At 62.1% G+C, this 57,671-nt stretch carries 43 protein-coding genes, 1 tRNA gene and 1 pseudogene (2 of these 45 cut by a window edge); 27 read left to right on the top strand and 18 right to left on the bottom strand.

Going from position 1 to position 57,671, the window contains the following annotated elements; all coding sequences use genetic code 11:
* Positions 1-170, bottom strand: the 5' portion of a protein-coding gene (locus JWU58_RS13305) for a LysR family transcriptional regulator (protein WP_123442443.1). Its footprint begins 751 nt before the window's first position; 170 of the gene's 921 nt are visible here — the first part of the coding sequence; the start codon lies at positions 168-170; the stop codon falls past the left edge of the window.
* A 153-nt stretch (positions 171-323) separates the two neighbouring features.
* A pseudogene (locus tag JWU58_RS13300) lies at positions 324-951 on the bottom strand (glutathione S-transferase family protein).
* A gap of 285 nt (positions 952-1,236) precedes the next feature.
* Between JWU58_RS13300 and JWU58_RS13295 the strand changes: the two are divergent.
* Both JWU58_RS13295 and JWU58_RS13290 read left to right on the top strand, forming a co-directional pair.
* Entirely contained in the window at positions 1,237-3,288 is a 2,052-nt protein-coding gene (locus JWU58_RS13295; protein WP_206422145.1) for a 2Fe-2S iron-sulfur cluster-binding protein, read from the top strand.
* 18 nt (positions 3,289-3,306) lie between these two features.
* Complete coding sequence (locus JWU58_RS13290; protein ID WP_123442440.1) at positions 3,307-3,519, top strand: hypothetical protein; 213 nt, start codon at positions 3,307-3,309, stop codon at positions 3,517-3,519.
* Here the strand turns inward: JWU58_RS13290 and gabP are convergent.
* Both gabP and JWU58_RS13280 read right to left on the bottom strand, forming a co-directional pair.
* A complete protein-coding gene (gabP, locus tag JWU58_RS13285) occupies positions 3,516-4,922 on the bottom strand; it encodes a GABA permease (RefSeq protein ID WP_206422144.1) in 1,407 nt (468 codons plus the stop codon). The two genes, JWU58_RS13290 and gabP, sit on opposite strands and share 4 nt — an antisense overlap.
* A gap of 235 nt (positions 4,923-5,157) precedes the next feature.
* Positions 5,158-7,284: a TonB-dependent siderophore receptor gene (locus JWU58_RS13280; RefSeq protein ID WP_206422143.1), complete on the bottom strand. Its 2,127-nt coding sequence runs from the start codon at positions 7,282-7,284 to the stop codon at positions 5,158-5,160.
* A gap of 266 nt (positions 7,285-7,550) precedes the next feature.
* Here JWU58_RS13280 and paoC point away from each other — a divergent pair, with 266 nt between their 5' ends.
* Positions 7,551-9,761 (top strand): aldehyde oxidoreductase molybdenum-binding subunit PaoC, encoded by a 2,211-nt coding sequence (gene paoC / locus JWU58_RS13275; RefSeq protein ID WP_206422142.1) that lies wholly within the window; start codon positions 7,551-7,553, stop codon positions 9,759-9,761.
* Positions 9,762-9,786: 25 nt separating this feature from the next.
* A complete protein-coding gene (locus JWU58_RS13270; RefSeq protein ID WP_123442436.1) occupies positions 9,787-10,119 on the top strand; it encodes a hypothetical protein in 333 nt (110 codons plus the stop codon).
* Positions 10,120-10,544: 425 nt separating this feature from the next.
* On the opposite strand, the gene JWU58_RS13265 is transcribed toward JWU58_RS13270, so the two are convergent.
* Positions 10,545-11,129 (bottom strand): TetR/AcrR family transcriptional regulator, encoded by a 585-nt coding sequence (locus JWU58_RS13265; RefSeq protein ID WP_206422141.1) that lies wholly within the window; start codon positions 11,127-11,129, stop codon positions 10,545-10,547.
* 212 nt (positions 11,130-11,341) lie between these two features.
* On the opposite strand from JWU58_RS13265, the gene JWU58_RS13260 reads away from it, so the two are divergent.
* The 3 genes from JWU58_RS13260 to JWU58_RS13250 all read left to right on the top strand — a co-directional run bounded on the left by JWU58_RS13260 (position 11,342) and on the right by JWU58_RS13250 (position 14,977).
* On the top strand, positions 11,342-12,019 hold the full coding sequence (locus tag JWU58_RS13260) for a type 1 glutamine amidotransferase domain-containing protein (protein ID WP_206422140.1): 678 nt from the start codon (positions 11,342-11,344) through the stop codon (positions 12,017-12,019).
* Positions 12,020-12,121: 102 nt separating this feature from the next.
* Positions 12,122-13,243, top strand: coding sequence for an alkene reductase (locus JWU58_RS13255; protein ID WP_125927083.1), 1,122 nt, complete (start codon positions 12,122-12,124; stop codon positions 13,241-13,243).
* Between the two features lie 195 nt (positions 13,244-13,438).
* Positions 13,439-14,977, top strand: coding sequence for a cryptochrome/photolyase family protein (locus tag JWU58_RS13250; RefSeq protein WP_206422139.1), 1,539 nt, complete (start codon positions 13,439-13,441; stop codon positions 14,975-14,977).
* A gap of 6 nt (positions 14,978-14,983) precedes the next feature.
* Here JWU58_RS13250 and JWU58_RS13245 read toward each other — a convergent pair whose 3' ends face one another.
* From JWU58_RS13245 to JWU58_RS13235, 3 genes are all read right to left on the bottom strand, one after another.
* Entirely contained in the window at positions 14,984-16,486 is a 1,503-nt protein-coding gene (locus JWU58_RS13245; protein WP_206422138.1) for a sensor domain-containing diguanylate cyclase, read from the bottom strand.
* Positions 16,487-16,616: 130 nt separating this feature from the next.
* Complete coding sequence (locus JWU58_RS13240; RefSeq protein WP_122692536.1) at positions 16,617-17,522, bottom strand: LysR family transcriptional regulator; 906 nt, start codon at positions 17,520-17,522, stop codon at positions 16,617-16,619.
* A 94-nt stretch (positions 17,523-17,616) separates the two neighbouring features.
* Positions 17,617-18,816 (bottom strand): MFS transporter, encoded by a 1,200-nt coding sequence (locus JWU58_RS13235; RefSeq protein ID WP_206422137.1) that lies wholly within the window; start codon positions 18,814-18,816, stop codon positions 17,617-17,619.
* 12 nt (positions 18,817-18,828) lie between these two features.
* On the opposite strand from JWU58_RS13235, the gene JWU58_RS13230 reads away from it, so the two are divergent.
* The 5 genes from JWU58_RS13230 (at position 18,829) to JWU58_RS13210 (ending at position 24,932) form a co-directional block, all read left to right on the top strand.
* A complete protein-coding gene (locus JWU58_RS13230) occupies positions 18,829-20,382 on the top strand; it encodes a c-type cytochrome (protein ID WP_420893286.1) in 1,554 nt (517 codons plus the stop codon).
* Positions 20,379-20,852, top strand: a complete 474-nt coding sequence (locus tag JWU58_RS13225) for a (2Fe-2S)-binding protein (RefSeq protein ID WP_206422136.1) — start codon at positions 20,379-20,381, stop codon at positions 20,850-20,852. The genes JWU58_RS13230 and JWU58_RS13225 overlap by 4 nt, the downstream gene beginning before the upstream one ends.
* Positions 20,849-23,083: a xanthine dehydrogenase family protein molybdopterin-binding subunit gene (locus JWU58_RS13220; protein WP_206422135.1), complete on the top strand. Its 2,235-nt coding sequence runs from the start codon at positions 20,849-20,851 to the stop codon at positions 23,081-23,083. Before JWU58_RS13225 ends, JWU58_RS13220 begins: the two co-directional genes overlap by 4 nt.
* A gap of 171 nt (positions 23,084-23,254) precedes the next feature.
* Positions 23,255-24,367 carry an alkene reductase gene (locus JWU58_RS13215; protein WP_206422134.1) on the top strand — a complete coding sequence of 371 codons (1,113 nt, stop codon included), beginning with the start codon at positions 23,255-23,257 and terminating at the stop codon, positions 24,365-24,367.
* Positions 24,368-24,455: 88 nt separating this feature from the next.
* Positions 24,456-24,932, top strand: a complete 477-nt coding sequence (locus JWU58_RS13210) for a helix-turn-helix domain-containing protein (protein WP_241196166.1) — start codon at positions 24,456-24,458, stop codon at positions 24,930-24,932.
* A gap of 352 nt (positions 24,933-25,284) precedes the next feature.
* Here the strand turns inward: JWU58_RS13210 and JWU58_RS13205 are convergent, their stop codons facing one another.
* Entirely contained in the window at positions 25,285-30,534 is a 5,250-nt protein-coding gene (locus JWU58_RS13205) for a trifunctional serine/threonine-protein kinase/ATP-binding protein/sensor histidine kinase (protein WP_241196165.1), read from the bottom strand.
* 262 nt (positions 30,535-30,796) lie between these two features.
* Between JWU58_RS13205 and JWU58_RS13200 the strand changes: the two genes are divergently transcribed.
* The gene (locus JWU58_RS13200) at positions 30,797-31,786 is read left to right on the top strand and encodes a response regulator (RefSeq protein WP_206422133.1); all 990 of its coding nucleotides are present in this window, start codon (positions 30,797-30,799) and stop codon (positions 31,784-31,786) included.
* A gap of 20 nt (positions 31,787-31,806) precedes the next feature.
* On the top strand, positions 31,807-32,184 hold the full coding sequence (locus tag JWU58_RS13195; protein WP_206422183.1) for a response regulator transcription factor: 378 nt from the start codon (positions 31,807-31,809) through the stop codon (positions 32,182-32,184).
* A gap of 5 nt (positions 32,185-32,189) precedes the next feature.
* Here JWU58_RS13195 and JWU58_RS13190 read toward each other — a convergent pair whose 3' ends face one another.
* Positions 32,190-32,792, bottom strand: a complete 603-nt coding sequence (locus JWU58_RS13190; protein WP_206422182.1) for a TetR/AcrR family transcriptional regulator — start codon at positions 32,790-32,792, stop codon at positions 32,190-32,192.
* A 138-nt stretch (positions 32,793-32,930) separates the two neighbouring features.
* Between JWU58_RS13190 and JWU58_RS13185 the strand changes: the two genes are divergently transcribed.
* The 6 genes from JWU58_RS13185 (at position 32,931) to JWU58_RS13160 (ending at position 42,273) form a co-directional block, all read left to right on the top strand.
* The gene (locus tag JWU58_RS13185) at positions 32,931-33,719 is read left to right on the top strand and encodes an SDR family NAD(P)-dependent oxidoreductase (RefSeq protein ID WP_071172509.1); all 789 of its coding nucleotides are present in this window, start codon (positions 32,931-32,933) and stop codon (positions 33,717-33,719) included.
* Positions 33,720-33,774: 55 nt separating this feature from the next.
* Complete coding sequence (locus tag JWU58_RS13180; protein ID WP_206422132.1) at positions 33,775-34,791, top strand: NADP-dependent oxidoreductase; 1,017 nt, start codon at positions 33,775-33,777, stop codon at positions 34,789-34,791.
* 364 nt (positions 34,792-35,155) lie between these two features.
* A complete protein-coding gene (locus tag JWU58_RS13175; protein WP_206422131.1) occupies positions 35,156-37,561 on the top strand; it encodes a glucose/quinate/shikimate family membrane-bound PQQ-dependent dehydrogenase in 2,406 nt (801 codons plus the stop codon).
* Between the two features lie 97 nt (positions 37,562-37,658).
* Positions 37,659-38,957 carry a carbohydrate porin gene (locus JWU58_RS13170; protein ID WP_206422130.1) on the top strand — a complete coding sequence of 433 codons (1,299 nt, stop codon included), beginning with the start codon at positions 37,659-37,661 and terminating at the stop codon, positions 38,955-38,957.
* 449 nt (positions 38,958-39,406) lie between these two features.
* Entirely contained in the window at positions 39,407-40,909 is a 1,503-nt protein-coding gene (gene proP / locus JWU58_RS13165; protein ID WP_024013032.1) for a glycine betaine/L-proline transporter ProP, read from the top strand.
* Between the two features lie 86 nt (positions 40,910-40,995).
* Positions 40,996-42,273 (top strand): OmpP1/FadL family transporter, encoded by a 1,278-nt coding sequence (locus JWU58_RS13160; RefSeq protein ID WP_206422129.1) that lies wholly within the window; start codon positions 40,996-40,998, stop codon positions 42,271-42,273.
* Between the two features lie 3 nt (positions 42,274-42,276).
* On the opposite strand, the gene JWU58_RS13155 is transcribed toward JWU58_RS13160, so the two are convergent.
* Both JWU58_RS13155 and JWU58_RS13150 read right to left on the bottom strand, forming a co-directional pair.
* Positions 42,277-43,890: a mechanosensitive ion channel family protein gene (locus tag JWU58_RS13155; RefSeq protein ID WP_024013034.1), complete on the bottom strand. Its 1,614-nt coding sequence runs from the start codon at positions 43,888-43,890 to the stop codon at positions 42,277-42,279.
* A gap of 10 nt (positions 43,891-43,900) precedes the next feature.
* Positions 43,901-45,016 (bottom strand): AI-2E family transporter, encoded by a 1,116-nt coding sequence (locus JWU58_RS13150; RefSeq protein WP_206422128.1) that lies wholly within the window; start codon positions 45,014-45,016, stop codon positions 43,901-43,903.
* A 444-nt stretch (positions 45,017-45,460) separates the two neighbouring features.
* Here JWU58_RS13150 and JWU58_RS13145 point away from each other — a divergent pair, with 444 nt between their 5' ends.
* The 5 genes from JWU58_RS13145 (at position 45,461) to JWU58_RS13125 (ending at position 50,304) form a co-directional block, all read left to right on the top strand.
* Entirely contained in the window at positions 45,461-47,164 is a 1,704-nt protein-coding gene (locus JWU58_RS13145; protein ID WP_206422127.1) for an amidase, read from the top strand.
* A gap of 192 nt (positions 47,165-47,356) precedes the next feature.
* Entirely contained in the window at positions 47,357-48,652 is a 1,296-nt protein-coding gene (locus tag JWU58_RS13140; RefSeq protein ID WP_206422126.1) for an OprD family porin, read from the top strand.
* A gap of 421 nt (positions 48,653-49,073) precedes the next feature.
* Positions 49,074-49,433, top strand: coding sequence for a DUF6124 family protein (locus tag JWU58_RS13135; RefSeq protein WP_073476221.1), 360 nt, complete (start codon positions 49,074-49,076; stop codon positions 49,431-49,433).
* A 342-nt stretch (positions 49,434-49,775) separates the two neighbouring features.
* Positions 49,776-50,021, top strand: coding sequence for a type II toxin-antitoxin system ParD family antitoxin (locus JWU58_RS13130; protein WP_016770738.1), 246 nt, complete (start codon positions 49,776-49,778; stop codon positions 50,019-50,021).
* Positions 50,014-50,304 carry a type II toxin-antitoxin system RelE/ParE family toxin gene (locus JWU58_RS13125; protein WP_206422125.1) on the top strand — a complete coding sequence of 97 codons (291 nt, stop codon included), beginning with the start codon at positions 50,014-50,016 and terminating at the stop codon, positions 50,302-50,304. The genes JWU58_RS13130 and JWU58_RS13125 overlap by 8 nt, the downstream gene beginning before the upstream one ends.
* A 102-nt stretch (positions 50,305-50,406) precedes the next feature.
* On the opposite strand, the gene JWU58_RS13120 is transcribed toward JWU58_RS13125, so the two are convergent.
* The 3 genes from JWU58_RS13120 to selA form a co-directional block, all read right to left on the bottom strand.
* Positions 50,407-50,502 (bottom strand) — tRNA-Sec (locus JWU58_RS13120).
* 5 nt (positions 50,503-50,507) lie between these two features.
* Positions 50,508-52,424: a selenocysteine-specific translation elongation factor gene (gene selB, locus JWU58_RS13115; RefSeq protein ID WP_206422181.1), complete on the bottom strand. Its 1,917-nt coding sequence runs from the start codon at positions 52,422-52,424 to the stop codon at positions 50,508-50,510.
* Entirely contained in the window at positions 52,421-53,833 is a 1,413-nt protein-coding gene (gene selA / locus JWU58_RS13110) for an L-seryl-tRNA(Sec) selenium transferase (protein WP_206422124.1), read from the bottom strand. The genes selB and selA overlap by 4 nt, the downstream gene beginning before the upstream one ends.
* A 427-nt stretch (positions 53,834-54,260) precedes the next feature.
* On the opposite strand from selA, the gene JWU58_RS27290 reads away from it, so the two are divergent.
* Positions 54,261-54,566 carry a transposase gene (locus JWU58_RS27290; protein WP_225927690.1) on the top strand — a complete coding sequence of 102 codons (306 nt, stop codon included), beginning with the start codon at positions 54,261-54,263 and terminating at the stop codon, positions 54,564-54,566.
* Positions 54,563-55,399 (top strand): IS3 family transposase, encoded by an 837-nt coding sequence (locus JWU58_RS13105; RefSeq protein WP_241196157.1) that lies wholly within the window; start codon positions 54,563-54,565, stop codon positions 55,397-55,399. Before JWU58_RS27290 ends, JWU58_RS13105 begins: the two co-directional genes overlap by 4 nt.
* Positions 55,400-56,047: 648 nt before the next feature.
* Here JWU58_RS13105 and fdhE read toward each other — a convergent pair.
* The 3 genes in view from fdhE to fdxH are tightly spaced (at most 3 nt apart) and all read right to left on the bottom strand, a layout consistent with a single transcriptional unit that may run on beyond the window.
* A complete protein-coding gene (gene fdhE / locus JWU58_RS13100) occupies positions 56,048-56,974 on the bottom strand; it encodes a formate dehydrogenase accessory protein FdhE (protein ID WP_206422123.1) in 927 nt (308 codons plus the stop codon).
* 3 nt (positions 56,975-56,977) lie between these two features.
* Positions 56,978-57,643 (bottom strand): formate dehydrogenase subunit gamma, encoded by a 666-nt coding sequence (locus JWU58_RS13095; protein ID WP_130909630.1) that lies wholly within the window; start codon positions 57,641-57,643, stop codon positions 56,978-56,980.
* A protein-coding gene (fdxH, locus tag JWU58_RS13090) for a formate dehydrogenase subunit beta (RefSeq protein WP_206422122.1) crosses the window boundary here: on the bottom strand, positions 57,640-57,671 show its 3' end. The gene runs 904 nt beyond the window's last position; the window shows 32 of its 936 coding nt (coding positions 905-936); its start codon lies off the right edge, out of view — the gene reads right to left on this strand; its stop codon occupies positions 57,640-57,642. Before fdxH ends, JWU58_RS13095 begins: the two co-directional genes overlap by 4 nt.

The following is a 57,671-nucleotide window of genomic DNA, read 5'->3' as shown; positions in this document are numbered from 1 at the left end:
TGCAGGCTGCGCGTGGTGCGCGACAACAGGCGCGTGCCAATGCGTTGCTCCAGCGCGGCAATGGCGCGGGTGACGCTGGGGGGCGAGGTGTTCAAACGCCGGGCCGCCGCCGCAAAGCCACCCTCCTCGGCCACGGCCAGGAACATCCGCATTTCCTGAAAACGATCCATAGGCGGGAACCTGTAAAAAACTTCGAAAACACAGTGAAATCATGTGGGAGCGAGCCTGCTCGCGAAGGCATTCTGTCAGTCAACATCACCGTTGAATGACACACCGCTTTCGCGAGCAGGCTCGCTCCCACAGGGGATGTGCATCGTTGTGAGTCAAGCTGTTTGCAGGCCCACCGCTGTGCGCTGCATGCCGACGAATTTCGGCAGCGCCTCGACCCGCGCCAGCCACGCCCGCACATTCGGGTAATCCTCAAGCGAGACATTGCCTTCCGGTGCGTGGGCGACGTAAGTGTAGGCGGCCACATCGGCAACGGTTGCCTTGTCGCCGGCAAGGAATGCGCTGTTGGCCAACTCGTCTTCCATCACCTGCAACAACGCATGGGAACGCTTGATCGCATCAGCCGCGTCGTAACCGGCGCCGAACACAGTGATCAGGCGCGCCGTGGCAGGTCCCGAGCTGATCTGCCCGGCAGCCACCGATAACCAGCGTTGCACCTTGGCTTGCTCAACCGGATCGCTCGGCAGCCACTGGCCGTTGCCGTATTTGCTCGCCAAATAAACCAGAATGCCGTTGGAATCCGCGAGCACCGTGCCGTTGTCATCAATCACCGGCACTTGGCCGAAACGGTTGAGGGCGAGGAATTCAGGGGTTTTGTGCGCCCTTCATCAGGTCGACGAACACCAGTTCGGTCGACACATCCAGCAGGGACAGCATCAACTCGACGCGATGCGAGTGGCCGGACAACGGATGGCGGTACAGTTTGACGGCTGACTGGGACATGACGTGCTCCTGGATTATTTGAGGTCGACCCGCTGATCGTGTCGATGGGGCTCATCCTGCTCCCCTGCCGCAAATCGCGGAATCCTCAGCAAATACAATCGAGCATTTCAGCCAGTGAAATAATCACCCGCCTCCTTAGGCGCGCGCAGGGATCATTTCACCGAGTGAAACAGTGGATTGCAGTTTCTGGCCATTCCCTCGCAACCGGCCGAGGGCGAACATGAGCCCACTTGAGCTTCAGCCCCTGGCGGCTCACCGGCCCGTTTGCACCCGAGGAGAATCGAAATGGACACAGCGTCGAAACCGCAGCCCTCGCCCTGGCATGAAGGTGAGCTGACCCTGCAACGTGCCGTCGGCGCGGTGGAGATGATGGTCAGTGTCGGCCAGCGGCAACTGGCCCGCGACTGGATGCCGGACCAGCACCGCGAGTTCTATGCGCAACTGCCCTTCGTCGTGCTCGGCGCCGTCGACAGCCAGGGCGATCCGTGGGCAACGCTGCGCACCGGTCAACCGGGGTTCATGGATTCGCCGTCGCCGCAGGTGCTGAAGATCAAACTCGATGCGCAGCCCAACGACCCGGCCAATCAAGGCCTGCAACCCGGCGATGCGATCGGCATGCTTGGCATCGAGCTGCACACCCGTCGGCGCAATCGCATGAACGGCAACATCAGTCGCCGCGATGACAACAGCCTCGAGATCGGCGTGACCCAGGCTTACGGCAACTGCCCGCGCTATATCAACCTGCGCCATTACGCCTTCGTCGATGAGACCACCGACAACGCGCTCGACTTGCCGGTCAGCGAACCCTTGGTGCGCGACATGATCACCGTCGCCGATTCGTTCTACGTGGCCACTTATGTGGTGCGCGACGGTGAGCGGCAAGTCGATGTGTCCCATCGCGGCGGCAAATCCGGCTTCGTGCACATGGACGAGGACGGCACCCTGACCATCCCGGATTTCTCCGGCAATCTGTTCTTCAACACCTTGGGCAACATCCTGCTCAACCCGCGCGCCGGGCTGACTTTCATCGATTTCGAAAGCGGCGATCTGTTGCAGATGACCGGCAGCGCAGAAGTGCTGCTCGACGATCCGCAAATCGCCGCGTTCCAGGGCGCCGAGCGCCTGTGGCGCTTCAAGCCGCAGCGCATCGTTTACCGTCAGGCCGCGCTGCCACTGCGCTGGGCCGAGCAGCCGGAAGGCGATTCGCCCAATTCGCAAATGACCGGCAGCTGGGAACAGACCCGCGAGCGTTTGCAGGCCGAGGCGCTGCGCAATCAATGGCGCGCGCTGCACGTCACGCGGGTGGTCGATGAGAGTCCGCAGATCCGCTCCTTTTACCTGCAAGCAAACGATGGCTTCGGCCTGCCGCGCTTCGAACCGGGCCAGCACTTGCCGATCAAGGTATTGCTCGACGGTCAGGATGCCGCGTCGATCCGCACCTACAGCGTGTCCAGCGCGCCGTCGGACGAGTTCCTGCGCATCAGCGTCAAACGCGATGGCTCGGTGTCTTCGCATCTGCATGATCGGGTCCAGGCACTGGATTTGATCGAAGCCCGCGCGCCGCAAGGCGACTTCACCGTCGACGCCACCGAACGCCGGCCACTGGTGCTGTTGGCCGCTGGCGTTGGGGTGACGCCGTTGCTGTCGATGCTGCGCGAGGTGGTCTATCAGGGCAAACGCATCAGCCGCATGCGCCCGACCTGGGTGGTGCAAAGCAGTCGCACCGTCGAGGATCTGGCCTTTCGCGAAGAAATCGATGCCTTGGCTGCACGCGCGGGTGACAAGGTCAAGGTGCTGCGCGTGGTCAGCCAGCCGCCGCTGGACGCAACAGCGCAGGGTTACGATCACGCCGGGCGCATCGACATCGCCTTGCTGAAAGGCCTGCTGCCGCTGGATGACTACGATTTCTACCTGTGCGGCCCGGGCAGTTTTACCCAGGCGCTGTACGACGGCTTGCGCAAAATGCGCATTCCCGATGATCGCATCCACGCCGAAACCTTCGGCCCGTCGACGCTGATCCGCGATGTCGAAATCAGCACCCCGGCGCCGCCGCAAGTGCCGGTCGCCGAAGAACCGGTCAAGGTGTTGTTCGCCACGTCCGGCAAGGAAGCACGCTGGGAACCGGGCAGCGGCACCTTGCTGGAACTGGCCGAGGCGCGTGGCTTGAACCCGGAGTTCAGCTGTCGCGGCGGCTCGTGCGGCACCTGCAAAACCCGCCTTACCAGCGGCCAGGTGCACTACCTCACCCCGCCGGCCATGCGCCTGGCGGACGACGAAGTGCTGATCTGCTGCGCCGCCCCGGCGCAGGGCAGCGAAACCCTGGTGCTGGACGTTTGAATCATGAGGAGGTGCGCCATGAAGCCGTTTGCCGAAACCAACGTCGTTTGGCCGCAAGAGAACACCGGACTGTCCGCCAGTGAATGCGAACGCAGCTTTTTGCTGCCGCAACTGATGGGCTCGCTCGCCGGTGAAACCTGCGCGTTGACGGGCTCACTCAGTCAACGTGAGCATCTGCCTTCGAGCCCGAACGGCTGGTTTTCCCGTGGGCTCAAGGCGTTGTTTGCTTAGGCTTTGCTCACCGCCGCCACTCTGGCCGCCGGCCCATGCTGGCGGCTGGTGATCAATCCGACGAAGGAAATCAGCAGCGCCAGGCCAATGGTCGAAGTCACTTCCAGGCGATGTTCTGGGGTGATCATCATCACCGCCAGAGCGGCGCAGATAAAGGCGATAACCAGCCAGGTGAGCCAGGGAAACAGCCACATGCGCAAGGTCATTTCGACCTTTTCCCGTTCCAGTCGGCGGCGCATGCGCAACTGCGAAATGGCGATCACCAGATACACCAGCAAGGCAATTGCGCCGGAGCTGGCGAGCAGGAACTGGAACAGCCCGGCCGGCATGAAATAGCTGAGCAAGGTCACGCCTGCGCCGATCACCGTGCTGGCAATGACCGCCGCGCGTGGCACGCCGGCCGCCGAAGTCACCTTCAATGCCGGCGGCGCATCGCCGCGTCGGCCCAGCGAATAGAGCATGCGCGAGGAAATGTAGATCGACGAGTTCATGCAACTGGCCACCGCGATCAACACGACCACGTCGACGAGGAATTTGGCGTTAGGGATATTCATCAATTCCAGTGCGCGCTGGTAGGAACCGACCGAGGCAAGTTGCGGGTCGTTCCACGGCACCACGGAAATCACCACGAAGATCGACAGCAGATAGAAGATGCCGATACGCCAGATCACCGAGCGCGTGGCCTTGGCGATGTTCTGCGCCGGATTGTTCGATTCCGCAGCGGCGATAGTCACCGCTTCGGTGCCGATGAAACTGAACATGATGGTGATGAACGCGCCGACCACCGCCGACATGCCGTTGGGCGCAAAGCCGCCGTGCTCGGCCATCAGCGTGCTCAAGCCACTGGCTTCGCGCTCGGGAATCCAGCCCATCAGCACCGCAAAACCCAGGCCGATGAAACCGATGATCGCGATGACCTTGGCCATGGCGAACCAGAATTCGAACTCGCCGTATTTCGACACGCTGAACAGGTTGGTGATCACCAGCAGCACGATCGACAGCAAGGCGAATAACCATGCATCGACCTGGGGAAACCACTGATTGAGCACGTGCCCGGCGGCCAGTGCTTCGATGGGAATTACCAGCACCCAGAACCACCAGTAGAGCCAGCCGATGGTGAACCCGGCCCAGCGGCCAATGGCTTGATCGGCGTAGGTGGAAAACGAGCCGGTGTCGGGATGCGCCACGGCCATTTCGCCGAGCATGCGCATGACCAGCACGACCAGCAGACCGGAGAACAGATAAGCGAGCAGCACCGCAGGTCCTGCGGCGGCGATGGCGTGGCCTGAGCCAACGAAAAGTCCTGCGCCGATGATGCCGGCAATGGAAAGCATGGTGACGTGACGCGGTTTGAAACCTTGCGCCAACTGACCGTTGGAGTCCTTGGGGTTCAGGCTAGTCATGGGTTCTTATTGTTCTCATGATCGACGTTTGGGCCACTGACTGAGCGTCAGGCGATCATCATTTCCGGTGTCGGCATCAGGCGAAAGCTGCGACGCAGACGCTTTGCCGACGAAATGATGCTTCACCTTACGTGGCCCGACCGCCGCGCAACTAGCCTGAGTGCGGCATGCCGATGTCTGATTTCGACATGCCACTCTCAGGCCAGCATGGGGCGGCGGCAACCGCTGCGGCGATTTACAGCGTGTAGGAAATCCCCACCTGCACGGTTCGCGGCGCGCCCGGGTAGGCGTAAACGTTGCCGAAGGCGCCTTCTTCGTAGTCGCGATCGAAGATGTTTTTCACATCCAGGTTGAGCCGCACCTTGTCGTTGACCTTGTAGAAGCTCAGCAGGTCGACCACGGTGTAACTGCCCATGGAAAACGCGGTGTTGGCGGTCTGCCCGGCGCGCTCGTCGACGTATTTCAGGCCAGTGCCAAGGCCAAGACCTTTGAGCGTGCCGTCCTGGAATTCGTACATATTGAGCAGGCTGAAGCTGTTCTTCGGGATGTTCAGCAGGCGCGTGCCGGAGCGCAGCGTGTTGTCCTTGGTCACCTCGGCGTCGACGTAAGCGTAACCGCCGACCACTCGCCACTCCGGGGTGAGATTGCCGGTGACGTTGACGTCGAAACCACGGCTGCGTACTTCACCGGCGGCGACGCTGAAGGTCGAATCCACCGGGTCGGTGGTCAGCACGTTGCGTTTTTCGATCTGGTAGATCGCCGCGTCGACGCTCAACTGCTGATCCAGCGCTTCCCACTTCACGCCCATCTCGTAGGACTTGCCTTTCTCTGGAGCGAAGCCGCCGCCTTCGCGACTGGCGCCGGTGTTGGGCTTGAACGAGCGCGCGGTGTTGGCGTACACCGCCAGGGTATCGGTCAAATCGTAGGTGACGCCGATACGCGGGGTGACGGCGTTGTCGCTGGCCTGCCAGCTCCTGCCGCCGGGCACGTAGGTTTCGTAATCGTGCTCGAAGCGCTCGAAACGCGCGCCGGCCAGCACTTTCAGTTTGTCGGTCAGGGCGACCTGATCCTGCAGGAACGCGGCGTAGGTCTTGAGGTTCTCTTTATCGTGGGTCGGTGTGCGGGTCAGCGCCGGGCGTGGCTGGCCGTAGACCGGGTTGAAGATGTCGATCGGGTAGGCACTGACCGCGCCGCTGGAGCGGTGGATGATCGACTTGTAATCGTAATCTTCATACTCGATGCCGGTGAGCAAGGTGTGCTGCAGACCGCCAGTGTCGAAATGCCCGGTGAGATTGAGCTGGGTGTCCTTGTCGGTCCATTCCAGCTTGCGGTAGTTGAAGTTACGCCCCAGCGTGCGGCCGTCAGCGGCAATGCCGTTGGCCTCGATCGCATTGCCCTTGAGCGAGCCGTCGAGCCACTGGAATCCACCGCCCAGGGTCCAGTCGTCGTTGAGCATGTGTTCGAAACGCAGTTGCGCCATGTTGTTGTCGTTGTGCAGCTTGCCGACGTCCTTCTCGCCAAAGAAGGTATCGCGCGAGGCAGTGCCGATCTGCGCCGGGTAGCGCGTCACGCCACGATCGAGCGGCGCGTTGTTGCGCATGAAATCGCCTTCGAAAATCAGCTTGGTCGCGTCGCTGGCCTGCCAGGTCAGCACCGGCGTGATGCCGTAGCGCTCGGTCTCGACATGATCGCGGAAGGTGTCACCGCCCTCGCCCACCACATTCAAGCGATAGGCCAGACGCCCTTCTTCATCCAGCGGCCCGGAAGCGTCGAGGGTGCCGCGCTTCATGCCTTGGTCGTTCAATTGGCTGCCTAACGTAACGGTGCGCTCGGGCAACGGCTGTTTCGACACCACGTTGAAGGTACCGCCGGGATCGCCACGGCCATAGAGCATGGTCGCCGGACCGCGCAGCACTTCCAGGCGCTCGATGGTATTGGCGTCAGGCATGTTCGGGTAGCCACGGTTGATCGGGAAACCGTTGCGGTAGAACTCACCCGTGGTGAAGCCGCGCACGGTGAACGTGGTCAGGCCCTGACCACCGAAATTGTTCGCCCGACCCACGCCGCCAGCGTAATCCAGCGCATCCTGCAAACGCGTTGCGCCGAGGTCTTCGACGGCATCCTTGGTGACCACACTGATCGACTGCGGGGTTTCATGAATCGAAGTGTCGGTGCGCGTGGCGCTGGCCGAACGCGTCGCGCGATAGCCTTGCACCGGGCCGTCTGCCCTTTCGTAATCCGCTGTGCCGACCACGTCGGTGGCTTCCAGCTCAAGCGTTGAAGAAGTCGGTTCGGCTGACTCAGCCCACGAGGAAGAAGACAACGCCTGCAGCACACAAATGGAAAGCAGAGTTCGACGCATGAGGTGAAAACCTTTACGAATAGGCCAGAACGAAGGGCAAAACCGCCAATGAAAACGCGGCGCATGGTATACGGTCGCATTAGTAATTGAAACGTATTCTTATTTGTCATGTTGATCAGGATTGGTGAGCGGTATTCATCACTCCATCCTGAAACCGCGCATTATCAGCAGCGCGTCGATGGCCTAGGCTCGTAGGGATCCGACGTCAATCGATGGCTGCGCCGCGCTACGTGGGCGCCGCCAGCCTGTCTGAAAGGAGTTCGCAGATGAAATTCGACACCCCGGCCGGCGCCAATCCGATCGACCAGCTGAACGTCATCGGCCAACCTGCCGACCGCATCGACGGCAAGCTGAAAACCACCGGCACCGCTCCCTACGCCTACGAGCAAAACGCAGCGGTGCCGGACGCCGCCTATGGCTATATCGTCGGCGCCGGGATCGGCAAGGGGCGCATTGCCTCGATCGATTCGACGCAAGCGCGGGAGGCGTCCGGGGTGATTGCCATCGTCACTTACGAAAACGCCGGGCCATTGGCCAAAGGCGAGTTTTACGTAGCCAGGGCCTTGGCCGGGCCGCAGGTCGATCACTATCACCAGGCCGTGGCGATTGTCGTCGCAGGCACTTTTGAACAGGCCCGCGCGGCCGCCGGCTTGCTCGACATCCGCTACGTGGCCGAACCAGGTTCCTTCGATCTGGCGGCTGCGAAAGACTCCGCAACCCCACCGCCACCGGCCGGTTTCGGCCCGCCGCCGCAAACCAGCGTCGGTGACTTCGAAGGCGCCTTCACCGCTGCGCCAGTGCAAATCGATCAGCACTACAGCACGCCTGACCAGGCCCACGCGATGATGGAACCGCACGCAACCATTGCCCGCTGGAGTGGCACGCAGTTGACCTTGTGGACATCGATCCAACAGATCAACTGGGGCGTGCGCGATCTGGCGAAAACCCTCGGCATCGCCAAGGAAGATGTGCGCCTGATCTCGCCGTATATCGGCGGTGGCTTCGGCGGTAAGGGCACGATTCTTTGCGACGCAGTGTTGGCATCCCTGGCCGCTCGACATGCCGGGCGAGCGGTGAAAGTCGCGCTGCCGCGGCCGCTGATGTTCAACAACCTGACCCATCGTCCGGCGACGCTTCAGCGCCTGCGCATCGGTGCCAACCGTGACGGCGTGATCACGGCGATCGGCCACGAGAGCTGGTCGGGCAATCTGCGCGGCGGACGCGCCGAAGCGGCTACCGCGTCAACCCGCTTGCTTTACGCCGGGGCCAATCGCATGACCCGTTTGAATCTCGCCGTGCTCGATCTCGCCGAGGGTTCGGCGATGCGCGCGCCAGGCGAGGCACCGGGGATGATGGCGCTGGAAATCGCCATGGATGAACTGGCCGAAAAGCTGCAGATGGATCCGCTGCAGCTGCGCATCCTCAACGATTCGCAGGTCGATCCGGAGCAACCTTCGCGGCCGTTCTCCAAACGGCAGTTGGTGGAATGCCTGAACACTGGGGCCGAACGCTTTGGCTGGCGTCAGCGCAACCCTCAACCCGGTCAGCGCCGTGAGGGCGGTTGGCTGATCGGCATCGGGCTGGCCTCGGCGATTCGCGGCGCACCGACCACCGCTTCGGCGGCGCGGGTGCGACTCGATCGTCAAGGCGTCATCACCGTGGAAACCGACATGACCGACATCGGCACCGGCAGTTACACCATCATCGCCCAGACCGCCGCCGAAATGATGGGCGTGCCGCTGGACCGTGTCGTGGTGCACTTGGGCGATTCGCGGTTTCCGGAATCGTCAGGCTCCGGCGGCCAGTGGGGCGCCGCCTCCTCCACTGCCGGCGTGTATGCCGCGTGCGTGAAACTGCGTGAGGCCGCCGCTCGCGCCGTCGGGATTGACCCGCAGCAAGCCGAGTTTGTCGATGCACAGATTCGCGCAGGCTCGCAGCAGGTTGCCTTGGCTCAGGCCGCAGCCAATGGCGAGCTGACGGGCGAGGACCGCATGGAATACGGCGATCTGGCCGAGCGTTTTGCCCAGCAGACCTTCGGCGCGCATTTCGCCGAGGTCGCGGTCAATGCGGCGACCGGCGAAATTCGCCTGCGCCGGCAACTGGCCGTGTGCGCCGCCGGGCGCATCCTCAACCCGAAAACCGCGCGCAGCCAGATCATCGGCGGCATGACCATGGGCGCTGGTGCGGCATTGATGGAAGAGCTGGCGGTGGATCATCGAATCGGCTTTTTCGTCAATCACGATCTGGCCGGATACGAGGTGCCGGTGCACGCCGACATTCCCCATCAGGAAGTCATCTTTCTCGATGAAGTCGACCCGTATGCCACCCCGTTGAAGGCCAAAGGCGTTGGCGAGCTGGGTATCAGCGGCGCGGCCGCGGCGATCGCCAATGCGATCTATAACGCTTGCGGCGTGCGGGTGCGCGATTATCCGATTACGCTGGATAAACTCATCGGCGAGTTGTCCTACCCGGTCTGAGACTGGATCACGCAGGATATCGCCCATGTACCCCACCACCCCCGATGGCCGCTATTTTGTGGTCAAGCAACAGCTGTGGCGTTGCAGCAATCCATCACTGCCAGCCGCCGAGCGTGAGGCATTTGTAGCCGAACTCATGTCAGCGCGGCGTGCGGTCAAAGAGGCAAAGCGTGCGGAGGATGCACAGGCGTTGAAGTCAGCGAGAGCTCGCGTCAACGAGGCCAAAGTCGCGCTGGGTGAACGCGGGCCGGTGTGGTGGGATGACGGCAGCCCGGATTACGACCGATTCAAAGTGAGCAATACACCGTATGCGCAGTGGTTTGCCCAACTGCCGGACAAGAACGGCGGACCTGCCTGAGTACTGATGGCCTGCAGAACCCCAATCAAACAAGCAACGCAGGTCCCCTGTGGGAGCGAGCCTGCTCGCGAATGCGTTGGGTCAGGCGATGAAGATGTTGAATGTGCCGACGTCTTCGCGAGCAGGCTCGCTCCCACACTGGATTTTGCGTGTCGCCGGGATTTGGCACATGCCGCGAAAACCTGTGGGAGCGAGCTTGCTCGCGAAGGCGTTGGGTCAGTTAAAGAAGATGTTGGATGTGCCGCCGTCTTCGCGAGCAGGCTCGCTCCCACAGTGGATTTTGCGTGTCGCCGGGATTTGGCACACGCCGCGAAAACCTGTGGGAGCGAGCCTGCTCGCGAATGCATTGGGTCAGTTAAAGAAGATGTTGGATGTGCCGCCGTCTTCGCGAGCAGGCTCACTCCTACAGGAACCAGCGGCGAGGCTCAGACTTGCAACAACTGCCGGGTCATCGCCATCGAGGTTTCCAGCGACTGTCCGGTGCGCTGCAATTTGTTCAGCAAACTGGCGCCGAGCCAGAGCTGATACAGCGTCTCCGCCAACTTCCGCGCATCGCCCTCCGGCAGGCTTTTGTCGGTCTGGCCTTGTTCGATGCATTCGGTGATGCGCGCGACGATGCGTTCGGCGCCGTCGCGCAGTGTCAGGCGCATTGATTCGGAGAGGTCGGCGACTTCGGCGCTGAGTTTCACCACCAGGCATTCATCGCCATGGCCTTCGAGGGTGCAGCGGTTCTGCCAGCCCTGCCAGTAATCCATCAAACGCTCGAAGGCAGACAGCCTAGGCAATGTCAGGCGGCGCTCCATGTCGGCGAGGTAGTCGACGAAGTAATCCTCGAGCAGCGCCTGGCCGTACAACTCCTTGGATTTGAAGTAGTGATAGAACGAGCCCTTGGGCACGCCGGCGGTCTGCAGGATCTCGTTGAGGCCGACGCTGGTGAAGCCCTTCTCGGCCATCATCCGGTGGCCGGTGTCGAGCAAGTGTTGGCGGGTGTCGTCAAAGGTCGGCTTCATGGTGCGCAAAATTCCAGACAATAGACCAGTCGTATAGTTTTCAGGACCGGGAGTTTGCCATAACCGACGGGCAAAAACATTTTCTGAAAAAATTACTAGACGACTGGTCTAATTGGAAACTATGCTGCGCCCCGACACACAAATTCATGCGGCACCGACAACAAGCGAATCCCTCGCCTTCTGCCGATGCCAGACCAACCCAAGGGTGCTCTATGAAAATCTTGATGGTTCTGACTTCCCACGATCAACTCGGCAACACTGGCAAGAAAACCGGTTTCTGGCTGGAAGAGTTCGCCGCGCCCTACTTTGCCTTCAAGGACGCCGGCGCCGACGTCACGCTGGTATCGCCCGCCGGCGGCCAGCCGCCGCTCGATCCGAAAAGCGATGAGCCAAGCGCGCAGACTGCCGAAACCGATCGCTTCCGCGCTGATCCGGCGGCGCAACAAGCGTTGGCCAGCACCGGTCGTCTGGCTGATGTGAAGGCCGAAGATTTCGACGCAGTGTTCTACCCAGGTGGCCACGGCCCGCTGTGGGATCTGGCCGAAGACAAGGCCTCGATCGCGCTGATCGAAGCCTTCGACCGCGCCAACAAGCCCCACGGTTTTGTCTGCCACGCACCCGGCGTGTTGCGTCATGTGGTGCGCGCTGACGGCCAGCCAATCGTCAAGGGCCGTGATGTCACCGGCTTCACCAATGCCGAAGAAGCGGCGGTCGGCCTGACTGACGTGGTGCCGTTCCTCATCGAAGACGAGTTCCAGCGTCTGGGCGGGCGTTACTCGAAAGTCGCCGACTGGCAAGTTCACGTGGTGGGTGACGGTCAACTGGTCACCGGCCAGAACCCGGCCAGCTCCGCCGCCGTTGCCGAAAAGCTGTTGAAGATGCTCGGCTGAATCCATCGCTCCAACCCGATCAACGCCGTGTGCGTACAGCCCGGCGTTGTTTTTTTGCCCAGTCACTAGTCGACTGGTCTAATCAGATTCAAGGCTTACTCCATGAATAACGCTTTCTTCACGCCTGCCAAATTGGGCGCCCACACCCTGAAAAACCGCATCGTTCTGCCGCCCCTCACCCGCCAGCGCAGCACACAACCGGGCAATGTCGCCAACGAGTTGATGGCCGAGTATTACCAGCAGCGCGCCGGTGCCGGTTTGCTGGTCACCGAAGGCACGCAGATCGAACCGCGCGGTCAGGGTTATGCTTGGACGCCGGGCATTCATACGCCGGAGCAGATCGCCGGTTGGCGCAAAGTCACCGAGGCGGTGCACGCCGTGGATGGTGTGATCTTCGCCCAGCTCTGGCATGTCGGTCGGGTCTCGCACACGGCGTTGCAGCCCAACGGCGACGCGCCGGTGTCGGCCTCTGCGGTGGCGACGGACCGCGTCAGCGTGTTCATCGAAACCGCGCCCGGTGTCGGTGAACTGGTGCCGCCATCGGCTCCGCGGGCGTTGAGCACCGATGAAGTGCAGGAACTGATTCAGCTGTACATCCAGGCCGCGCGCAACGCGATGGATGCGGGTTTCGACGGCATCGAACTGCATTGCGCCAACGGTTATCTGGTCAACCAGTTCATCTCCGCCCACAGCAACCTGCGCACCGACCAGTACGGCGGCTCGCTGGACAATCGCTTGCGCTTCTTGCGCGAAGTGGTGGCCGGCGTCGCCGAATGCATCGGCAAGGACAAGGTCGGTGTGCGGTTTGCGCCGCTGTTCACTACCACCGATGAAGCGCGGACGTATCTGGGCCTGGTCGAGGAAGATCCGCACACAACTTACATTGCGGCGATCAAGATTCTTGAAGACGTCGGCATCGCCTACCTGTCGATCGCCGAAGCCGACTGGGACAACGCGCCAGCGATGCCGCAGACCTTTCGCCAGGCCGTGCGCGACACGTTCAGCGGCGCGATCATTTATGCCGGTCGCTACACCGCCAAAACCGGCGCGCAATTGCTTGAGTCGGGGCTGGCGGATCTGGTCGCGTTTGGCCGACCGTTCATGGCCAACCCGGACCTGCCGGCGCGGATTGCCAATGACTGGCCGTTGAATCAGTTGAATCCGGCGACGGTGTATGGCGGCGGTGCCGAGGGTTATATCGACTATCCGACCTACCCCGCTTAAGAACCCCACCCAAATCCCTGTGGGAGCGAGCCTGCTCGCGAAGGCGGTGTGTCAGTCAGCATTTGTATTTGCTGACAGGACGCTTTCGCGAGCAGGCTCGCTCCCACAATAGGATGTCAGTTGCTGCCAAAACCTATACATCACAAAATATTTGTATAACTATTGGAGTTCGAATCGCTGACCGGATTTCGCTCCATGCCCCCTGCCCACCGCTTGCTCCTGATCCTCGGCGACCAGCTGTCCTTCGACCTGGCCTCCCTGCAGCCACTCGATCCCCAGCACGACCTGCTGCTGATGGTCGAGGTCATGGAGGAAGCGACCCACGTCGCTCATCATCCGCAAAAAATCGCCCTGATCTTCAGCGCCATGCGTCACTTTGCCGAGGCGTTGCGCGATAAAGGCTACCGCGTCCAATACGTCCGCCTCGACGACCCGGATAACAGCGGCTCCATCCCCGGCGAATTGCAGCGCTGGCAAACCCTCACCGGCGCCGAACAGATTCATATCACCGAATGCGGCGACTGGCGCCTTGAGCAGTCAATCAAAGATTCGGGCTTGCCCGTGCACTGGCATTCAGACAGCCGTTTCCTCTGCTCCCGCGAAGAGTTCTCCAATTGGGCCAGCGGCAAGAAGCAGCTGCGCATGGAGTTTTTCTACCGCGAGATGCGGCGCAAGAGTCGGCTGCTGCTCAATGGCGACGGCACGCCGGTCGGCGGTGCGTGGAATTTCGATGCGGAGAATCGCAAGGCGCTGCCCAAACACGCCAAACCGCCCTACCCGGCGCGTTTCGCCAATGACGCAATCACCCAAGAGGTGCTGGTATTGGTCGGCGAGCGCTTCGCCAGCCATTACGGCACGCTGGATGACTTCAATTACCCGGTGACCCACGCCGATGCCCAGGCCCTGTGGCAATACTTTCTCGACTATGCGCTGGCCGGCTTCGGTGATTACCAGGACGCCATGGCCAGCGACGAACCGTTCCTGTTTCACGCGCGGATCAGTGCCGCGCTGAACATCGGCCTGCTCGATTTGCGCCAGCTGTGCAGCGATGTCGAGGCGGCGTACTGGTCGGGGAGCATCGGCCTCAACGCTGCCGAAGGCTTCATTCGACAGTTGATCGGCTGGCGCGAATACGTGCGCGGTGTGTACTGGCTGAAGATGCCGGATTACGCCGAGGGCAATGTGTTTGGCAACACGCGTCCGCTGCCGGAGTTCTACTGGACGGGTGAAACGCAGATGAATTGCATGCGCCAGGCCATCGGCCAAAGCCTGCAACATGCCTACGCGCACCACATCCAGCGGCTGATGGTCACCGGCAACTTTGCCTTGCTCGCCGGGATTGCGCCGAAGGAAATCTGTGAGTGGTACCTGGCGATCTACATGGACGCCTTCGACTGGGTCGAACTGCCCAACACCCTTGGCATGGTCATGCACGCCGACGGCGGTTACCTCGGCTCCAAGCCTTACTGCGCCAGCGGCCAGTACATCAATCGAATGTCGGATTACTGCGGCGACTGCGCCTACAAGGTCAAGGAAAGCAGCGCGGACGATGCCTGCCCGTTCAATGCGTTGTACTGGCATTTCCTCATGCGCCACGGCGACATCCTGCGCGGCAATCAGCGCATGGGCATGATGTACAAGAACCTCGACCGCATGCCGCTGGCCAAGCAGGATGCACTGTGGCAACGCGGACAAATGCTGTTGGCGAAACTGGATACCGGCGAAGCTTTCTAGTGCGCCTCAGGCCTGCCCGGCCATCCCGTTGCGCCCCGCCGCTTTCGCCCGGTACAGCGCCTGATCGGCGGTTTGGATCAACGCCGGCAGCGAATCCAGCTGAGCGCCCGTCCCCACCGCCATACCGATACTCACCGTAATCCGAGCAAACGGACTGCCCGGGTGGGCGATGTTCGCCTGCTGCAAACGCTCAAGCATCAACTGCGCCACCACCGTCGCCCCGGCGCTGTCGGTGGCCGGCATGATCACCGCAATTTCCTCGCCACCGTAGCGTGCGACCAGATCCGAGGGGCGTCGCACGCAGCCTTCAAGAATCTTGCTGACCGCTTGCAGGCAGGCATCGCCAGCAACGTGGCCCAAGGCATCGTTGAACAATTTGAAGTGGTCGATATCGATCATCAGCAAGGCCAGCGTGGTGCCGTCACGCTGCGCCCGCCGCGCTTCCACCGCCAGGGTTTCATCGAAGCAGCGGCGGTTGGCCAGGCCGGTCAGCGCATCTTTCATTGCCAGCAATTCCAGCTGTCGATTGGACGCGAGCAACTGCTGCTGGGCATCGCGCAACGCCTCTTCAGCCTCAGTCCGGCGGCGGATATCAAGGATCAGGAACCAGCCGATCAGCCCGGTCAGCCCGAGCAGTCCGGTCACTACCACCGCCGACAGCGCCGCTTCGATACGCCACGCCGCCAGCGCTTCATCCTTGCCCAGGGCGACGGTGGTGATCAGCGGCAGGGTCTCACTTTTGCGGAACGCGTACAGACGTTCGACACCGTCGAGGCTGGAGGTGTAGGAGGCAGTGCCGACCGAACGGTCGACGAGGTATTTGGCGTAGATCGGCGAACTGGAGAAATTGCGGCCCATGTCCTGCTCGCGAAACGGGTAGCGCACCAGCAGCGTGCCATCGGTGTAAGACAGACCGATCGCGCCGTCCTGGCCAACGTCGAGTTTGCCGAACACCCGCAGGAAGTTCTCCACCCCCAGCGTCACCGCTACCACGCCAGCGAACTGCCCGCCATCGTCGTTGAAGCGCCGACTGATGGTCACCACCCATTCGTGATTGGCACGGCTCTGGATCGGCGGGCCAATGAACGGCTCGCGGCTCGGGCTGTCACGGTGATGAATGAAATAGGCGCGGTCGCTGCTGTTGGCGCCCTCGGGAATCGGTCGGTTGGAGGACATCAGCCAATGGCCGTGCCGGTCATAAATGGTGATGCCGCTGAGCTGTGGCATCAGCGGCTGCTGGCGGTCGATCAGGCTCTGGATGCGCTGAATCTGCGCCGGGCCGTTGCCCTCGGTTTCCAGACGTTCGACCAGCCCGAGCAAGAGCAGCGAGCTTTGCCGGACGATGCCTTCGGTGTAGGTGTTGAGCGCCTGGGTCAGGTTCAGGCCATGCACGTCGACTTCCGCCAGCGCACGCTCGCGCGAAGACCAGACTTTCCAGATTGTCAGCGAAGTCAGGGAACAGCCGATCACCAGCAGCAGGAGCATTACAAGGCGAGTATCACGCTTCACGTCAGTACCTTAAGGAAGTCCGGTATCCATTCCAGCCATCATTCGAACGTCGGCACTCACGGCGGCCACGTGTTCCGGGGCGCAAGCATACAAGCAGTGTGCAGCGGCTGCAGCAACAGAGTGTGCAGTGCTAAGCAGCGGGTTTGAGGATTTCTACGAGAAAATCGATGAACACGTTGATCCGGCTCGAACCACGGTGGTTGGGCAGGTACAACGCGTTGATGCAACTGCTGGCGCTGCCAGGATTGACCTCGTAGTGCTCAAGCAAGCGCGTCAGGCGCCCGGCGGTGACGTCGTCACGCACCAGCCAGTCGGCGAGCAGCGCCACACCGCCACCGCCAATCGCCGCTTCGCGCAGGATGTCGGCGTTGTTGCTTTGCAGGCGACCCTGGACGTTGAGCTGAATCGGCTCTTCGTCGCCCTGAAAGGTCCAGTGGTGATGGCTGCCGCCGTAGTCGAAGCGCAGGCACTGGTGCTCGAGCAGATCCCGCGGATGCTCCAGCACGCCGCTGCGCGCCAGATAATCCGGGCTGGCGACAATCCAACGCTGAAAGTGGCCGACGCGTTTGCTGACGATGTCCTCGCTGACCACCGTCGAGCCGAGCCGCACTGAAACGTCGATCTGCTCGCTGAGCAAATCGCTGACCTGATCGCTCAGCGACAGACTGATCTCCAGCCCGGGATGGCGTTCAAGCAAGCGGCTCAGGTGCGGCGCAATCAGTCGCCGGCCAAACTCCACCGGCACACTGATACGCAAGCGGCCCTGGGCATCACTGCCACGATCGGCGACCACCGCATCGGCTTCGTCGATGGCATCGAGAATGGCCACGGCCTTCTCGAAATAGGTCTGGCCAGCGACGGTCACGCTGGTATTGCGCGTGGTGCGATTGAGCAGGCTGGCGCCCAACTCGTTTTCCAGGCCGGCCACTTGCCGTGTCACCGAAGACGTCGAAATCCCAAGCTTGCGCGCCGCCGAGGAATAGCCCCCGCAGCGCACGGTTTCAACAAACATCTTCAAGGCCAGCAACTTGTCCATAAGCGGGATCCGGTGGTGAGGGAACGCCGCTGATTGTGCATCAGTGCCCGCCACACGTCTTGTATCGTCGTGCTTGCCGGGCCTCATCGCGACCTCAGACATCAGCCTTGCGACTCAGGAACAACGCCAGCGCCAGCGCCGGCAACACCGCTACGGCGACGGCAGAGAGGTTCCAGCCGAAGTGTTCGTACAGCGGGCTGGCGACCAGTGAGCCGAGGGCGCCGCCAACGAAAATGCTGGTCATGTACACCGCATTCAGGCGGGCGCGGCTGTGCGGGTCGAGGGCGTAGACCTCACGCTGGCCGAGGACCATATTCAATTGCACGGCAAAGTCCAGCAGCACCGCACAGACCACCAGCCACACGTAACCACTGCCCGGCAACGCGGCGATCAACAGCGACAGCGGCGCCAGCAGCAACGCCACCAAGGTACCGCGACGACCGTGCCCGGCATCGGCCAGACGCCCGGCAATCGGCGCGGCAATCGCACCCACCGCGCCGACCAGGGCGAAGATCGCGACTTGCGCCTGGCTGAAGCCGTGATGACGCATCAGCTCAATTGGCGCGAGGGTCCAGAACAGGCTGAAACTGGCGAACAGCAAACCCTGATACAGCGAACGCTGGCGCAACACAGAAAAGCGCCGGGCCAGGGCAAACACCGAACCGATCAACGCGAGATAAGTGGCCTTGTGCGTCGGCACCCGGCGCGGCAGTGCCACAGCGGTAATCAGCGCGATCACCGCCATCAGTGCCGCCGCGCTGTAAAACACCCCGCGCCAGCCGAACACTTCAACCAACAGACTCGACAGCGGCCGCGACAGCAGAATCCCCAGGAGCAGGCCGCTCATGATATTGCCGACGACGCGCCCCCGGCTGGCTTCCGGTGCCAAATGTGCGGCCAGCGGCACGAGAATCTGCACCGCTACGGATGTCAGGCCGATCAGCAAAGAAAGCAGCAGAAACAGCGACGGCGAATGGGTCAGGCCAGCGCACAGCAGCGTGACACTCGCAGCGAGGGTGAAGCCGACCACCAGACGGCGGTTTTCCATCAGGTCAGCCAGCGGCACCAGCAGCAACAAGCCCAGCGCGTAACCGAACTGCGTCAGCGAGACGATCAGGCTGGCATTGGCGCTGGACAGGCCGATCTGCGGCGCGATCAGCTCGACGATGGGTTGTGCGTAATACAGGTTGGCGACGACCGCGCCGCAGCAGAAGGCCAGAAACGCGACCATCAGGCCGGAGAGTGAAGCAGGCTGTTCGGCCGGGGCCGCAACGGCAGGGTTGCCCGTAAGCATGGTGACACCTCGTTGAGTTCGGGAAAGTTGTGCCAAGGCTACGGTCAGCCGACGGCAGCGAGAATCCGTGCCACTGGCAACGCACTGATGCGTGGCGCGCAACGTTGCTTGTGGCGCAACGCGCTGTTGCGCGGGCCGGTGATTCTCCGCTGCAAGGGTCTTCTCTACGCTTTGGCCCTGGCGCTGACGTCCGCATCGGCGCCCTTCCCCGGTTGCTACAAGGAGCGTTTCCATGACCCGCACTGCACTCGTCCTGCCACTGTCCGCCGCATTTTTCTGCCGACCATGAACAGCCATTTGCTCAAATCCAGAACCCTGTGGATCAGCGTCGCCGTGCTCGCGGTGATCGGCCTGATCGTCGCCGTCGCGCTGATGTGGCGCCCGGCGATCGCGCCAATCAAACGGCCGACGTCATTCGATACTGCGCAGTTGCAACGCGGCGCACGGGTGGTCGAGGCCGGCGACTGCGCGGTGTGCCATACCCGCCCCGGCGGCGAATACCTGGCCGGCGGGCTGCCGCTGGTGACGCCGTTCGGCACGCTGTACAGCACCAACATCACCCCGGATGCGCAGACCGGCATCGGCGAATGGTCATTGCCGGCCTTCGAGCGGGCGATGCGCGAAGGCATTGCCCGCGACGGCCACTTTCTCTACCCGGCGTTTCCTTACGTGCACTACCGGCGCATGAGCTCCGAAGACATCGCCGACGCCTATGCCTACTTGATGAGCGGCCCCGCCGTACACGCCCCGGCGCGGCAGAACCAGATGAACTTCCCGATGAACATCCGCCCGCTGGTGTCGTTCTGGAATCTGCTGTTTCTGCATGGCGAGCCGCTCACGCCGCTGGCCGAACACAGCGCGGCATGGAATCGCGGACGCTATCTGGTCGACGGCCCGGGCCACTGCGCCGGCTGCCATTCGCCGCTGAACCTGATCGGCGCGGAGAAATCCTCGCAATATCTGCAGGGCGGCAGCGTTGATGGCTGGGAAGCGCCGGCCCTGGTCGGCCTCGGGCAGCGCGCCAATCCGTGGAATCGCGAGCAATTGGTCGGCTATCTGCGCGCCGATGTCGTCGATGGCCAAGGCACACCCGCCGGCCCGATGCGTCCGGTCAGCCTGAGTCTGGCGCGCTTGCCGGCCAGTGAAGCCGAGGCAATTGCCGACTACCTGCTGAGCCTGCAAAACCCGCAAGCGGTGAGCGAAACTACCGCGCAAAAGCCGCCAAGCAGTCCAGCGGATCACACAACCGGCGCCCTGCTCTTCAGTAGCGCCTGCGCCGGATGTCACGCACCCGCCGCGCCGATGCGCGAAATCGACGGCCGCCCGGGCCTGCAAGGCACTTCGGCGCTGCAAGCGGCCAGCTCGCGCAACTTTCTCAAAACCGTGCTCGAAGGCGTGCCCGCCATTCCCGGCGCCCCCGGCCCGGTGATGCCGCCATTCGCCGCCAGCCTCGACAACGCCCAGCTCGGCGCACTCGCCGCGTATCTGCGCGAGCAAGCCAAACCCGAAGAGCCATGGACCGACCTTTCTTCCACTATTGAAGCGTTACGTCAGGAGACGAAATGAGCCAGATCACTCTCACCGTCAATGGAGCCGCCCAAGCGCTTAATCTGGAGCCGGACATGCCGCTGCTGTATGCGCTGCGCAACCACTTGAACCTCAACGGCGCCAAGTACGGCTGCGGCCTGGGCCAGTGCGGCGCGTGCACGGTGATCGTCGACGACCAACCGGTGTTCGCCTGCCTCACGCCGTGCGCAGGCCTTGAAGGGAAAAAAATCCGCACCGTGGAAAGCCTCGGCAGCGCAGACAAACCCGGCCCGTTGCAAGCGGCATTCATCGACAAGCAGGCCGCGCAATGCGGTTACTGCATCGCCGGCATGCTGATGCGCGCGCAGGCGTTGCTCGAACGCGATCCGCACCCGGACGAACAAACCATCCGCGAACACATGGCCGGCAATCTGTGCCGTTGCGGCACGCACTTGCGCATTATCGAGGCGATCAAACAGGTGGCTGGGCACAACGGGAGCCTGACATGAGCGAAGCAAACGGCTTGAACCCCAGCCGCCGGGCCTTCCTGCGTGGCGGCGCGTTGCTCATGGCTTTTACGCTGATGCCGGTAGCGCGGCGTGTCTTGGCCGACACCGAAGTCGACACCCTCGGCACCGTAGTGCTGGCCCCCGATCTGCCCGGCAGCTTGCGCACCAACCCATACCTCGACGCGTGGATTCGCATCGGTGCCGACGGGATCACCGTGTACACAGGCAAGGTCGAACTGGGCACCGGGGTGAAAACCGCGTTGCTGCAAATCGCTGCCGAGCGTTTGCAGGTGCCGGCCAGCGCGATCAACTTGCTCACCGCCGACACCGCGCTGACGCCCAACGAAGGCTACACCGCCGGCAGCCACAGCATTTTCGACAGCGGCACCGCGCTGTACAACGCTGCCGCGCAAGTGCGGGAAATGCTCGTCGATGCCGCTGCGCGCAGTTGGCAAGTCGATGCTGCGCAACTGAGCACTCGCGACGGCATCATCGAAGGGCCGAATGGTCAGCGCATGGCATATGCCGACGCGGTCAAGCATGTCGATGTGCACCAGTACGCCAAGGCGCAATCACCGGCGATGGCGGCGGCCGATTTCAAACTGATCGGCCACAACCTGCCGCGCCTGGACATCCCGGCCAAGGTCAGCGGTGGCGCGGCATTTGTGCAGGACATGCGCTTGCCGGGCATGCTGCATGCGCGGGTGATTCGCCCGCCGCGTCCCGGCTGCACGCTTCAGGCGTTCGATGCCGCGTCCGTCGAGGCGTTGAGCGGCGTGGTCAAAGTGATTCGCGACGGCAATTATCTGGCCGTGGTCGCCCGTGATGAGTGGCAAGCGATCAAGGCCATGCGCAGCGGCATTGAAAGTGCCAAGTGGAGTGGTGGCGAGGCGATTCCCGAAGCCGCCGGGATTCACGATTTGCTCAAGCAATTGCCCTCCAAGCGCTATCCGATCAGCAACAACGGCAATGCCGGCGGCGCGACCGAAACGCGCTTCAAGGCGCGGGTGACCAAGCAGTACTTGATGCACGGTTCGATCGGCCCGTCCTGTGCGGTGGCCTGGTTCAACGACGGCGTGCTCACAGTGTGGACCCACACCCAGGGCGTCTATCCGCTGCGCGCCGGTATCGCCGAGATGCTGCGTCTGCCGCCGGAACGCGTACGCTGCATTCATACCGAAGGCTCGGGTTGCTACGGCCACAACGGCGCCGATGATGCCGCCGCCGATGCCGCGCTGATCGCCATGCGCCTGCCGGGCACGCCGGTCAGGGTGCAATGGATGCGCGAGCAGGAAAATCTCTGGGAGCCGTACAGTTCGGCGATGGTCACCGAAATCGATGCCGGCCTCAGTCAGGGCCGTTTGCAGGACTGGAACTACGAGCTGTGGACCACCCCGCACAACGAACGCATCGTCAACGCTGGTCGCCTGCTGCCGGCACGCCTGTTGGCGAAACCCTTCGCCTCGGCGCCGTCGGTGCCAATCGCCCAGCCCGAAGGTGATGGCGATCGCAACGCGGTGCCGCTGTACGAGCTGGGCGCGACGCGGATCAACATGAATTTCGTCACCACCATGCCGTTCCGCACTTCGGCCATGCGCTCGCTGGGTGCGCACATCAACATCTTCGCCATCGAGGCAGGTATTGATGAGTTGGCGATCAAGGCCGGGCTCGATCCGCTGGCGTTGCGCCTGGCGCATCTGAGCGACCCACGTGCCCGGGCTGTGATTGAGCGCGTGCGTGACGAAATCGGCTGGCCCCACAAGAGCAGCGAGCCCGGCGCGGGGATCGGTTTTGCCTTCGCCCGCTACAAGAACATCATGGGTTACTGCGCCCTCGCGGTGAAGCTGCGGGTGCATCCGCAGACTGGTGAGATCCGTGTCGATCATGTGGTGACGGCGGTCGACGTCGGCCAGATCGTCAGCCCCGATGGCCTGCGCAATCAGGTCGAGGGCGGCATCGTCCAGTCGGCCAGCTGGACGCTCTACGAAAAAGTCGCCTACGACGCCGGCGGCATTCGCAGCTATGACTGGAGCGGTTATCCAATTCTGCGTTTCACGCAATTGCCGAAAAAAGTCGACGTGCACCTGCTCGATCAACCGGGCGAACCCTTCCTCGGTGCTGCCGAAATCGTCCAAGGGCCAATGGCTGCTGCTCTCGGCAACGCGGTCAGCAATGCCACCGGCCGGCGCTGGCTGAATCTGCCGCTGACTCGCTCGACCCAACCCGCCTGAACCACGCCCGCGTTCATCAGCGATGAGCGCGGGTGCCGTTGCGTTGCGCGCAAAACTGCTTAGCGCCGGCCACGGATTATCAGCCCCGCCACCCCCGGTTAAGTTACCTGCACAGCGCGCGGCACCTGGCTGCCGCACTTGAACCCTACTCATCGACATCCGGAGCTACCCATGACCCGTCGCCTGTTCCAACCCATCGCCCTCGGCCCTTACACCCTTGCCCATCGTGTGGTGATGGCGCCCTTGACCCGCTCGCGCGCTGGCCAGCCGGGCGACGTGCCGACCGCAATGAACGCCGAGTACTACCGCCAACGCGCCAGTGCTGCGCTGATCATTACCGAGGCCACGCAGATTTCCCAACAGGGCCAGGGCTATGCGTGGACGCCGGGGATCTACACCGATGCGCAAGTGCAGGCCTGGCGCGAAGTCAGCACCGCGGTGCACGCGGCGAACGGTCTGATCTTCATGCAGCTGTGGCACGTCGGCCGGGTCTCGCATCCCAGCTTCCAGCCGGACGCCGGTTTGCCGGTGGCGCCGAGCGCCCTGCCTGTGCCGGGCAAGACCTTTATCGTCGATGAACAAGGCAATGGCGTGTGGGGTGATGTGCCAGTGCCGCGCGCCCTCGAAACAGCGGAAATCGCCGACATCGTCGAAGACTATCGCCGCGCTGCGCGCAACGCGTTGAACGCTGGCATGGACGGCGTGGAGATCCATGCCGGCAACGGTTATCTGCTCGACCAGTTTCTCAACAGCAACAGCAACCAGCGTGATGACGCCTATGGCGGCAGTGTGGAAAACCGTGCGCGGTTTCTGCTCGAAGTGGTCGCCGCCGTCGCTGATGAAGTCGGCGCCGAGCGCGTCGGCGTGCGTCTGACGCCAATGGGCCGCTTCATGGGCATGGGCGATGACACGCCTGAAGCGACCTTCGGTTATCTGGTCGAGGCGCTCAACCAGTGGAATCTGGCCTACCTGCATCTGGTCGAGCCGGCCATGGTCGGCACGGTCAAGGACGAAAACTTTGATCCGCGCTGGGACGCGATCATCGCCCAGTTGCGCCAGACCTGGAACGGCGTGCTGATCCTCGCTGGCGGTTACGACGCTGAATCCGCCGAACTGGCCTTGAGCGCCGATCGCGCCGACATCATTGCCTTTGGCCGGCCATTTTTGGCCAACCCGGATCTGCCGCGTCGGCTGCACGACGGGCTTGAGTTGAACACGCCGGATCCGAGCAGCTTCTTCGGCGGCGATCAGCGTGGTTACGTCGATTATCCGTTTCACGCCTGAGGCTTGGGCTTCATAACTTTTAAGGTTTGTTTAAGGACTTTAAATAAAGCCTGCGGCCAGACTTTGCCCATCGATCAGGAGAGCCGCCATGAACCCGCAATCGGTGAAGTCAGACCCTTCCTGCCACCTGGCGCGCCCACTGGGCGCACTGTCCGGCTGGCAGGAACGCCGCGCCAAGGCCTACATGCTGCACGATCTGAGCCGCAGCCTGCGCGTCAGCGAGATTGCCGAACATTGCAATCTTTCACGCAGCCACTTTTCCCGGGCGTTCAAGATCGTCACCGGCTACTCGCCTCAGGAATGGATGCTGAAGATGAAGATCGACAAAGCCAAAGGGCTGTTGCTGACCTCGATGGCGATTACCGAGATTGTTTATGAATGCGGATTTTCCGATCACTCGCACTTCACCCGCACGTTCGGGCGCATGGTGGGGATGCCGCCGAAGGTCTGGCGCCAACTGATGTGCGGAGCGCGGGTGGCGCTGGTGGATGCGGATGTCTGGCGGCTCAGCGATGGGTTGCTGAATTCGACGATGGGCCAGCGCTTGACGGAACTGCGGCCCTGAGTCGGATTTCAAAGGGTTTTGTTCACTCCTTCCTTTTGGCCGCGATTTTTCGCGGCTTTTTTTTGAACGGCGCACCGCCGTTCGGCATTGGAGTGGCGGTGAATTCACCCCTCACCCCAGCCCTCTCCCCGAGGAGAGGGAGCCGATTTGTGTGCTTTTCCAATCCTGAGTTCAACTCGGACTTTCACGTCGGCGTATCTCCCCCAAACACCCCGGTCAGTCCCCTCTCCCTCCGGGAGAGGGTTAGGGTGAGGGGCTTTTGTTTTTGCCAAACCTGAATTCAACTCGGTATTGCACGTCGGCGTATCTCCCCCAAACACCTCGGTCAGTCCCCTCTCCCTCCGGGAGAGGGTTAGGGTGAGGGGCTTTTGATCCTGGCGTCCGGCGCAAGCGGCAGTCTGAAGCAGATCCGCGCGCCCTCTGCGCTGTCTTCCACGCGCAAAGTCCCGCCATGGGCGCCTATCACCGTTCGGCAAATCGCCAGGCCCATGCCCATGCCGCTGCCCTTGGTGGTGAAGAACGCATCGAAAATTTCTTCACGCTGATGCTCGGCGATCCCCGGCCCGTTGTCTTGAAAAGCCACGCAGACCTGCCCATCGGACAGCGTCGACTCAATCACCAGGCGCCCGTCAGTCACGCCCTGCCCAGCCATCGCTTCCAGCGCGTTGACGATCAGGTTGTAGATCACCTGCTGGATCTGCACCCGATCCCCCAGCACCGGGTCAGCAGCGTTGAGTTGCGTGTGCAAGCTCACCCCGCGATTGTGCACATCGCTGGCCGTCAGTTGCACGACCTCACCGATCAACGCGTCAATCGACACCGGCAATCGTTGCAACGGCGCCTGCCTGGCCAATGCGCGCAAGGCCTGGACGATCTCGGTGGCACGGGCGCTGTCGGAGCGAATGTCTTCCAGTCCCTGAATAGCCTCGTCGAGATCAGGCGTGTCGCGCTTGAGCCAGCGCAGACTGGCCGAGGCGTTCGATGAAATCCCCAGCAATGGCTGGCTGATTTCGTGGGCGATCGAGGCCGACAGTTCACCCATCATTTTCAGGTGCGAGTTGCGCGCCAGTTCCGCCCGCGAACTACGCAAGTCGGCTTCCATCTGCGCGCGCAAGCGATTGTCTTCGACCAGTTGCGCATACAGCCGCGCGGTCTGCAGCGACACCGCTGCCTGCGAGGCGAGGATTTCCAACATGGTCAGGCGTTCGGCGCTGAACAGCTTCGGTACCAGGCTGTTTTCCAGATACACCAGACCGATCAGCGCGCCCTGCTTGAGCAACGGCAGGCACATCAGCGAGCGCGTCTGCCGCTCGCGCAGGTCGGCGCTGTAGGCTTGCGGGCAGTCGGCGCGGGCATCGTCGAGCACCAGCGGCGTGCGCGTGCGCATGGTCGAATTGAGTACTGAAACCGGCGCGATCTGCTCCAGCGAGCGATCGTTGTCCTGACTGACCCGCACGTTGCCCGCCTCGACATGCGCGGCAGCGGCCAATTGCAACTCACCCTCGGCGACCAACAGCAGCGCGCCGCGATCGGCACCCGCCTGAATCATCAAGTGATTCATCAAGGTCTCCACCAGCCGATCAAGCAACACCTCTTGCGAGACCGCGCGTGCCGCTTCAATGCCGACTTCCAGATCAAGGCGCACCCGCGTCACCGGCGTTCCCGCTTCCAGGGAATGCTCGTGGGCGAGAAACGGATGCTGCGCTTCGAGCTGGCGCGCCTTGGCTTCAGCGCCCCACAGCACATAGCAGTCGCGCGCAACACGCAGGTGATGATGCGTGCCGGAGACCAGGCCGTTGGTCAGGCAGACCTCGGCCAGTTGCTCATGTGCCAGTGCTTGCTCATGGATAAATCCGGCAGCGGCCGCCGCGATTTGCGCTTGGTCGAAGCAGCGAATGGCGGCCAGCCCTTCGCCGCGCACGCGGGCCATCGCGCCTTCGATCAGCAGCAGTTTGTTGCTGAAGGTCGAAGGATTGAGCTCGACCCAAGGCAGAAAACGCTGCCGTTGCTGCTCCAGTTTCTGCAATTTTTCGGCAACAGAGCCCGGCGCCTCGGGACTGGCCAGTGCCAAGCTGTAGAACAGGCAGTAATGCGCCAGATCAATGTGCGCCGGCAGCGACCAGGTCAACGCCTCGGCGTCTTCGAAACGGCGCAACGCGTAACGCACTTCGCCGAAATACAACGCCGACATGCCCGAATACAACCACATCCACAACAGCGTCGGCTGTGAGACACGGTCGCGATGCAGCGGGCCAAAACGGTCATGTTCCAAAGCATCCAGCATTGCGATCGAACGAGGCTCAGGCCCATTGCGCAAATCGCTGGCAAACGCCTGTTGCGCCAGCAGAATGCGCTCGATGTCGATGTAGTGAAACTGCCGCACCCAACTCAGGCCGACGTCCAGCTCGTTCAACACGTTTGGCAGCGGCTCGCCCATGAACAGCAGATCGGAGCCGATGTGGTTGCAGGCGTAACACGACATGCCCAGATCGCCGCCGGCCTGACCGCACTCAAACGCGGCGAAGGCCTTCTGCCGCGCGTAGGCCATCGGCCGGGTCCACGCGCTGACCTGATCCAGCGCCACCAGCGTGCCGGTGCGCCCCGCCTCATAGCCGTGCAGATCAGTCAGATCAAGCGCCAGTTCGGCGAAAGCAACACCGTCCAGATACTCGCCATAACGGTCGGCGATCATCACGCCGTACCAGGCGAAACCGTAGCCGCTGCTCGGCGTGGTGCCATGGAGCAAAGTCAGTTCGACCATCTTCGCCAAGTGCAGAAAAGCAATGTCGTCCTGCACGAAGAACGAGGCGATCAGCGTGCTCAGCAGTTCCATGGCCATTTCGATTCGCGGCTCATTGGCTTTGGGCACTGCCGTCAACTCAGCGATCCGTCGCGCACCGACCAATTGCCGAACCCGTTCGAACGCTTCGCCCAGTTGCGCCTTCGAGGGTTGTCGCTGCAGGTCGATGTCGAGCAACGCAAGACCGGCCAGAGCTTCGCCGATCGCGCCGTGGTAATCGGAATGCAAGGTGCGCAGGCTGGCGCGCAGGCGGTAGGTTTTCGCCCGGTCCAGCACGGTGGCAGCGTGTTCCAGGCAATCGTCAAGACGCTGTTGCGCGCCGGGCAGATCCGCCAGCAACATCGCGCAGTCGGCTGCCAGCCAGCGCGCCGCGAAGGCTTGCGGGTAGAGCTGCGTCCAGCCGTTGTCGCCGAGTAACACCTCGGCGCTGCGCAGATAATCCACGGCCTGCTCGACAGCGGCACTATCGCGGGCGCGCTCGGCAGCTTCGAGCAATAACTGGATGAACTCAGCGCGTCGAGGCGCTTGCAGCGCATTGCCGGCGCTGCGCTGAATCTGACTGGCGATGTCGAAGACCCGCGCCTGCCGCTGCTCGCCGCATTGATCGAGCATGGCGGCAGCGATGCGCGCATGCTCAGCCGAACGCCCGGCCGGTGCGGTCAGCGCAGCGGCGGCTTCCAACACCCGATCGTGGGGAAACACCAGTTGGCCAGGCTCGCGCAGGAGAAATCCGGCGCTGACCAGATAATCCACGTCACGCAGCAATTGCGCCGGATCGTCCCCCAGCAAATCGCCCAACAGCGTTTCGTCACAGCGGCCACCAACGTAACCCGCGGTGCGCAACACTTCACGGGCACTGACCGGCAGACGCAGCAAGCGTTGCACCATCAATTCGGCCACGTTGTCGGCGTAGCGATAGCCGTTCACTTCGGCCTGATTCCACACCCAGCGCCGCGTCGTCGCGTCGAAACGCAGCAGACGCTCGTCCACCAGCGCGCGCGCGACCTGGCTGACGAAGAACGGATTGCCGGCGGTTTTGAAGTGCACGACGCGGGCCAGCGCCTCGAGGTTGTCGACGTCAGCATCGAGTTCGACCGCCGTCAGTTGCGCAACGGCCTGCACCGACAGCGGCCCTAGTCGAAGGTCACTGACTGGCAGCGCGGGTGCTCTGCGCATCTCATCGAGCCAGCCGCCCGGATGCTCCGTCAACTCGCCCTCGCGATACGCCAGAACCAGCAGCAGATGCCGCGTCGGTCGGCCGATAAAGGCTTTGAGAAACGCCTGCGTCGAGTCGTCAGCCCACTGCAAGTCGTCGATAAACAGCAGCAGCGGATGCCCCGGTTGCGCAAAGACTTCGAGCACATCAAGCAGCGCCCGATTGACCCGATCCAGGGCGTGGCGCGCCGGCATGTTCGGCAGTTCGGCGGTGGCGCCGATCAGCAGTTCGGCTTCCGGTGCCAGGTCCAGCAGCAAGCGGCCACGGCCCTTGAGGGTTTCGCGCAGTTGCTCGGCCAAGGCCTGCAAGGCCAGCGTGGGCTTGGTCAACACTTGGCTGATCAGAGACTGAAAAATCTGCGCCAGCGGCGCGAAGGGCCGGTCATTGTTCAGCAGTTCGATCTTGCCGCTGGCCCAATAACCGGGTGCCTGGCTACGCAGGAGTTGCTGGATCAGCGTCGACTTCCCCGCTCCCGGTGCGCCGGCAACCAGCAGCACCCGAGCGATGCCGTCGCTGCGCACGCGCCGGATCTGTTCAAGCAGCTGCTGACGTTCGTCATCACGACCAAACAGCACATCGCCGCGCGTGGCCGTTGCGCGAGCATCGAAAGCACCGAGGCGGAACGCTTCGATCTGGCCTTTTTTCTGCCATTGGCGCAGGCACCAGGTCAGATCGGCGGCCAGCGATTCGATGCTTTGATAGCGCGCGTCCGGCTCCTTGGCCAGGCCCTTGAGCAGCACATGGCAAATGCCTTGCGGCAGGTCGGGTTGATATTGCGCTGGCGACAATGGCTGGACGGCGGCGTGCACATGCAACCATTGCGAGGCGTCGCGAGCGATCAGCGGCGGGCGCCCGGTCAGCGCCTCGTAGATGATTGCCGACAGCGCATAGACGTCGCTGCGCTCATCGGAATCGACGCCGTCGCGCTGCAGCTGTTCCGGCGCCAGATAAGGCCAGTGTTCCAGGCTCGGCAGTTCGGTCGCCGGCGTTTCCTGCGCGTGGGTGTGAAAGCCCATCAGCCTGACGCTGTCGTCGGCATAGACCAGCAGATGCCAAGGCAATAAAGAACCCTGTGGGAGCGAGCCTGCTCGCGAAAGTGGTGGGTCAGTCAAGGGTGTTGTCGGCTGGAATGACGCTTTCGCGAGCAGGCTCGCTCCCACAGGTTTTTGCGCCGTTTCGGTATGCCTGGAGTGGACCAGCGCATTGGCGGCGGCGACGGCGATATTCAACACCCGTCCGAGTGGTAAGCCGGCGGCGTCGATCAGTCCAGCCAGCGGCGCGCCCCATTGCGGGTAGACCAACACCGGCCCGTCCGCCGAGCGAATCAGCGCGAGCGGGTTGAGCGCCCACTGCGAAGGCAACTGCAAATGGAAATCGCGCTCCAGCCGCTGGCACAGCGCCGGACGCTGGATCGGCGCACGCACGGCGAACCAGCTCTGGCCCGAGCGGCCGTCTTCAAGGCTGAACCAGGTCAGTTCATGGTCACGGCGCAGCAGACTGAACCGACAGCTCTCCAGCCATGCTTCATCGAGCATCGGCGCATCGGCCACGCGGGAAATTGCAGAGGAGGATGGCTGGCCGGGCATACGCATTCACCGCTGGAAATGGGATTCAGGCTGGTGGCGAAGTATACCCAGCGTTTTTTTGCCAGAGGGCCAGCCGCTGCGCTGATGTCCGTCCGCAGCCTCAAGATGGCCGTCCAGAGCCTTGCGCGGCTGTTTCTTGCGCTATACAAGCGCACGTCTTATCCCTCGGGATAATTGCTTTATGCCAGGCCGTCCCCTAGCGTACGAACCTGATAACCCGGCGCCCGCGCCCTGTCCTTCTCACCGCAACGCAGAGGCCCGCATGATCCGACTCGGCCAAGCCACGATTTCTTTGGAACGGCGCGAAGCCTTTCTCGATGGCCGGCCCTTGCGCATGGGCGGGCGGGCGTTCGAAATACTTTCGGTACTGATGCAGGCCGATGGGCGCATCGTCAGCAAGGACGAGCTGATCAATCAGGTGTGGCCGGACATCGTCGTCGAAGAGAACAATCTGCAAGTGCAGATTTCCTCGCTGCGTAAACTGCTCGGGGAAAAAGAAATCATCCAGACGGTTGCCCGTCGAGGTTACCGATTATTGAAAGACCGCGAACCCAAACTGCCCGTGTTCAACGCCCTGGCCTCGGCGCCGATGGTGGCGCAGCCGCCGTTGGTCGATACGCAATCGGTGCCGGTGTTCATCGTTGACGATGAGGCCTGCGTGCGCAGTGCATTGAGCCGCTTGTTGCGCGCCGAAGGCATCGAGCACCGGATTTTCCAGTCCGCCGAAGAGCTGCTAGAGGCCGACATCGCCAATGGCCCGGCGTGCCTGTTGCTCGACGTCAGCCTGCCCGAAACCACAGGCCTGCAATTGCAGGCGGCGCTGAACGAGCGCGGCTTGCCGTGGCCGGTGATCTTCATGACCGGCCACGGCACGATTCCGATGTCGGTGCAGGCGATGAAGGCCGGGGCGGTGGAGTTCCTGACCAAGCCATTCAATGACGATGAACTGCTTGGCATTCTGCGCAGCACCCGTCAACAAGCCGCGACGGCGTTCAACCAATGGCAACGGGTTCAGCACGTGCGGCAATTGGCGGCGCAGCTGACACCGCGTGAGCGCGAGGTGCTGCCGCTGATTGTCGGTGGCCTGTCGAACAAGCAGATCGCCAACCAGTTGGGCACCAGTGAAGTGACCGCCAAGGTTCATCGCAAACACATCATGGCGAAGATGCAGACCCGCTCGCTGGTCAACCTCGTCGAACTCTACGGACTGATCAGCGCTGCGCCTTCGCCTGGCCCATCGAGCCTGTCGTGAGCGGCCCGGCGGGTCGCCCGATGGCGATCGAGAACACCCGACCGACGATTGTCTGCATCGTCGATGACGACGCGTCGGTGCGCAAAAGCCTGTCGAATCTGCTGCGTTCGGTCGGTTATCGCGCGCAGGTTTATGCCAGTGGCGAAGCGTTTCTCGCCGAAGCCGACTTCGCCGAAATCGACTGCCTGCTGCTGGATCTGCGTATGCCCGGCCTGTCCGGCATCGACGTGATGCGCCAACTGCCGCGACAGTTTCCGGTGATCTGCATGTCCGCCCATTGGGACGAGGCGGCGCTGGCTGAGTCCGGGCATTACCAGGCGTTTGAATGCCTGTGCAAACCCTTCGAAGAAGAGGTTTTGCTGGCGGCACTCGATAAGGCCCTGCACCGCCAACACTGATCGCTTCAGCTGTCCTGCGTGGCTTCTTCCGCAGTTTCGATCGCGGGTAGCGACTCAGTCATCGAAGCGTGACACACCGCCAGAATCTCATCGGCCAGCGCCGAGTCATCCGGGCAGGCCCGCGACAGCATGATCGCCCCGACGGCGCGGGCCAGCAGGTCGATCATCCGGGTCCTGCCCTCACCTTGCGGTGCATCCGCTGCCGTCGGGTATCTCTCGCCGAGCGTCTGCAACGTGCGCTCGATGCCTTCAGCGAACGCCGCTTTCACGTCCCCGGACTGCCGCGCCGCATCGCCGCACAACGCTGCCATGGTGCAACCGGTGGAACGGCCATCGCGATGCTCGCGCGACACGTACACGTCGATGAAATCCTGCACGCTCATGCTTTCGGCGGCGGCCGTGGACTGCGCCAGGCTGTTGGCCGAGGCTTCGGCCATCAGGTCGGCTTTGGAGCCGAAGTGTTTGTAGAAACCGCCGTGAGTAAAACCGGCGGCCGCCATCAGGTCAGCCACGCCGACCCCGTCATAACCGCGTTCGCGGAACATCACCGAAGCGGTTTCGACAATGTGCTCGCGATTGGCCTGAGCCTGAGCCTTGGATACGCGCATGTTGAATACCTCCAGCGCTGAAAATTCATCGGTCGATGATACATAGATGTTGGCCATAATCAAAACCTTGACAGGTTAGATTTCGATCATCATCCTAAAGGCCCGCAATCAGTCTTCAACTGACAAAGAGCCCACACCATGACTACTCGCCCTACTGTTCTGATCACTGGCGCCTCCACCGGCATCGGCGCGGTCTACGCCGCACGTTTCGCCCAGCGCGGTCACGATCTGGTGCTGGTCGCGCGTGACCAGGCGCGCCTGGACACCCTTGCTGCCGGTTTGCGCGCTGAACACAACGTCAATGTCGAAGTGCTACAGGCCGACCTGACGCAACTGAGCGACCTGCAAACCGTCGAGGCGCGTCTGCGTGACGACGCGCGCATCGGTATCCTCGTCAACAATGCCGGCGCGGCGCAGTCCGGTACCTTCATCGAGCAGAGCACCGACAGCGTGGCGCAACTGGTCGCGCTGAACACCACGGCGCTGGTGCGTTTGGCCAGTGCCATCGCCCCGCGCCTGGCCAAGGCCGGCGACGGCGCGATCATCAACATCGGCTCGGTGGTGGGCCTGGCGCCGGAGTTCGGCATGTCGGTGTATGGCGCGACCAAGGCGTTCGTACTGTTCCTCTCCCAGGGCCTGAGCCTGGAACTGTCGCCACAAGGCGTGTATGTGCAAGCCGTATTGCCTGCGGCCACTCGCACGGAAATCTGGGACCGCGCCGGTATCGACATCAACACCCTCACCGACATCATGGAAGTCGGCGATATGGTCGATGCCGCGCTGGTCGGTTTCGACCGTCGCGAAGTCGTGACCATCCCGCCGCTGCACGAAGGCGAGCGCTGGGATGCCTTGCAAGCGGCGCGTCAGGGGCTGTTGGGGCAGATCCGCCAGTCGGCGGTGGCGCAACGTTATCTGACTCAGGCCTGACCTCATCCAGACCCGCCTCTATGCCGGCGGGTTTCTACCGACAAGAGCATCCGCAATGAAGGCATTTTTCATCGAGCGCTACGGCAAGCAGAACGGACGGATCGGCGACATCCCGGAACCGCAGGTCGGCGCGCACGACGTGCTGATCGAAGTGCGCGCCAGCAGCGTCAACCCGCTGGATCTGAAGATTCGCAGCGGCGAATTCAAGATGATCCTGCCCTATCAAATGCCTTTGATATTGGGCAACGATGTCGCCGGCGTGGTGCTCAGCACCGGTGCGGCGGTCAAGCGTTTCAAGCCGGGCGATGAGGTTTATGCGCGTGCGCCTGAAAACAGGATTGGCACGTTTGCCGAACGCATCGCTGTCGATGAAACAGCGGTCGCGTTGAAACCCGCCAATCTCGCCATGACCGAGGCGGCTTGCATGCCGCTGGTGGCGTTGACGGCATGGCAGGCACTGGTCGAAGTCGCCAACGTGCAAAAAGGCCAGAAAGTGCTGATTCACGCCGGCTCCGGTGGCGTTGGCACGGTCGCCATTCAAATGGCCAAACACCTCGGCGCTTTTGTTGCGACTACGACCAGCACGGCGAATGTCGCGTGGGTCAAGGCGCTGGGCGCTGATGTGGTGATCGATTACAAGCAGCAGGATTTCGCCATTGAGCTGCGCGACTACGACGTGGTGCTCAATAGCCTCGGCGGCGATGTGCTGGAGAAATCGTTGAAGGTGTTGAAACCGGGCGGGAAACTGATTTCCCTGTCAGGGCCGCCGACTGCGCAGTTCGCTCAGGAACAGGGTTTGTCGTGGCCGCTTGGGCTGGTGATGCGCCTGCTCAGCAGCGGCATTCGACGTAAAGCACGCAAGCGTGGGGTGGGTTATTCGTTTCTGTTCATGCGTGCCGATGGCGCTCAGTTGCAAAAAATCACTGCATTGATTGAGGCAGGAGTGATCAAACCGGTGGTTGATCGTACTTTTCCGTTCGATCAGATAGCTGACGCGTTGCACTACGTAGAAAAAGGCCGGGCAAAGGGCAAGGTTGCCATCGTGATCGATCCTGAAACGCCCTCACCCTAACCCTCTCCCGGAGGGAGAAGGAACTGACCGAGCTGAATGCGCGAGTAACGCCGACCTGAGATACCGAGTCGAACACATATCCTAAAAAGCCCACAAATCTGCTCCCTCTCCTCGGGGAGAGGGCTGGGCGGGCGGCGTTCCGATGAGGGGTGAATTCAGCGCGGTGTTTGTATATGTGCATTGCAACTGCAAGCCCGACTCGCCATCCCCGCTGAAACGTCGAGAAACCCCTCTCAACTTGCGTTTTGCCCATCCTGCACCACGCTTGATTCACAGAAGTGCACGTTTTCATGGCAAAACTGCGGTTAACTGAATGGTTAGTTACCGCTATAATCCCGCGCTTCATTCAAACGGGACTTTCAATGTGAACCACAGTCAACGCGTCTCAGGCGTTTCAACGTTCATTCTGGTCGGCCTTGGCGTGATCATCGCCCTGCTCGGTCTGGCGCTCGCGGTCGGCGGTGTGAAGCTGGTCAGCCTGGGCGGTTCCTGGTACTTCCTGGTCGGCGGTCTGGCGATGACCGTTTCCGGTGTGCTGATCGCACTGAAGAAAACTGCAGGCGCCTGGCTGTTCGCCGCATTTCTCGTGGCCACCGCGATCTGGGCCGTGGCTGACGCCAGGCTGGTGTTCTGGCCGGTGTTCTCGCGGCTGTTCATGTTCAGCGCGATCGGTATGGTCGTCGCTCTGGTCTACCCGCTGCTGGCGCGCGCCAATGGCCGCGTAGCCGGTCGTGGCGCGTATGCCGTGGCCGCTGTGCTCGCGGTCGGTGTCGCGGTTGCTGCCGGCAACATGTTCGTCGCTCACCCAACCGTTGCCGCGACTGGCACTGGCCCGGGCCTGACTCCGGTCGAGCCGGCCAAGGCGCAGAAAGACTGGGCGCACTACGGCAACACTGAAGGTGGCAGCCGCTTCGCCGCGCTCGACCAGATCAACCGCAACAACGTCGACAAATTGAAAGTCGCGTGGACCTACCACACCGGTGACGTCGCCGAGAGCGATGGCAACGGCGCCGAAGACCAGCTCACCCCGCTGCAGGTCGGCAACAAGGTGTTCATCTGCACCCCGCACAACAACCTGATCGCCCTCGATGCCGACACCGGCAAAGAGCTGTGGAAGAACGCGATCAACGCGCAATCGAAAGTCTGGCAGCGCTGCCGTGGCATGGCCTATTTCGATGCCACCGTCACCATCGCTCAGCCGAGCAACTCTTCGATCATCGAAGCCAAACCCGAGCCGGCTGCCAACTGCCAGCGCCGTCTGCTGACCAACACCATCGATGCCCGCCTGATCGCGGTCGATGCTGACACCGGCGAGTTCTGCCAGGGTTTCGGCAACAACGGCCAGGTCGATCTGAAGGCCGGTCTGGGTGATGTTCCGGACAGCTACTATCAGTTGTCGTCCGCGCCATTGATGGCTGGCACCACCGTAGTGGTTGGCGGTCGTGTTGCCGACAACGTGCAAAGCGACATGCCGGGCGGTGTGATCCGTGGTTTTGACGTGATCACCGGCACCATGCGCTGGGCGTTCGACCCGGGCAACCCGCAGGATCGCAACGCACCGGCCGACGGCAAAACCTACGTGCGCAGCACGCCGAACAGCTGGGCGCCGATGTCCTACGACGCGGCGACCAACACCGTATTCCTGCCGATGGGCAGCTCGTCCACCGACATATATGGTGTCGAGCGCAGCGAACTGGACCATAAGTACGGCGCCTCGATCCTCGCGCTGGACGCCAGCACCGGTGAAGAACGCTGGGTGTTCCAGACCGTGCACAACGATCTGTGGGACTTCGACCTGCCGATGCAGCCGAGCCTGATCGACTTCGACAAGGACGGCCAAAGCGTTCCGGCGCTGATCATCGGCACCAAGGCCGGGCAGATCTATGTGCTCGACCGCGCCACCGGCAAGCCGCTGACCGAGGTCAAGGAAGTACCGGTGAAAGCCGCGAACATCCCCAACGAGCCGTACTCGCCGACTCAGCCGAAATCCGTGGGCATGCCGCAGATCGGCGCGCAGCACCTGACCGAATCGGACATGTGGGGCGCCACGCCGTACGACCAGTTGCTCTGCCGCATCGACTTCAAGAGCATGCGCTACGACGGTCTGTACACCGCACCGGGTACCGACAAATCGCTGAGTTTCCCGGGTTCGCTGGGCGGCATGAACTGGGGCAGCATCTCCACTGACCCGGTGCACGGTTTCATCTTCGTCAACGACATGCGCCTGGGTCTGTGGATCCAGATGATCCCGTCGCAGAACAAAGGCCAGGCCGCTGGCGGTGGCGAAGCGCTGAACACCGGCATGGGCGCTGTTCCACTCAAAGGCACGCCGTACGCGGTGAACAAGAACCGCTTCCTGTCGGTGGCCGGCATTCCGTGCCAGGCGCCGCCGTTCGGCACTTTGACCGCGATCGACATGAAGACCCAGAAAGTCGCATGGCAGGTTCCGGTCGGCACCGTTGAAGACACCGGTCCCCTGGGCATCCGCATGCACTTGCCGATCAAGATCGGTCTGCCAACCCTCGGCGGCACCCTGTCGACCCAGGGCGGCCTGATCTTCATTGCCGGCACCCAGGACTTCTACCTGCGCGCCTTCAACAGCGGCAACGGTGAAGAAGTCTGGAAAGCCCGTCTGCCGGTCGGCAGCCAGGGCGGCCCGATGACTTACGTTTCGCCGAAGACCGGCAAGCAATACATCGTTGTCACCGCTGGCGGCGCACGCCAGTCGACCGATCGTGGCGATTACGTGATGGCTTACGCCCTGCCGTAACTCGCTGCCGCACAACCAACCTCCTCCAAGCGCGCGGTGCCCCAAAGCACCGCGTCGCCGTTTTATTGCGTTAAAGATTTCAGCAGGAAGGATTCACATGTCATCGGCTGTTCGCTTTTCTCGTACCAAACTTTCCACTGGCCTGTTGCTGGGCCTGAGCTGCACCACTGCCCTCCCCGCGCTGGCCGCCAGCGATTCCGATCTGCTGACCCGCAGCACCCTCACCGGTGACTGGGGCGGCTTGCGTCATCAACTCGATGCAGACGGCGTCAAGTTCACTGGCGATTACAGCGGCGAAACCGCTTACAACGCCGACGGCGGCCTGCACCGTTCGGCGCGCTACTCGCAGAACATCAAACTCGGCGTGCAGTTTGATCTGAGCAAACTCTACGGCGTCGACAACGCCGGCAAAGTGCAACTGACCATCAACGACCGTCGCGGTAACAGCGCTTCGGAAGATCTGGTCGGCAACCGCCTGCCGATTCAGGAAAACTACGGCGGCCTGTACACGCGCCTGACTGAACTGAGTTACGAGCGCAGCCTGTTCACCCCGGCGCTGAACGTGAAGCTCGGCTACATGGCCATGGGCAACGACCTCGGCGGTCTCGACAGCGGCATTCTGTGCAACTTCATGAACGCCGGTTTTTGCGGCCATCCGCTGAACATGTCCGGCGGCAGCGGCTGGACCAACTACCCCAACGCTCGTCTGGGCGTGCGGGTCAAATACGACCTGTCGCCGTCCTGGCAGCTGCGTGTGGCGGCGTTCAACGTCGACCCCGAGAGCAACGGCAATTCCAGCCGCGCCTGGCATATGGGGCCGAAGCACACCACTGGCACCGTCGTGCCGATCGAGTTGGTGTACAAGCACGCCGGCGAGCTGCCCGGCGAGTACAAGCTCGGCTATTACTACGACAGCTCCGACGTCAAACGCATTGGCAGCGACGACGAGGTGTCCGGGCGTGGCGGGCATTATCTGCTGATCGATCAGGCCGTATGGCGTTCGCCGACCTCCGAGGGCCGCAGCCTGCATGCGTTCGGTCAGTATTCGGCGGCCAGCGAAGCGGCCTCGCCGTTCAGCAAGTGGTACGGCACCGGCGTGGTTTTGTACAAACCGTTCGAAGGCCGCCCGCGTGACACCTTGGCGCTGGGCTACGGCCGCGCCGTGCCGAACCCGCGCAGCCGCGATGTGCAGCAGGATGCCGCGCTGGCCAATGGTGCTGCGTTTCCGAACCTCGATAGCGCCGAGCAGTTGATCGAGTTGGGTTACGGCTACCAGGCCACCCCATGGCTGACCCTGCGGCCGAACCTGCAATACATCATCGAACCGGGGGCGTTTTCCGGGCAGGACATCGATAATGCGCTGGTGGTGGGTTTGCAAGTAAAGGCTGCACTTTAAGCCTTTGGTGAAAGGCTGCCGTCATCGCGAGCAGGCTCACTCCTGCAGGATTGGCGGCGTGCGCAAAATCCCTGAAAAACACAAAACCACTGTGGGAGCGAGCCTGCTCGCGAAAGCGTCGGGTCAGGCGACTGCGATATTGAATGTAGCGCCGCCTTCGCGAGCAGGCTCGCTCCCACACGGGATTTGTGTTGGATCAGGGAATTGTGATTCGCCGCGCAAAATTGTAGGAGTGAGCCTGCTCGCGATGGCATGGGCTCAGGCAACAACTGTCTTGAATGTTCCAACCAAGCTCTTCAGCGCACCGACCACCCGCCCCACCTGTCGAAATTAATTCCAGCCCATCGGTGAATTATTTCGTGTCCGCATGTATCTGAGCCAGAAGAGCCGGCGCCATCATGGAGATGGCATCGCAGCGGTAATCTGGATCAGCGAGCGGGAACAGCGCAATGAAATCACGCAAGAACACCGTCAAACCGATCGGTTTGAAAGACATCACCATTGTCGACGACGCCAAGATGCGCAAGGCGATCACCGCCGCCGCACTGGGCAACGCCATGGAATGGTTCGACTTTGGCGTCTACGGCTTTGTCGCCTATGTGCTCGGCAAGGTCTTCTTTCCCGGCGCCGATCCCGGCGTGCAAATGATCGCCGCGCTGGCGACCTTCTCCGTGCCCTTCCTCATCCGTCCGCTTGGCGGTTTGTTCTTCGGTGCGCTCGGCGACAAATACGGACGGCAGAAAGTCCTCGCCGCGACCATCGTCATCATGTCCCTGAGCACCTTCGCCATCGGCCTGATTCCGTCCTATGCCTCGATCGGCATCTGGGCGCCGATCCTGCTGTTGCTGGCGAAAATGGCCCAAGGTTTCTCGGTCGGTGGCGAATACACCGGCGCCTCGATCTTCGTCGCTGAATACGCGCCCGACCGTAAGCGCGGCTTCCTCGGCAGTTGGCTGGATTTCGGCTCGATCGCCGGTTTCGTCTTCGGCGCCGGCGTGGTGGTGCTGATCTCGACGATTCTTGGTGAACAGCGCTTCGAAGAATGGGGCTGGCGGATTCCGTTTTTCCTCGCCCTGCCGCTGGGCATGATCGGCCTGTATCTGCGCCACGCCCTGGAAGAAACCCCGGCGTTCCAGCAGCACGTGGAAAAACTCGAACAAGGCGACCGCGAAGGCCTCGCCGGTGGCCCGAAGGTGTCGTTCAAGGAAGTCGCAACCAAACACTGGCGCAGCCTGATGACCTGCATCGGCGTGGTGGCGGCGACCAACGTCACCTATTACATGCTGCTCACCTACATGCCGAGTTACCTGACGCACAACCTGCACTACAGCGAAAACCACGGCGTGCTGATCATCATCGCAATCATGGTCGGCATGCTCTTCGTGCAGCCGCTGATCGGTTTCATCAGCGACAAGATCGGCCGCAAGCCCTTCATCGTCGTCGGCAGCATTGGCCTGTTCATCTTCGCCATTCCGGCGTTCATGCTGATCAACAGCGGCAGCATCGGCCTGATCTTCTCCGGCCTGCTGATCCTCGCGGTGCTGCTCAACTTCTTCATCGGCGTGATGGCCTCGACCCTGCCGGCGATGTTCCCCACGCACATCCGCTACAGCGCGCTGGCCAGTGCCTTCAACGTTTCGGTGCTGATCGCCGGTCTGACCCCGACTGCCGTGGCCTGGCTGGTGGAAAGCACCAACGATCTGTACATGCCTGCGTATTACCTGATGGTCATCGCCGTGGTCGGTCTGGTCACTGGCGTGACCATGAAGGAAACCGCCAACAAGCCCCTGCGCGGCGCGGCCCCGGCGGCTTCCGACCTGGAAGAGGCCAAGGAGCTGTTGCAAGAACACCACGACAACATCGAGCAGAAAATCGAAGACATCGATGCCGAAATCGCCGCGCTGGAAGCCAAGCGCAAGGAACTGGCGCTCCAGCATCCGCGCATCGATTGATCAGTGCGGCGTCGGCAATCGGTCCGACGCCGCGCCGAGCTTGAGCTAGCCTTGAAACCGGATCGCATGCCATTCAAGGAGTTCACATGTTCAAGCTGATCAAAAGTTCGGTCGCTGGCGGATTGCTCTTCGCCAGCCTCCAGGCCGAAGCCGGCGGCATCATGATTTACGAGGCCGGCCACGAAGGCACAGGGCTGGCCAACGCCGGTTCTGCGGTCATGGCCAGCGACCCGAGCATTCTGATGACCAACCCGGCGGGCATCAGCCAACTGGCGGGCACTCAGATCAACTTCAACGCCCAGTTGATCCTCGGCGACGTCAGCTTCTCCCGCGACAACGCCAACACCTTCGGCGGCAACGAAGGTGGCAACGCCTTGAAGTACCTGCCCGGCTCCAGCTTCTTCATCAGCCATCAACTCGATGAGCGCTCCTCGATCGGCTTCGGCATGTACGGCAATTTCGGTCTGGCGCTGGACTACGACGATGACTGGGCCGGGCGCTATTTCGCTCAGGAGTCGGCCATTATCGGTGTGTCATTCCAGCCCACCTATGCCTACAAGATCACCGACGACCTGTCCGTCGGCCTCGGCCCACGCTTCATGCTCGGCTACTTCCGCACCGAAGTGGCGGTCAACAATAACGTGCTCGGTCTGGGCAACGCCGAGGATGGTCAGTTGCGTTACAAGGACACCGACTGGGGCACGGGCGCCAACGTCGGCGTGCTCTACAACCTCAACGAGCGGACCAGACTCGGGCTGGCCTGGACCAGCAAGATCAAGCTCAAATTCGAAGACAAACCCGAGCTGAAGAAAATCACCAATCCGCTGCTGCGTCTGGCGCTCAACCGTCTCGACGCCGATCAGCTGAACGTCGACATGAACGTGCCGCAGACCGTCACCACCAGCGTGTCCTACCAGCTCGATCCGCAGTGGACGCTGCTCGGCAGCCTCGGCTGGCAGGACTGGAGCGATTTCGGCAAGGTCGGCGTGGAAGTCGATACCGACCTGGGCTCGACTGCCAGAACTGCGCAGCGGCAATACAAGGACACCTGGCATGCCTCGATCGGCGCGCAGCACCAGATCAACCCGAAACTGCGCTGGAACGTCGGCCTCGGTTACGACTCCTCGGCAGTGGATGACAAGGATCGCACCGTCGACAACCCGATGAATGAAGCGTGGCGCGTGGCGACCGGGGTCAGCTATGCATTGCAGGACGATGTCGACGTGCACATGAGCTACACGCTGATCTACCTCGGCGACATGGACGTGCAACAGACCAAAGCGCGCTCCGGCGGCTCGGTCTCCGGTGAATACAAAAACGCCGCCCTGCATGTGCTGGGCGGCGGCGTGGTCTGGCGTTTCTAGGGATTACTCATCCTTCGGCGCCTGCGCCGGTGCGGTGAACCACTGCTCCGGCGGCACGCGCTTTTCCTGCTGCGGATCGCCCAGGTAATGCGGCGACATGATCTGCACGCCATATTCGTTGAACACGTCCTGAATATTGGCGTGGAGCATGCTCAGCAACACCGCACGCGGGCGCGGCTGGCTGGGGATGGCCTGGGCCACCAGTCGATACTCGGGATAGAAGTCCGACAGCGCGGTCTGGAACACCTGCGCCGGCGGGTCTTCGAGCACGCCCGGCGTGCGTTTGGCCGCCTCCAGCAGCATCGCTTCGACCTGGCGCCATGGCGTGTCGTAGCCGATGGTTACCACCGTATCGACCACGTACCCAGGACCTTGCACGGTGCGCGAGTAGTTCTTGGTCACGGTGCCGGTGATCATCGAGTTGGGCAGCGTCAGCACTTCACCGAGGCCGGTGCGAATCCGCGTGGTGAACATGCCCAGCTCGGTGACGGTGCCTTCGTACTCGCCGATCCTGACAAACTCGCCGGGGCGCAAAGTCCGCGTGTAGGTCAGGATCAACCCGGCCGCCGCTTGCCCGACAACACTGGTGGCGCCAAGGGAAATCATCAGGCCGATCAGCACCGACAAGCCTTTGAACGCATCGGTCCCGGCGCCGGGCAGATAGGGATAAGCCATCGCCAGCGCAAACAGCCAGACTGCCAGTGCGGTCAGGCGTTGCGTCGGTTGCAGGGTTTCATGGTTGAGCCAGCTGAACGTCCCCGGCGCGGCCATCCGGCGCAGGATGCGTCGGGTAAATGCGGTCACGCCCCGGGCGATAAAGAAAATCGCCAGCGCCACGCCCAGCCCCGGTATCGCATCGACGATGCCCTGCAACAGATAACCGGCCAGTTCCACCAGATAGTTGTTGAGGCTTTCGCCCCACGGCCGCGTATACGGGAAGCGTGACAGGACAAAACCGAGCCATTCGTAGGACAGCAGCAGGATCAGCAACCAACGCAGGAACAACAGGCAGCGGCTGACCAACGGGTAGAGAAAATTCGAATCGATCAGTTGCACCCGCCCGACCTTCAGCGCCTTGGTGTGGCGATCCATCAGCGCCGGCAGTTTCGCCAACAGTTTGTGGCGCAGCCATGACAGGCACCACAGCAGCGCCAGATAGATCAGCGTGGCCACCGCCGCCAGCGCCAGCGAACGCACAATCATCTGCACGTTGCGCGCCTCCCGGGTCTCGTTGACCACCTGACGCAGTTTTTCCGCTGCGCCTTCGGCAGCTTCCTGCACCGAGGAATAGGCCAGGCTGTCGACATCCTTGGGCGCAACGATAAACGCACGGGTATTGCCGATCAGCACCATGTAACTGTTCTGGATCGAATCAGTGCTGATTTTCAGCTCAGGGTCTTCCTCCAGCGCTTCACTGATCACCCGCTTCGCCCGCTTGACCCGTGAGGCCGGCGCCTCGCCAAGAATGGTCGCGCGAAACAGCATGATGCTGCGGTTGGCCACCTTCAGTTCTACCGCTTCGTCCGTTGCTGGCGTGGTGTCTTCCAGTGCCTGGCCGAGCCCGGACCACAGTGTTGCAGCCAGCAGCATCGCCAGCACCATCAGCCTGTTACGCATGCGCCGTTCCTTATGGCTGATTGTCGTGAGGGGTTTCATCCAGCACTTGGCTGACGTCGGCCGGCTGATAGACCCAGCCGATGAACAATTCATAACCGACCGCCAGGATCACCGGCCCGGTGAACAGGCCGATGATGCCGCTGGTGACCATGCCGCCCAGCGCGCCGATCAGCACCACCGGCATCGGCACGGCCACGCCACGGCCGAGTAGCATCGGCTTGAGCACGTTGTCGGAGAGCCCGGCGATCACCATCCACACGGCGAAGATGATCGTGCCGGGGCCGACGCCATCATGGGCAAAGACAAACACCACCACCGGCACGGTAACCAGCAGCACCGGCAGTTGCATGATGCCCAGCAGCAACACCATCAACGCCAGCACACCGGCGGCGGGCACGCCCATGATTACCAGTGCCACACCGATCAAGATCATCTGGATAAAAGCGATACCGACCACGCCCTGCGCCACCGCGCGAATGGTCGAAGTGCACAGCTGCGCGATCTGCGGGCCACGCACCGGGCCGGAAATCCGCGTGGTGATCGCCACCGCCGTGCGATGGCCGCGTTCGCCGTGGGTCATGATCAGTCCGGCGACGATCAGCGCCACGACAAACACCACAATGCCTGCGCCGACGCCGGCGGCCTGATGCAACAGCACCCGGCCCCAACTGGTCAGGTGCGGCGCCAGTTCCTTGAACACCCAGCTCAGGTCCTGCGAAGCGTGCATCCAGATGCCATACAACGGCGCGCCGATCAGCGGCCAGTCGGCGACATTGGCGGGTGGCGGCGGAATCTCGAACTGCCCCGCTTCCACGGTTTGCATGCCCACCTTCACCGAATCGGCCACGGATGCGCCGAGCAGGCTCAGCGGCACCATCAGGATGACCAAGCCGAGCAACACCAGCACAATCGCCGCCCAACCGTAACGGTTGCCGAGTTTTGCGCCGAGTTTCTGGTTCAGCGGGTACAGCGTGACCGCGAGGATCAGCGCCCACAGCATCACATTGAGAAACGGATGGAAAATGTCGTAGCAGAACAGCACCAGGGTCGCGATCAACCCGGCGCGGATCAGTACGTCTAGCAAGGCTTTGGAACTGTTGAAGGCAATCAGCGGCTTATCTTCCATGGCAACATTCCTGAGCGGTGCAGCATTCGGGATGCGCTGAGCCTAGAACATGTTGGGCTGGTCTTCCTGTGGGGCGCGGGATTATCGGTTTACGCAACACATTGTGGGAGCAAGCCTGCTGGCGAAAGCAGTATTTCAGGGCCAAGACCCTTTTGAATCTGCCGGCGCCTTCGCGAGCAGGCTCGCTCCCACCAGGCTTTGCGTTAATCCTCAATCTCAACCCGCCCACAAATCCAGTGTGGGAGCGAGCCTGCTCGCGAAAGCGCAAGGTCAGGCAGCACGGATGCTCAGGCCATCTACCAACAAAACCATCACCCCACCGATTACTCCGCCCGCCGCATGGTGTTAAATAGGCGCCAGTCCCGACCTTGTCGCTTCAAGCCGTGCCACGAGAACCGCTATGAAAACCCCTGCCCAGAACATCCTCGCTCAACAGGTGACCCCATGATCGAAGTCACCGAAGTCTCCATCGCCCAACTGCGCGCCGCCCTCGAATCCGGCCAGACCACTGCCGTGGAACTGGTGCAGGCCTATCTGGCACGGATCGATGCCTACGACGGCGCCGACACCCCGACGGCACTCAACGCCGTCGTCGTGCGCAACCCCGAAGCACTGAACGAAGCGCGCGCCTCCGATGCCCGCCGCGCCAAAGGTGAAACCCTCGGCCCGCTCGATGGCATCCCCTACACCGCCAAGGACAGTTATCTGGTCAAGGGCCTGACCGCCGCCTCCGGCAGCCCGGCGTTTGCCGATCTGGTTGCCCATCGCGACGCCTTCACCATCGAGCGCCTGCGCGCTGCCGGGGCGATCTGCCTGGGCAAGACCAACATGCCGCCGATGGCCAATGGCGGCATGCAACGCGGCGTCTATGGCCGCGCTGAAAGCCCGTACAACGCTGACTACCTGACCGCACCGTTCGCCTCCGGCTCGTCCAACGGCGCCGGCACCGCGACCGCTGCGAGTTTCGCTGCGTTCGGCCTGGCCGAGGAAACCTGGTCGAGCGGCCGTGGCCCTGCGTCGAACAACGGCCTGTGCGCCTACACCCCGTCGCGCGGCGTAATTTCGGTGCGCGGCAACTGGCCGTTGACCCCGACCATGGACGTCGTCGTGCCGTTCGCGCGGACCATGGCCGACCTGCTCGAAGTGCTCGATGTGGTCGTCGCCGAAGATACCGATACCCGTGGCGACCTCTGGCGCTTGCAGCCGTGGGTGCCGATCCCGCGTGTCAGCGAAGTGCGCCCGGCTGCGTACAGCGAACTGGCCGCAGACGCCAAAGCCCTGGCCGGCAAACGCTTCGCCATCCCGCGCATGTACATCAATGCCGACCCGGACGCCGGCACCAGCGAAGCCCCCGGCATTGGCGGCCCGACCGGCCAGCGCATCAACACCCGTGCGTCCGTGATCGATTTGTGGAAACAGGCGCGTCAGGCCCTTGAGGCCGCTGGCGCCGAAGTCGTCGAAACCGACTTTCCGCTGGTTTCCAACTGCGAAGGCGACCGCCCTGGCGCGCCAACCGTGTTCACCCGTGGGCTGGTGTCGAAAGAGTTTCTGCACCATGAACTGTGGGATCTGACTGCCTGGGCGTTCGACGACTTCCTGCAAGCCAACGGTGACCCGAAGCTTAATCGTCTGGTTGACGTCGACGGGCCGAAGATCTTCCCGCACGACCCCGGCACCCTGCCCAACCGCGAAGGCGATCTGGCCGCCGGCATGGACGAATACGTGCGCATGGCCGAGCGCGGCATCACGCCGTGGAATGAAATCCCAACCGTGCCTGATGGCTTGCGCGGTCTGGAGCAGACCCGACGCATCGACCTCGAAGACTGGATGGACAGCCTCGGCCTCGACGCCGTGCTGTTCCCGACCGTCGCCGACGTCGGCCCGGCGGATGCGGATGTCAATCCTGCTTCGGCCGACATTGCCTGGAGCAACGGCGTCTGGGTGGCCAACGGCAACCTCGCGATCCGCCACCTCGGCGTGCCAACCGTCACCGTGCCCATGGGCGTGATGGCCGACATCGGCATGCCCGTCGGCCTGACCTTCGCCGGCCGCGCCTACGACGACTCGAACCTGCTGCGCTTCGCCGCCGCTTTCGAATCCACCGGCAGCAAACGCCAGATCCCACCGCGTACACCGCCGCTGGCTTAATGCACTGTGTCAGCTCCCACAAATACTGTGGGAGCTGGCTTGCCAGCGATGGCGGCCTGACAGCCGCCACATTTCCACCTGACTATCCCACAGGGTTTGGTGTGAGGGCTGCCAACTCAGCACACCGGCCCAATCCTTACCAGGCCAATCCGCCGATCATCAGCGCCATCCTGATGACCACCGGCCCTGACCATGATCAACCGCGCCCCCTCCCGCCTCACCCTGATTGCCATGCTCTGCGGTCTGACCGGCACCGCCCACGCCAGCGGCTTTTTCGACGACGCCAAAAGCGATGTCCTGCTGCGCAACTTCTACCTCAGCAACGACTACCGCTCGCCCACACCCTCCGGGAAAAACTACAAACAGGAATGGGCACAAGGCTTTATCGGCAGCTTCTCATCCGGTTTCACCGAGGGCGCAGTCGGTTTCGGCATCGACGCGCACGCTTTCGCCGGCCTGAAACTCGACGGCGGCAAGGGCCATTCCGGCACCGGTCTGTTACCGGTCGATAGCGATGGTCGCAGTGAAAACAACTATTCCAGCGCTGGCGGTGCGTTCAAGCTCAAGGTCTCGCGAACCACCCTCGCCTTCGGAGAAATGACCGTAGAAACCCCGGTCTTCGACACCTCCGACAAACGCCTGCAACCGGAATACGCTACAGGCTTTTTGCTCAACAGCGCCGAGTTCGACAACGTCAATCTGCTCGCCGGGCATTTCACCGCGTTCAAGAACCAGGACAGCTCCTCCGGCAAAGGCGACTTCTACGGCTACGGCGCCAACACCGAAGCGGGTGGCATCAGCTTCGTCGGTGCCGACCTGTTCAGCTCAAGCCCGATCGGCGGCGCACTCTACGCCTCAGAACTGAGCGACACCTGGCACCAGTATTACGGCAACCTGCACTTCAAACAGTCCGGTGTGCTGCTCGACGCCAACCTCTACCATACCCGCGACACCGGCCGCGCATTGGCCGGCGAGATCGACAACAGCGCCTTCAGCCTCTCCGGCAAATACAGCTTCGGTCCGCACGCGGTGATGCTCGGCTGGCAGCGCATCAATGGCGACACGCCGTTCGATTTCGTCGGCGGCGACTCGATCTACCTCGCCAATTCGATCAAATACGCCGACTTCAACGGCGCCAACGAACGCTCCTGGCAAGCCCGTTACGACTTCGATCTCGGCGCCTTCGGCATCCCCGGCCTGAACTTCATGACCCGCTACGTCAGCGGCAGCCACATCGACGGAACGCACGCGCCCAAGGGCGGCGCCTACAATCCGTTCGACGCCGACAGCGGCGACTATCAACCGCAACAAGGCAGCGGCGGCAAGCACTGGGAACGCGACATCGACCTGAAATATGTCGTGCAGTCCGGCGCCGCGAAGGATCTGTCGGTGCAGCTATCGCACGTCACCCACCGCGCCAACGAAGCGCAGGCTGGCGATGATATTGACCGGATTTACGTGGTCATTCAGTACCCGCTGGGTTTCTGAACCACCCACTCAGCTCTTGCTGAAAACAGGATTCCGACTGTGGGAGCGAGCCTGCTCGCGAAGAGGCCATCAGGTTCGGCGCAACTCTTCGATTTAAACGACGATGTTTAAAATACACCTGCTGACACGGTCTCAAGGCTACAAATCCTTGCGCCATTGCCTACAGCCAAGCCAGAATCCGCCGGCTTGTGCGCCTTGGGGGCGGGTTCTATTGTGGTGCGGTCGCTGAATGTTCAGTGACCGGGTTTAGCAGCCCGGCAAATTTTCAAGGCACGTTGGCTCCGCCTCTTTTTATGGCGGCTTGCGTGGGGCACTTCGGTGCGCCGGGATCCTTGAGCCTGGTCTGCTAACCCGCGTAAAGCCGCCACCCTCTTCGTTTAGCAGCGAAGGCTGACGGCTCCATTTCTCAAGGAGCTTTACCATGATCAAACCCACACCCAACCCACCCGAATCCGACCCGACCTCCCCCTACGAATCCCTCGACTCAAAAAAACTCCACCAAGCCGCCGACCGCGCCCTCGACCACTACCTTTGCCCGCCCGGCTCTACTCCACCGCCGTTCAGCCCCCGCGCCATGTACGCCGTCACCGCCGACACCAAAAATGAAGACCTGCTGGCCAACGCCTGCGAAACCCTCGCCTCGGCAAAAACCATCGCCCAGGAATTCGCCGGGCTGGTCAAGCCATCCCAGCGCCGGACGCTGATGGGCATTGCGCAACTGATAATGCTCGGGGAACTGGCGGTGAACCGGGTGCTGGATAATCTGGAGTTGCCGGGGTAATGCGGGCCGGCTGAGTTATGCGATGCCCGTGCCGGCCTCTTCGCGAGCAGGCTCGCTCCCACATTGATCCTGGTCGGACGCAAACTTTGCGACCACTGAAGGAACCTGTGGTAGCGAGCGTGCTCGCGATCACAAAGGGGACGGGTTTATTTAACCCGATGGATGTACTCGGGCAGCAGATTCGGTTGCGGGTCTGAAAATGCAGCCTGCGGCAGTTCGAGTGATATACGCATGAGCTGCCGAAGGCTGTGATTCGTTCTTGTAACGGCTAGGCTCGTACTCGTTAGCGCACCATTAGTATGATAATTTGCGCAAAGTTCCCCACTCAAAAAAGGCCCGACCATGGCTACCGTACGAAAAACCATAACCGTGACTGACCAGCAAGACCATTGGATCAAAGCTCAAATAGAAGCGGGACATTACACCAACGACAGCGAATATATCCGCGATTTGATCCGTCGAGAGCAAGAGCGAAACGCTGAACTGGAAACCGTCCGCGCAGCCCTTCGAGAAGGAGAATCCAGTGGTGCCCCCCGGCCATTCGATGCTGATGCTTTCAAAAAGAGAATGTTGAGGGCGCATGGCTGAATACCGACTTACCCCCGCCGCCGAAGCGGATCTTGAGGCTATCTGGACCTATACAGCTCAACAATGGGGCGTGGATCAGGCCAATCGCTACATCGACATCCTGACTGCGTCTTTCGAGCAATTGGCTGATCGTCCCAAAACAGCACCCGCATGCGACGCGATCCGCCCCGGTTACCGACGCTGCAGCGTGGAGAGTCACGTGATTTATTTTCGAATCACCGCCTATGGGATCGCGATAATCAGAATCTTGCATGACCGGATGGAAGCGCAGCGTAATCTCTGACGTTCTCGTATCACCAAAAAGCAAAACGATCGCAGCCTTCGGCAGCCCCTACAAATCGATATAAGAGCTGCCGAAGGCTGCGATCTTTTGCTTTTGGGAGAATGGCGGAAGACAGCCGGAGTCGAACCTGCCCGGGAACGGATGCCGTCCCCAACCGGGTTTGAAGCCCGGCCGCGCCACCGGGCGCGATTGTCTTCCTGAACTCAGGGTGCGCAGGCGTCAGCCAGCGCGTTGTCGGGGCGGATCTGGCGGGATTCGCCGAGGCGGCGGGTCAGGCCGAGTCGGTCGAAATATTCCAGATACTGAATACAGCGTTTGCGTCCCAAGCCTAGCGCATCACGGAAAGTTGTCACCTCAATCGCTGGATTTTCTTCGGCGAGTTTCAGCAGCAGCGCCGCCATTTGCCGCAAGACAATGTCGCTGATGAACAGGTCGCGCACCACCTGGTGCATCAGGCCCAGCCGTGCGAGTTTGCGCAGCAGCAGGCGGACACGGACGTCGTCTTCGCCGAGCATTTTAGCCGCGTCGCGCACCCACGGCGGATCGAAACCGGCCTGTTCGAACAACGGCTGTAATTGCTGCCAGAGGATTTCATCGTCGGCATTCAGGCGCACCTGATGGTCGGGCAGGTGCAGCCAGGGGCCGCTGGCGAGGATCGAGCCGGCGCTGAGCAGTTCGTCGAGCAGGCTGATGAAGGTCGAGCGTTCCAGCGCCAGAGCGCTGAAGCGGCGCAGACGATCGCGGTCCGGGCCCATCTGGTCGGGTTCCTGTTCATGGAATCGCGCCAGTTGTGCGAGCAAGGTGAATTTCAACTGGCCCCAGCGCTGCACGTTGAACAGCAGCGGGCCTTGGCGGGTGTCGATCAGGCGGATGTTTTCCGCCAGCGTCCACTGCGCGCGCGGGCGGTTGAACTGGCGTTCCAGGCGTTGCGGGTCGAGGCCGCCGGGGCTGTGGTTGAGCAGTGCCGGCAAGGCTTGTTCGAGGCTGACACTCAGAGCGAGGGTTTGCAGTTGCGCGAGGCGTTCCGGGCTGCGACGTTGGCGCGCCGGGGCGAACGGGTCGAGGACTGTGCCGCCGCCGAGGGTGCGCTGGGCACTGGAGTCGCGCAGGATCAGCCGATCACCCTTCACCGCTTGCACCGGCGCGTTGATCAGCAGTTGCGCGAACATGCGCTCGCCGGGAGTCAGGCGCGGGCCTTGCAGCAAGGCGACCCGGGCGATGACATCTTGCGTGCCGAGGTGCAGATGCACCGGGTGAAAATGTTCAAAGGTGCGCTCGCCGGGCAACAGCTGAAAGTCGATGTCGATGCGCTGGGTCGGGGCGTGCAGCCAGTCCGCCAGCAGCCATTGGCCACGGTGGATTTGCGCCAGTTCCAGACGATCGCCGCTGAGGTTCAATGCCACGCGTTGGCCAGCGAACGCCTGTTCAGCGGCCTGATTTTGCGCGTGCAGGCCACGGATGCGCACCGATTTGCCCGCAGGCTCCAAGACAAGTTTGTCGCCCACCGCAACCGTGCCCGATAGCGCGGTGCCCGTGACCACAATCCCCGCACCGGGGACGCTGAACGCCCGATCAATCGCCAGACGAAAGCCGCCCTCACAACCGCGTGCCTGCACCTCGTTCTGTGCCTGCAATAACGCCGCGCGCAACTCACCGACGCCCTGCCCGTTCACGCTCGACACGGTAAAAATCGGCGCATCTGCAAATGGCCCGGGCGCCAGCAAATCGAGCACTTGGCGCTGCACCTCTTCCACCCTGCCCGCTCCCGCCCGGTCGCATTTAGTGATCGCCACCAGCGCGCGCGGGATGCCGAGCAGCTCAACGATCGCCAGGTGCTCGCGGGTCTGCGGCATCACCCCGTCATCCGCCGCGACTACCAGCAACACCAGATCGATGCCCTGTGCGCCGGCGAGCATGTTGTGAGTGAATTTTTCGTGCCCCGGCACGTCGATGAAGCCGGTCAGCCCGGCGCCCGCTGCGAGTTCGGCGTAGAGATAACCGAGATCGATGGTCATGCCGCGTTCGCGCTCCTGCGGGCGGCGGTCGCCGGTTTGTCCGGTCAGCGCTTGCAACAGCGAAGTCTTGCCGTGGTCGATGTGCCCCGCCGTGCCGACGATCACCGGTCGACCTGCAATTGCGCCAGCTGCGCCAGCCACGCTGGCTCATCGTCGAGCTGACGCAGATCGAGCCACAGCGCATCGTCGCCGATTCGCCCAAGCACAGGGATCGGCAAACCGCGCAACGCCGCTTCTAGATTGAGCAGATAGCGCCCGCGCCAGCGCTTGGATACTTGCGGGCGACAACACAGCGCTGCACTCGGCAGACGCGCCACCGGTTGGCTGCCGCTGCCGATCATGCCCAACGCCTCGACCGCACTGACCTGCCAGACCTCGCCCAAGACATCGGCGAGTAGCGGTTGCAAACGCACAGCCTGCGCGTGAATGTCGGCTTGCGGCCGGGTCAGCAGGCGCAGGCTCGGCAGGCGCTCGACGAGGCGATCCGGATCGCGGTACAGACCGAGCACCGCTTCCAGCGCGGCCAAGGTCAACTTGTCGACCCGCAGCGCACGCTTCAATGGATTTTTCTTGATCTTCGCGATCAGTTCTTTGCGCCCGACAATCAATCCGGCCTGCGGCCCGCCGAGCAATTTGTCGCCGCTGAAGGTGACGATGTCGGCGCCATCGAGCAAGGCCTGCCGCACCGTCGGTTCCGCCGGCAGGCCCCAGCGCGTCAGGTCGAGCAGACTGCCGCTGCCCAGATCTTCCAGCAACGGCAAGCCATGAGCGTGAGCCAACTCGGCCAGTTCCGCAGTCGGCACCCGCGCGGTGAAGCCTTCGATGCTGTAGTTGCTGGCATGCACGCGCATGATCAAACCGCTGCGCGGGCCGATTGCCGCTTGGTAATCCCTGGCATGGGTGCGGTTGGTGGTGCCGACTTCATGCAGCCGCACGCCGGCGCGGGCCATGATGTCGGGGATGCGGAAGGCGCCGCCGATTTCGATCAGCTCACCGCGCGAGATGATGCCTTCCTTGCGCGCGCCGAGGCTGTTCAGCGTCAGCAGCACGGCAGCGGCGTTGTTGTTGACCACGGTCACCGCTTCAGCGCCGGTCAGTTCGCGGATCAGGCCTTCGATCAGATCGTCACGATCACCGCGCTTGCCGCTGGCCAGATCGAACTCGAGATTGAGCGGATAGCGTGCGGCCATTTGCACCGCTTCGATGGCTTCCTCCGGCAGCAAGGCGCGGCCGAGATTGGTGTGCAGCACCGTGCCGGTCAGGTTGAATACCCGGCGTACCTGACTGCGCTGCTGTTGCGCCAAGCGTTCGCCGACGCGGCCGGCGAGCACTTCGGGGCCAATTTCCACTGCCGCCAATTGCCCGCTCAACACGCCGGGCCTTAGCTCATCGAGCAACTGACGCAGACCCGTCAGCAACGAATCTCGGCCGTAACGCTCGGCCAACGGCGCGCACGCCGGATGACGCAACAAGCCATCAATAGACGGCAACCGCAGGGCAACGCTGGAAGACATCAGCCACTCCTGATTTCACTGAAACAATCCCTTTTGGGAGCAAGCTTGCTCCCAAAAGGGTTTCAGAAGTGTAGACGCACTGCCGGAGCGAGCCTGCTCGCGAATGCGGTGTGTCAGTCAATGTGGATGTGGCTGGCCTGACGCCTTCGCGAGCAGGCTCGCTCCCACAGAGAAATCCGGGGCTGACCGGGCTTTGTGATTCGGCACACAAATCTGTGGGAGCTGGCTTCCCAGCGATTGCGGTGGGTCAGTCAAAGAAGGCGGTGGATGTGCCGACCGAATCGCTGGCAAGCCAGCTCCCACAGGGATTCGGGGTGGAATGAACATTGTTGGTCACCACAAAAAACCTGTGGGAGCGAGCCTGAACTGGCCTAATAATTCCGGACACCTCTTAAGGGCGATATGATTTCGCCAATCTGGAGGTTTCATGAACGAAAGAAAGATTTATACCCGCGAATTCAAGCTGCGTGCTGCCAGCATGGTGCTTGACGACAACTGCCCGGTTCCAGACGTTTGCGCATCGCTAGATATAGGCCCTACTGCCTTAAGGCGGTGGGTGGACCAAGTTCGCAAAGAGCGCGAAGGACAGCCGGTCAATGGCACTAAAGCGATTACCGAAGACAAGCGCGAGATTCAGGAGCTGAAAGCCAAGATCAAACGCATGGAGATGGAAGCCGATATCTTAAAAAAGGCTACTGCTCTCTTGATGTCGGATCCCGATCGTTTTCGATGATCGCGGAGCTAAGAGAGTCTTTTCCGACTGCCACTCTGTGCCGTGTTTTCGATGTGAAGCGCAGCAGCTTTTACGAGTGGCTTCAGCGGCTAGCCAAGCCACAGATAAAACGCGAAGAACTCAAGCTGAAAGTGGTTGAACTGCACAGCGAAAGCCGGGGTGCCATGGGCTCCAGAATGATCAGCAAAGGTCTGCAGGCCCAAAACATAGCGGCGGGAAGGAGTCTTGTCAGAGCGCTAATGAGAGAGGCAAACATTGTCAGCAAACAGCGCCAACCGCATCCATTTAGATCCAGGGGAGTTGAAGCATTTGTCGCACCCAATCTACTCAAACGAAATTTCAAGCCAACGGCGGTTAATCAGGTCTGGTGTGGAGACGTTACCAGTCTGATGGTGGGCAAGCGCTGGGTTCATCTAGCCATTGTGATCGACTTGTTTGCTCGCCGGGTCATTGGTTGGGCGTTCTCGCTGGTCAATGACGCTAACTTGGTCAGCAAGGCGTTACGCATGGCGACACAGATACGAACATGCCCGCCGGGACTGATGTTTCACTCGGATCAGGGTTGCCAATACACCAGTCGCAAGTTTCAACAAGAACTAATGAGCCATGGCATCTTGCAAAGCATGAGTCATCGTGGCCAGTGCTGGGATAACGCTCCGACAGAGCGTTTTTTTGGAACCTTGAAATCAGAATGGGTGCCTCGCAGCGGCTACAGCCTGATCGATGAAGCAGAAACCGACATGGTGCGTTTCTTCGTGTATTACAACCGCACCCGGCTTCACAGCTACAACAGTTATCTGTCGCCAATAGCGATGGAGCAAAAAGCTGCCTAAAACACCGTAACCGGTGTCTGGGATTACTTGACCAGTTCAGCCTGCTCGCGAATGCGGTGTGTCAGTTAGTGTGGTTGTCGCTGACCAGACGCCTTCGCGAGCAAGCTCGCTCCCACAGAGAAATCCGGGGCTGACCGGGCTTTGTGATTCGGCACACAAATCTGTGGCTGGCTTGCCAGCGATTGCGGTGGGTCAGTCAAAGAAGGCGGTGGATGTGCCGACCGAATCGCTGGCAAGCCAGCTCCCACAGGGATTCGGGGCTGAATGAACATTGTTGGTCACCACAAAAATCTGTGGGAGCGAGCCTGCTCGCGAATGCGGTGTGTCAGTCAATGTGGAGGTGGCTGACCTGACGCCTTCGCGAGCAGGCTCGCTCCCACAGAGAAATCCGGGGCGGACCGGGCTTTGTAACCGGCACACAAGCCAGCTCCCACAGGGATTCGGGGTGGAATGAACATTGTTGGTCACCACAAAAACCTGTGGGAGCGAGCCTGCTCGCGAATGCGGTGTGTCAGTCAATGTGGAGGTGGCTGACCTGACGCCTTCGCGAGCAAGCTCGCTCCCACAGAGAAATCCGTGGCTGACCGGGCTTTGTGATTCGGCACATAGACTTGTGGGAGCACACCCCCTCCCACAATTTTGCTCTGGTCAGTCGTCTCCCGGCGCCAGCAGCAGATTGGGCGCCAGACGCTGATAGCCGTCCTGGGCCAGACGCATGTCCAGCAGTAAACTGCCGAGATCTGCCGACAACGCTTCGGCTTCGGCATCGTTCTCAAGATAGAGCAATTTCAGGTAGCTGTTGCAGCTGGGGCAGACTTCGGCGCGCAGCGGGGCCTGTTCGGCGCTGTGCCGATCGTCTTCCTGGCTCAGGTACTCGAGGCCTTTGCTCTGCTCGCAATACACGCACTTGACCCGCACCACGTGCCATTCGCAGGCACACAGCGAACACACCAGATAGCGCAAACCGTTGTGCTTGCCGCGATGGCGAATGACCCCGGCCATGGCCGGTGAACCACAGGCCGGGCATTGGCTGAGGCTGTCACCGGGTTTGAGTTGCAGTTGCGGCACGCTCAGCAGCCAGTGGCTCCAGGCGGTTTGCAGCGCGGCGCCGAGAAACGGCACCAGCGCCGCTGGGACTAGCGAGTATTGCCCACTGACCAGCGCCACCGCCCACGCGCGCAACTGACCGGGACCTGCGGCGCGCAAAGTATCCAGCGCGTCGATCACCGCTGGCTGATCCGCAGGCACATAGCGCTGCAGCAAGGCGTCGAGCCACGGCTGCCAGGCATCCTCGCGCACCAGGGTGTCTGCGGCGAACGGCAGCAGACCATGCTGCTGACAGGCTTCGAAACGCTGCGCATCAAACGGCGCGGTCAGCGGCGGATCGTCGAAGACCTGCTGCTGCGCCCGGCACAACCCGGCCATCAGCCGCAGATAATCCGCCAACCCGTTGCCCTCGGCCAGACGCTCAAGCCGCTCTGCACGCAGGGCAAACAGGTTACGTGGTGGCAGGTACAGAAACGGCGGCGAACTGGCCGCCGCCTCGATTTCCCCAGGTTCAAGAATGCTTGGCAAAAGTCAGCCCTTTTTCGTCAGCGGTCGCTCGGGCAGGTCCCGAGGCTGTTCGTCGCGGGTCACCTCGCGGTACCACAGTTCATGGTGTTTCTTCGCCCACGGCCGGCTGACCCAGCCATGCAGCATGGCGTCGACCGAACCCTTGATCCACAAACCGGCGTAGATGTGCACGATGATGCTCAGCACCAGCACAAACCCGGCCAGCGCATGCAACAGCATGGCCCAGCGGATCGTGGTGATACCGAAATACGCGCTGAACCATGCGCGCCAGATCACCAGCCCGGTGAACAGCAACCCCAGCATGCACAGCAGTAAAGTCCAGAACAGCAACTTCTGCCCGGCGTTGTATTTACCCACCGGCGGCACGCTTTCTTCGTCGTTGACCATCACCCGATTGATCCGCCGCAGCCACTGGCGGTCATTGGCGATGAAGAAGTTGGTGCGCCAGAAGCTGAACACCAGGCCGAGGAACAGCACGAACATGGCGATGCCCATGTACGGGTGCAGGATCCGCGTCCAGGTGCCGCCGCCAAACAGGTTACTCAGCCAGAACAGCGACGGATGAAACAACGCCAGCCCGGACAACCCGGCCATGAAAAACAGGATCGCCACCAGCCAGTGATTGGTGCGCTGGTTGGCGCTGTAACGCAGGATCGTCTTGTTGCTCATGGCCGCTCCTCCCCGCGTGGATCGAAGG

The sequence above is a fragment of the Pseudomonas atacamensis genome (assembly GCF_017167965.1).
GTDB lineage: Bacteria > Pseudomonadota > Gammaproteobacteria > Pseudomonadales > Pseudomonadaceae > Aquipseudomonas > Aquipseudomonas atacamensis.
The sequence above is the reverse complement of the archived record's forward strand: the minus strand, read 5'-3'. Positions and strand labels throughout refer to the sequence as shown.

Bases quoted from the DNA above. Each gene is read 5' to 3' on its own strand.
- JWU58_RS13295 (WP_206422145.1), top strand. From the start codon at position 1,237: ATGGACACAGCGTCGAAACCGCAGCCCTCGCCCTGGCATGAAGGTGAG.
- JWU58_RS13290 (WP_123442440.1), top strand. From the start codon at position 3,307: ATGAAGCCGTTTGCCGAAACCAACGTCGTTTGGCCGCAAGAGAACACC.
- gabP (WP_206422144.1), bottom strand. From the start codon at position 4,922: ATGACTAGCCTGAACCCCAAGGACTCCAACGGTCAGTTGGCGCAAGGT.
- JWU58_RS13280 (WP_206422143.1), bottom strand. From the start codon at position 7,284: ATGCGTCGAACTCTGCTTTCCATTTGTGTGCTGCAGGCGTTGTCTTCT.
- paoC (WP_206422142.1), top strand. From the start codon at position 7,551: ATGAAATTCGACACCCCGGCCGGCGCCAATCCGATCGACCAGCTGAAC.
- JWU58_RS13270 (WP_123442436.1), top strand. From the start codon at position 9,787: ATGTACCCCACCACCCCCGATGGCCGCTATTTTGTGGTCAAGCAACAG.
- JWU58_RS13265 (WP_206422141.1), bottom strand. From the start codon at position 11,129: ATGAAGCCGACCTTTGACGACACCCGCCAACACTTGCTCGACACCGGC.
- JWU58_RS13260 (WP_206422140.1), top strand. From the start codon at position 11,342: ATGAAAATCTTGATGGTTCTGACTTCCCACGATCAACTCGGCAACACT.
- JWU58_RS13255 (WP_125927083.1), top strand. From the start codon at position 12,122: ATGAATAACGCTTTCTTCACGCCTGCCAAATTGGGCGCCCACACCCTG.
- JWU58_RS13250 (WP_206422139.1), top strand. From the start codon at position 13,439: ATGCCCCCTGCCCACCGCTTGCTCCTGATCCTCGGCGACCAGCTGTCC.
- JWU58_RS13240 (WP_122692536.1), bottom strand. From the start codon at position 17,522: ATGGACAAGTTGCTGGCCTTGAAGATGTTTGTTGAAACCGTGCGCTGC.
- JWU58_RS13235 (WP_206422137.1), bottom strand. From the start codon at position 18,816: ATGCTTACGGGCAACCCTGCCGTTGCGGCCCCGGCCGAACAGCCTGCT.
- JWU58_RS13225 (WP_206422136.1), top strand. From the start codon at position 20,379: ATGAGCCAGATCACTCTCACCGTCAATGGAGCCGCCCAAGCGCTTAAT.
- JWU58_RS13220 (WP_206422135.1), top strand. From the start codon at position 20,849: ATGAGCGAAGCAAACGGCTTGAACCCCAGCCGCCGGGCCTTCCTGCGT.
- JWU58_RS13215 (WP_206422134.1), top strand. From the start codon at position 23,255: ATGACCCGTCGCCTGTTCCAACCCATCGCCCTCGGCCCTTACACCCTT.
- JWU58_RS13210 (WP_241196166.1), top strand. From the start codon at position 24,456: ATGAACCCGCAATCGGTGAAGTCAGACCCTTCCTGCCACCTGGCGCGC.
- JWU58_RS13205 (WP_241196165.1), bottom strand. From the start codon at position 30,534: ATGCCCGGCCAGCCATCCTCCTCTGCAATTTCCCGCGTGGCCGATGCG.
- JWU58_RS13200 (WP_206422133.1), top strand. From the start codon at position 30,797: ATGATCCGACTCGGCCAAGCCACGATTTCTTTGGAACGGCGCGAAGCC.
- JWU58_RS13195 (WP_206422183.1), top strand. From the start codon at position 31,807: ATGGCGATCGAGAACACCCGACCGACGATTGTCTGCATCGTCGATGAC.
- JWU58_RS13190 (WP_206422182.1), bottom strand. From the start codon at position 32,792: ATGCGCGTATCCAAGGCTCAGGCTCAGGCCAATCGCGAGCACATTGTC.
- JWU58_RS13185 (WP_071172509.1), top strand. From the start codon at position 32,931: ATGACTACTCGCCCTACTGTTCTGATCACTGGCGCCTCCACCGGCATC.
- JWU58_RS13180 (WP_206422132.1), top strand. From the start codon at position 33,775: ATGAAGGCATTTTTCATCGAGCGCTACGGCAAGCAGAACGGACGGATC.
- JWU58_RS13170 (WP_206422130.1), top strand. From the start codon at position 37,659: ATGTCATCGGCTGTTCGCTTTTCTCGTACCAAACTTTCCACTGGCCTG.
- proP (WP_024013032.1), top strand. From the start codon at position 39,407: ATGAAATCACGCAAGAACACCGTCAAACCGATCGGTTTGAAAGACATC.
- JWU58_RS13160 (WP_206422129.1), top strand. From the start codon at position 40,996: ATGTTCAAGCTGATCAAAAGTTCGGTCGCTGGCGGATTGCTCTTCGCC.
- JWU58_RS13155 (WP_024013034.1), bottom strand. From the start codon at position 43,890: ATGCGTAACAGGCTGATGGTGCTGGCGATGCTGCTGGCTGCAACACTG.
- JWU58_RS13150 (WP_206422128.1), bottom strand. From the start codon at position 45,016: ATGGAAGATAAGCCGCTGATTGCCTTCAACAGTTCCAAAGCCTTGCTA.
- JWU58_RS13145 (WP_206422127.1), top strand. From the start codon at position 45,461: ATGATCGAAGTCACCGAAGTCTCCATCGCCCAACTGCGCGCCGCCCTC.
- JWU58_RS13140 (WP_206422126.1), top strand. From the start codon at position 47,357: ATGATCAACCGCGCCCCCTCCCGCCTCACCCTGATTGCCATGCTCTGC.
- JWU58_RS13135 (WP_073476221.1), top strand. From the start codon at position 49,074: ATGATCAAACCCACACCCAACCCACCCGAATCCGACCCGACCTCCCCC.
- JWU58_RS13130 (WP_016770738.1), top strand. From the start codon at position 49,776: ATGGCTACCGTACGAAAAACCATAACCGTGACTGACCAGCAAGACCAT.
- JWU58_RS13125 (WP_206422125.1), top strand. From the start codon at position 50,014: ATGGCTGAATACCGACTTACCCCCGCCGCCGAAGCGGATCTTGAGGCT.
- selA (WP_206422124.1), bottom strand. From the start codon at position 53,833: ATGTCTTCCAGCGTTGCCCTGCGGTTGCCGTCTATTGATGGCTTGTTG.
- JWU58_RS27290 (WP_225927690.1), top strand. From the start codon at position 54,261: ATGAACGAAAGAAAGATTTATACCCGCGAATTCAAGCTGCGTGCTGCC.
- JWU58_RS13105 (WP_241196157.1), top strand. From the start codon at position 54,563: ATGATCGCGGAGCTAAGAGAGTCTTTTCCGACTGCCACTCTGTGCCGT.
- JWU58_RS13095 (WP_130909630.1), bottom strand. From the start codon at position 57,643: ATGAGCAACAAGACGATCCTGCGTTACAGCGCCAACCAGCGCACCAAT.